We start from the raw sequence: 47,863 nt of genomic DNA, 5'->3' as shown, positions 1-47,863 counted from the left end.
CACGCAGCCAGGACTCAAGCACCTCCAGGTCACCCTCACGCACAACCAGTCCAGGAGCAGGTCTATTCGCCATACCCCCATCATCCTAAGCACCAACCACAAAACAACTAACGACACGCGACACTAGAGACTCCGGGGTGGTACCACTTAGCTGCTTCGACTTTGGCGCTGCCAGTTCGGGCAGCATTGTCGAGGGCTGGAGCGAGGTCTGTGTCCCGGGAGGCGAGAACCACGACGTCGTACATGCCGCAGCGAGCCAAGTCGACGAGCGTCAAGGAGCATAGGACATCGACGCCCTTTTCTTGTCTCGATGCGCGGATAGGTTGCTTGACTCCATCGATGTACTCCCATGAGTACTTCAGCGGCCGCAGCGTCACGTTGACTACTCCGTGATGCCCTCGGGTCCACTGTGCCTTCTGGGCTTGGTTACGCCGGTATGCATCGCTGTCATCCTCCGGGATCGGTAGGCCCCGAAAGACCTCAACTCTGGAGACCTCGACCTGGTAGGCATCGTCGTTCTTCGCGTTGCGGGCGCGGGCAAGCTGACTGGCAAACCGGTAAGGGTCGATGAGGGCTTCCTCGGGAGGACGCCCTGGCATGTACAGGCCTGCCGCCGTGAGATGGACGTTCTGGTAGTCAACGATGACCGCCATTGTGAGGGCCACGAGTAGCCTCCTACAAAGAAAAATAGACCCCGCCAGTCCCGGAGGACGGCGGGGAGTTATGGGTTCAGATTAGAGGTTCTCTGCGCTCTGGACCAGATAACGCATATGTGACTCACATCACATAGTTGTTCGATGGTAGGCGTGTGCTCTCACGAGTTCGGTCTCGGACCGCCGCGGTGATGTCGGTGATGTCACTGCCCTCATCACATGCCTGGCGCGCGGACGCACCATAGGGCTCGCGGGCTGACCCACCAAGGTAAGTCGCCGGGCCTGATGGTGCGTCCGCGGCGCGGATGAGGCCGCTGTCCGCGACGTGGGGCCGATGTCTGCGAGGGGACCGTCCCCCGCCTCAGCGGCGGGAGAAGCGAGCCAGGAGGATGCCGGCGGTCACCACGCCTCCGGCGACGGCGGCCGCCTTGGTGAGCGTGGAGGTCGCCTCGGCGTCACCCTGCCGGGCTCGCTCCCAGGTCTGCTCAGCCTGATCGGCCAGCCGGCGGGCCTCCTCGCGGAGCCGACCGGCGCCGGCCGCAGCCTGCTCGCGCAGCCGGTCCGCCCTCGCCGTGGCCTGCTCGCGCAGGTGCTCGCCGGCCTCCCGCGCCTGGGTGCGCGGGTCCACTCGGGCGGCGAACTCATCGACGCTCGCCGCCAGAGCCACCCGCTGGGCACGCAGCCGCTCCTCGATCTGTTCGGGGCTCAGCGGCTCGGCGCCGGTCTCCTCAGCGCCGCCGGCGCCACCGGCATCGGACACGCCGGTCTGCGAACCGCTGGTCATGACCGGCCCGCCCGGGAGCGGGAGAAGGCCTTGACCGCGGCCACGGTGGCCGTGACGCTCAGCCCGGCCAGCGCCAGGCCCGCAACCGTCACGATCCCCAGCGAGGCGGGGTCTCCGTCACGGGCGTCGTCGAACAGGCGGCCGACCCGCTCACCGAGGGTCATCGTGCCCGGCTCGTAGGAGTCCACCCCGCCGTCGGGGTCGGTGCCCCCGCCGACCAGGGAGGCCAGGCGGCTCTTGACCTGCCCGACCGCGTCCTCGGCCTTGCCGACGGCCTGGCTGCGCAGGTCCTGGACCTTCTCGCGGGCCTTGAGTTTGGCGACCCTGGCCAGGTTGTTCGGGGCCAGGCGCGCGGCGAGTTCGTCGACGTCGGCGGCCAGCGCCTGACGCCGGGCGGCCATGTCGGACAGGACGGCGTCAGCGGACGGCTCTGCGGGCGTGGGTGCTGCGTTGGTGCTCACTTGGCGTTCCCCCTCTCCAGGCCGGAGGCGACGGCGCCCTTGACGGTGTTGACCGACTCCATCAGGCCCTCCTGCGGCGTGGGGGCGCTCTCCTTGGCCGCCTGGAGCCGCTTGACGCCCACCAGGGCCAGCGGCACGGCGATGACGGTGAGGATCAGCGCCACCACGAGGAAGGCCGCCCACAGGGGCATGACGTTGGACAGCCCCGACGTCAGCGACCCCAGCAGCAGTCCGAAGATGAACAGGGCCAGGACCCCGGCGGCGCCGAGCAGCCCGGCCCCCAGACCCATCTCCTTGGCCATGCGCTGGCCCTTGGCCTTGGCCAGGTCGATCTCGCCGCGCACCAGCGCTGAGATGTTCTCCGAGATACGGGCGATGAGCTCACCGAGCGTGGGCTGGGACCCGTTGGTCCCCCGAGGAGGCACGGCGGAGGCCGACGGCGTCGCCTGCGACGGCGGGGGAGGTGGCTGGTTGTTGGGCATGAACGGACCTTCTCGTGTGAGGTGCAGCGTTGGGTGCAGTCGACTGACTGCCAGGCGGCGGGATCGCGACAGTGGGACGACCCTCCGACCCAAGAATCTCACAGCGCGCGCCATCGTGGAACAACGCAGGCCCGGGCGGGTTTGTAGGTTTGCTGGATGAGGCCCGCCTTTCGCCACCGGCGATCTGCGCAGACGCGCACTACTCCTGGTTCCAGGCCTGCCAGAGGCTCGCGTACTCCCCGCCGAGCGCCACGAGCTCGTCGTGGGTGCCCAGCTCCACGATCCGCCCGTCCATGACGACGGCCACCCGGTCGGCGTCCTGCGCCGTGTAGAGGCGGTGGGCCACCTCGATGACGGTGCGCCCGGCCAGCGCCGTGGACAGGGTCCGCTCCAGGGTGCGCGCGGCGCGCGGGTCCAGCAGGGAGGTGGCCTCGTCCAGGATGAGCGTGTGCGGGTCCAGCAGCACCAGGCGGGCCAGCGCCACCTCCTGGGCCTGAGCCGGCGTGAGGCTCAGGTGCCCCGAGCCGACCATCGTGTCCATGCCCTCGGGCAGCTCGTCCACCCAGGCGTCGGCCCCGATGGCCTCGATCGCCTCGCGGATCGTGTCGTCGGAGGCGCCCGGGCGCCCCAGGCGCACGTTGTCCGCCACGGACCCGACGAACACGTGGTGCTCCTGGGTCACCAGGGCCACGTGGCGGCGCAGCTCGTCCTCGGTGAGGTCGGTCAGCGCCACCCCGCCCACGGTGACGCTCCCGGAGGTGGGCGGGTTGATGCCCGCCAGCATGCGCCCCAGCGTCGACTTGCCCGAGCCCGAGGGCCCGACGACGGCCAGCCGCTCCCCGGGAACGAGCTCCAGGTCGATCCCGTGGAGCACCTCGACGCCCTCCCGGTAGGAGAAGCGCACGTCGTCGAGCACCATCCGCGTGCCGTCGGGCTGCTCGCCGGTGGGGGCGCGGTCGTCGGGGACCTCCTCAACACCCAGGATGCGGGACAGGGAGGCCTGGGCGATCTGGACCTGGTCGATCCAGAACATGAGCTGGCCCACCGGCTTGCGCAGCTCCATCGCGTAGAGGGTGACCGTGGTGATCGCCCCCAGGGTCGCGTAGCCGCGGGCCGCCAGGAACCCGCCCCACAGGAGGATGACGACGACGGGCGCTCGCCAGGCGACGTCGAGCACCATGAACAGGCGCACCCGCAGCATCGCCGTGTAGCGCTCCAGGGACCAGGCCTCCTTGATGGAGGCCATGATGGCCCGCTCGCGGCGCGCCCCGATCCCCAGCGCGTCCACGGTCTCGGCGTGCTCGACCGTCTCGGAGACCGCGCCGTTGAGGCGGGCCTGGGCGGCCGACTCGGCCCGGTAAGCGGGGATGGAGATCGGCAGGTACCAGCGCATCATCGACCACACCGGCGGGGCGATGATGAGCAGCCCGAGCGCCAGGATCGGGTCGGCGAAAGCGGCCGCAAGCACTGTGAAGACGATCGTCACCACGCACACGAGGATCTGGGGGATGCCCACCCGCACGAGGAACTCGATGCGGGAGACGTCGGTGGTGGTGCGCCCCACGAGGTCGCCGGTGCCGGCGGACTCCACGGCGCTCAGTGGCAGGTGCACCACCCGGTTCATCATGCGCTCGCGCAGGTCGGCGAAGACCGACTCGCCCAGGGTCCGGGCGTACTTCTGGGCGAAGCGGTTGATGAGTGCCCCCACGAGGGTGACGACGATGATGGTCAGCACGATCCGGTCCACGTAGCCGGCGTCGGCCCGCCCGGCCGAGACCCTCCCCACCAGGCGCCCCAGCAGCTGGGGGGCCACGAGCGTGGACAGGACGGCCACGATCTGGAGGGCCAGCACGACGGCGAAGCGCCACCGGTAGGAGGCCATGATCCGGAAGGTCTTGCGCATGGCGACCGCTCCAGGTGCGACGGGAAGCGCCATCAGCAGCTCACCTCCGCGTCCTCTCCCAGGGCCCGGGAGACGACGGCACGGTAGTCGGCCGCCTGCGCGTCGCCGGAGCGGGCCAACGCCATGAGCTCGCGGTGCGTGGAGCGCAGGAGCTCGGTCCCGCTGGAGTCGAGGAAGACGACCTCGTCGCAGGCCTCCAGGACGAGCGGGGAGGCGGTGACGACGACGGTGGTGCGCCCGGTGCGGGAGCGGTGCACCTGGTTGGCGACCCGGGCCTCGGTGTGGGAGTCCAGGGCGGAGGTCGGCTCGATGAGCACGAGCGTGGGTGCCTCGGTGAGCAGGGCCCGGGCCAGGGTCACGCGCTGGCGCTGCCCGCCGGACAGGGACCGGCCCTTCTCGGTGATCATCCCGGCCAGGCCCTCGCTGAGCGAGGTCAGGACGTCGCCGGCGTCGGCGATCTCGATGGCCTCCAGCAGGCGGTCGTCGCCGGGCGCGTGGCGCTCCTGGGCACGGACCTGCTGGTCGACGTCGGCCCCGGTGGTGCGCTCGGCCTCGGCGTGCACGAGCTCCTTGACGTCCGCCGGCCGCGGGTCTGGGCCGCCGCGCACGTCGAGGGCCTCGCGCAGGGTCCCGGTGAAGAGCTGGGCGGTCGCTCCGGCCACGACGATGCTGGCGCGCACCTGGTCCAGCGGCATGGTGGTCAGGGGCCTGCCCGCCAGGGTGACGGTGGGCCCGGAGTCGGTGAAACGGCCCAGGCGCGTGGCCAGCTCGGCCGAGACCTCCGGGTCCGGGCAGACCAGGGCCGTCATGCGGCCCTCCTTCAGGCGCAGGTCGCTGCCGGTGTCCACCAGGTCGCCGCTGAGGGGGTGGGCGGCGGCGGGGTCCAGGTCGAGGCGCTCCACGAGGCTGCCGGCCGCCGGCGTCACCTGCAGCAGGCGGCTCAGGCGCCGGGCCCCGACGATGGCCCGGGTGTAGTCCTGCACGGAGTTGGTGAAGACCCACAGCGGCCAGGACAGGTAGGCGGTGTAGCCGTAGAAGGTGATGAGCCCGCCGGGGGTGAGGCTGCCGGCCACGGCCATGCGGGCGGCGATCCACACGACCACGGCGGCGAAGAGCCCGGGCAGCAGCACCTGGAGGATCATGAGGGTGGCCTGGGAGGAGGCCACCTCGACGCCGCGGCGCCGCAGCTCCTGGGAGGCGTCCCGGTAGCGGCGCGCGAAGACGTCCTCCCCGCCGATGCCCCGCAGGATCCGCAGGCCCGCCACCGTGTCGGTGGTGATCGTGGTGACCGCGGACTGGGCCTCGCGCTGGACGGCCTGGCGCTTCTGCAGAGGGCGGATGACCAGGGTGACGATCGCCGCCACCAGCGGCATGCCCAGGATGACCACCAGCCCCAGGCTCACCGAGGTGCGGAGCATGAGGACCGCCACGACGATGAAGCTGGCCGCCGCCCCCAGCAGGGCCGGCAGATGCTCGATGAGATTGCCCAGATACTCGGCGTCGGAGGCGATGATGGTGGCGACCTCTCCGGTGGAGACCTGCCGGGACAGGTCCTTGCCGGTGGCGGAGACCTGCCGGCCCACGAGCCGGTCGACGTCGAAGGCCGTGCGCATCCAGGCCGTCACCCCGAAGTAGGACAGCATCGTGTCCCCGACGGCGTAGATGACGAACAGCACCAGCAGCAGGGCCCCGATCCCCCAGACGCGGGCGTTGAGGCCGTTCTCGATCCCCGCGTCGAGGGCCTGGCCCAGGAAGGCCGGCACGATCGCCTGGATGATGTTGGAGGTGCAGGCGGCCAGGGTCGCCAGCGCGACCGGCACGGCGGCGCGGCGCAGCAGCCACCGCAGAAGAGCCCCGGCCCCGATGGACGGGGGCTGGGGCAGCGGGGCGTCGGGGGCCATGGAGAGTGCGGACGGTGCGGACGGGGATGATCGGGTGGTCGGGGCGTTTCGGAACGACCGGGAGGACGGCTCGGGCATGATCGCACGAGGCTATCGGAGCCGGGGCGGGCGCGGCAGAGGGAGAACCGGTGAGATGGGAGATAGCGCGCCGGCGCCCCGGTCGGTCCCCACTGAGGGGGACGGGCCGGGGCGCCGGTGTCAGCGGACCCATCGCTGTTCCAGTGCCGGCTGGATGGCTCGGACCCGCTGACTGGCACCGTGAGGCGCCGGCGGGCATGCGGACGACGGCGGGTGCCACGAGTTGTACAGTGCCCTATCGAGTGGGTGGTTCGGTACTGACGTATCGCCTACCCGCTCGCTGTCCGGCTACTCCTCGTCGGTGTGATCCACCCGGTGTCTACTCGGTGTCTACTCGGTGTCTACTCGGTGGCGATGGCGTCCAGGACGGGGACCCGGGAGGCGCGCAGCGCCGGCCACAGGGCCGCGATGACGCCGACCACCACGGAGAGCACGAGCATGCCCACCATCTGGCTCCAGGGGATGGTCAGGGTCTTAAGACCCTGGTCCTCCAGGATCCTCTTGAGGGCCGCGGCCAGGGCCACGCCGGTCGCTCCGCCCAGCACCGTGCCGTACAGGGCGGTGAGGACCGACTCGGTGATGATCTCCCCGGCCAGCTGGGCCTTGCCCAGCCCGACGGCGCGCATGAGCCCGATCTCGCGGGTGCGCTCGGAGACCGAGAGCACCAGCGTGTTGACGATGCCCAGGATGGCGATGACGATGCTCAGGCCCAGCAGGCCGTAGAGGATGGCGAGCATCTGGTTGATCTGCTGGCCGACCTGGTCGGAGATCTCGTTGGCGTCGAGCACCGAGTACTGGTAGGTGTCGGCCACGATGTCGCGGGCCTTGCCCCGCACCGTGTCGAGGTCTGCACCGTCGTCGAGGGTGAGGAATATGCCGACGGGTGAGTCCAGGACATGGGTGGGGTCGGTGGGTGTTCCGGGTGTCGTCCACGAACCGATCCGGGCCGCTACCTCCGGGGAGACGTAGTAGTTACCGCCGGATACTTTGGGGTCGACGACGGCTCCCACCGTGACCTCCTCGGTCCCGTTCGGGCCGGTCAGCGTGACCTTGTCCCCGACCTTGAGGTTCTCGCTCTTGATCGCTGCCACGTGCGTGGCATCGATATCGTCCACGGATCCGGAGACCGGGTTGATGTCGAGGGCCTTGGAGAAGGTACTGGGTTCGATGACTCCGATAATGGCCGTTGGGTTCTGAGAGCTGTCGGGCTTGGTGGCCGCAGCGGTATAGGTGGTGTAGGAGGAGGTCTCCTTGACGCCGTCAATGTTGGTGATATCCTCCGCCTTTTGCGCGGAGAGGGTAGTCGTTCTCGAGGTCGATGTCGTGGGCTGGACGGTGAGGTCGGCCTTGAGGGACTTGTTGATCTCGTCGGCGGTCGAGGAGTTGAAGGAGGCGGCCAGCGTGGCGCCGGCGCACACCAGGGCCATGCCCACCATGAGGGCGCCCGAGGTGTTGGCCGTGCGGCGCGGGTTGTGGACGATGTTGCGCACCGCCAGGCGCCCGGACGGCCGCAGCAACCGGAAGGGAAGGCCCAGCACGGCCACCACCGGACGCGCCAGGGTGGGGGAGACGATGAGCAGTCCCAGGACGACGCCGCCCGCCCCCAGCCCCATGATGAGGCGGCGCTGCTCCAGGTCCTCGTTCACCCAGGCGGCGGCGACCGCGGCCACTCCGGCCGCCAGCAGCAGCCCGCCGATGATCGTGCGCAGGACGAGAGACTTCTCCCGCGAGCCCGACACGCCGCGCATCGCCTCGACCGGGTGGGTCAGGGCGGCCTCGCGCGCCGGCAGCAGGGCGCCGACGACGGTGACGGCCAGTCCCACCGCCAGGGAGATCGCGATGATCGGTCCGGTCAGGCCGGTGCTCTCCAGCAGCGGCATGCCCATGGCGTCGAGCAGCTTGGCCAGTCCGGCCAGGAGCCCGGCCCCCGCGGCCACACCCAGGGCGGCCCCGACCACTCCGATGACGACCGCCTGGAGGAACACGATGCCGAAGACCGAGGCTGGAGAGGCACCCACCGCCCGGAGGAGGGCGAACTCCTTGACTCGCTGGCGCACGCTCATCGCGAAGGAGTTCATGATGATGAAGGAGCCCACGAACATGGCGATGACGACGAAGACCAGCAGGAAGACCTGGATGAATCCGAGCTGGTCCTCGATGGTCTTGTTCTGCTCCTTGATGAGCTCGGCGCGGGTCTGAATCCGGGCGCCGTCGGGGAGGACCTTGGTGACCTCGGACTTGACCGTGTCCACCGAGGAGCCCTGGGCGACGTTGATCGAGATGCTTGAGACCCTCCCGTCCGGGGCGGCGATGGGCATGAGCCAGTCCGGGTCCAGGCCCACGACCGTCGCGCCGGCCATGGGCGAGTCGAAGGCGAACTCGCCGACTACTTTGACCTCGGTGGGCGAGCCCTGCAGGACGATGTGCGTGGTGTCCCCGACCTTGAGGCCGGAGTTCTTCAGGGCCCCGGACTCAAGCGCGACCTCGCCCTCGCCCCGGGGAAGATCACCCTGCACCAGCTTCCTGCCCGGCTCCTTGTCGAACATGGGCAGGAAGAGCGTGGGGGCGCCGGAGGTGGTCACGGGAGCGTCGTTGGCGCCCACCAGGACGCCGGTCATCTGGATCTCGGGGTTGGCGGCCTCGACCCCGTCGATCTGCTTGATCGTCTCGGTCAGGGAGCTGTCGACGGGCTGGGTCTGCGGCGTCGAGGAGCCGCTGCCGCCACTGGCGTCGTCATTGCCGATCTTGGGGCCCTGGACGTAGAGGTCCGAGGTGGCGGTGGAGGACACCAGCTTGGAGAAGGTCTCCGACATGGAGGCGCGCAGGGCCAGCGTGCCCGACAGGAACGCCACCCCCAGCACGACCGCGAAGGTGGTCAGGAAGAACTGCTTGGCATGGGCGCGTACGGAGCGCCAGGCGACTCGTCTCACGGCTCAGGCCCCCTTGGCTGCCTCGGCCCGGGCGCCGGCCGCGGGCGCGGACTCCGCCTCGCTCAGCTCGCGCAGGGCGTCCAGGACCCGGTCCCGGTTGGGGTCGTTCAGCTGGGCCACGACGTGCCCGTCGCGCAGGAAGATGACGGTGTCCGCCCAGGCGGCCGCCTCCGGCTCGTGGGTCACCATGACCACCGACTGCCTCAGGTCGTTGACGCTGCGACGCAGGATCTCCAGGACCTGCTCGGTGGAGTGGGAGTCGAGGTTGCCGGTGGGCTCGTCGGCGAAGACGACCGCCGGCTCACCCACGAGCGCCCGGGCGCAGGCCACGCGCTGGACCTGGCCTCCGGAGAGCTCGGCGGGCCGGTGGGACAGGCGCTCCCTGAGGCCGACGGCGTCGATCACCTGGTCGAAGCGTTGCGGGTTGACCTTCTTGCGGGCGATGTCCAGGGGCAGGGTGATGTTCTCCGCCGCCGAGAGGGTGGGAACCAGGTTGAAGGACTGGAAGATGAAGCCGATGCGCTCGCGGCGCAGGCGGGTGAGGCGACGCTGGCTCATTGAGGAGACCATGTCGCCGTCGAGCATGATCTGCCCGGAGGTCACCGAGTCCAGGCCTGCCAGGCAGTGCATGAGCGTGGACTTGCCGGAGCCGGAGGGGCCCATGATGGCGGTGAAGCGGGCGCGAGCGATGTCGACGTTGACGGAGTCGAGGGCCTTGACCGCCCCCGAGCCGCGTCCGTAGACCTTGGTGAGACTGCGGGCGGAGACTACGGGGTCGTCCACTGGCCGGTGGGGTGCGAGAACGGAGGGTGTGCTGTGTGGAGCGGGAACGGTGGTACTCATAGGTTCAGTCTGGCAGCGGCATGGTTCAGTCGAATCCTCCTACCGGAGGACCACCCCCTGACCTCTTGGCCAGTCAACCCTGATCTGCGGTAGGGGAGGTCCCTGAGACGACGGTAGGACGGCGCGGTCAACGAGGCGGAGAGGCTCGGGCCGGACGCCGGTGCCCGAAGCGGGCTTGCGCTGGTATGTCTGGTGTGTTCCGGATGGTCTGGGGCGTGACGGGCTCATGGTCGAGCGGTGGATTTCCTCGGCCGATGCCGTTTCTTGACCCTCTTGGCCGATTCGTGACTACCATCGTGGCTGATCGGCGCCTTGTGAGGGACCCATGACGGGTTTGTGACGAGCCTGATCAGTCGAGGTCACCCATACGTTCTCCCGGAAGGTCTCTGCATGGATCCGGTTCAGCTCATGATGGCCGCTCATCAGGCCGATGCGGCGGTTGCCGCCCAGACGCCGGACCAGGCCCTGCAGGCCGCGATCGCGCAGAGTCGTCCCGACCTGTGGGCGCCGCTGTCGACCAACCCCGCGGCCTACCCCGATCTGCTCGATTGGTTGGCCAGTACCGGGAACGTTGAGGTTCTGGTCATCCTTCGCGCGCGCGGCCACCTGACCGACGACGCCGCGGCCGCCTCGGCCGGCGGGACCGCTGCGGTCGCTGCCGACGTCGAGAACGGCGAGCCCGCCCCCGCTGAGCCTTCGGGCGAGGACGAGCCGGTTGAGGCGGCTCCGGCCGACGCCGATGAGGCCGACACGACCGATGAGTCCGGGGCTGATGAGCCTGAGCCGGATGAGGGTGATGAAGCCGATGAGGCCGCTGACGAACCGGTGATCGATGCCGACTCCCAGGAGGACCAGGAGTCGTCGGAGAAGCCGGCGGAGGAGCCGGCTGCTGAGGAGCGGAGCTCCGGTGAGCCTGCGGATGAGCCCGATGATGAGCCTGAGGAGCCGGCTGCTGAGGAGAACGCGGATGCCGCTGATGACCTCCCCGCCGAGGCCGACGACGCGCCGGGCACCGGGGAGCCTGTTGAGGACGCTGCGGGCCAGGACAGTGACGACCAGGGCAGTGACGACCAGGACTCGGAGGAGCCGGCTGCCGAGGACTCCGCAGCCGATGAGTCGGTCGAGGAGGAGACCGATGAGACGCCCGAAGGCACCGGGGAGGCGGAGCCTGTAGCTGAAACCGATGAGGTCGAGAGCTCCGCTGACGAGAGTGATGAGGCCGGCGTCGAGTCGGAGGCGGACGAGCAGGAGCCCTCCGACGAGGAATCCGCGGCCGACGCGCCCCGGGACGAGGCGCCGAACGATCCCGAGGCCGCCGAGGAGGCGGAGACCGCGGCCGACGCCGATGAGGCCGAGAGGACCACGGATGAGGCCGGTGATGCGGCCGCTGATGAGCCCGAGGCGGATGAGCCCGAAGCCGCCGAGGACGCGGCTGAGGACGTCTCTGTCGAGCAGGACCCCGAGACGGAGTCCGAGCCGGCCGCGGAGGATCAGATAGTCGACGAGCCTGTCCCGGTGGATGACGAGGCGGACGACGAGACTGAGTCATCGACGCCATCGACCGAGGAGGCAGGCGATGAGGCTGCGTCGTCGGGTGAGGAGGCCGGCAGTCAGACCGAGGCCTTCCCGGCCACCGAGGCCACCGCGGTCTTCGCCGCCTCGCACTGGCCCGAGGTCGACTCCGCGGCCGATCTCACGGCCTCGGCCGGGTCCGCGGCCCCGGCGGCGGGCTCCGCCGCTCCTGCCGTGGGCTCCGCCGAGTCGATCGCCATGCCCATGCCCCCGCCGCCCTCGGCCGAGGACATCGCCGCCTGGGCCGAGACCCCCAGCGGGGCGCCGTCGGGCTTCTCCGCCCCTCAGCCGGCGGTGGAGCGGGACATGTTCGGGCCCCAGATGCCGCCGCCTCAGCTGCAGAAGCAGGCGTCGGGGGCAAGCACCGGACGCCTGGTGGCGATCATCGTGGTCCTCCTCCTCGTCATTGTCGGCGCGGGAGGCGTGTGGGCCGGATCCTACTTCTCAGGCAAGGACGACGACTCCTCCGGCCGTTCGCAGGACAGGGCCGACGGCCAGGGCGACAAGCCGGACTCCGGCCAGGCCGATGCCGCGGCGACCTCGACCGCGTCGGCGCTGCCCTCAGGCACCGTCACGGCCTGCTCCAGCATGCCCGAGCTCACCGTCACCTCGGTGGAGGACGGCCAGGGCGAGCTCAAGGTCCAGGCCAACGTGACGACCTCCTGCGCCGACGGCGACTTCCTGGCCGGATCGTCCAACCAGGTCCTCATCTACAGCGCCACGAGCCCGACCGGCGGAGCGGACACCGAGCACCTCGTGGCCTCGGGCTCCTTCGACCTCTCCAGCGAGCCGCTGATCATCCCCAACGGCGGGCGGACGCTGACGCTGCGCTTCGGCGAGCAGCACTACTTCCGCACCGCCAAGGACCTCGACCTCAAGAGTCTCAAGGTCAGTCCCGCCTTCGACCGGGGCCCCCAGTCAACCGTCACCTCGGGCAGCTCAACGAACTCCCCGATGACGATCGCGTCGTCCACGAGCTCCGGCGCCAACCAGGAGCAGCAGGACGAGCAGGCCGCCGGCCAGGCCCTGCGGTGGCAGGCCGACCACGACCGCTCCGTCGTCATGAGCAAGTTCCTGGGCAAGTGGACCCCGCAGCTGTCCTCCAAGCAGGTGAACCTGTTCGCCGACGGGCAGACCTGGACCAACCGCGCGATCCTCGCCGAGTTCCTCAAGACGCGGCAGGCCGAACCGAGCGCCGTGCTCGTCAACAGCAGCGACTGGTCGGTGTTCGACGTCGGCGGATGGTGGGTGACCCTGTCCGGCGAGCTCTACGGCACCGCTGACGAGGCCAACGCCTGGTGCGACGCCCAGGGGTACGACGCCGACCACTGCCTGGCCAAGCGCATGGAGTCCAGCGGCCCGCCGCAGGGCACCACCAAGTCCCGCTGAGGCGCTGGATCGCTCCAGCGCGTCCGAGCGGTTCTCCTGGCCCACCGGCTCAGGGGGCCCCACCGGCTTCAGGACCGGAGGCCGCCCTTGAGCGCCAGGACCCGCGCGGCCGACTCATCCACCCGGGCCGCGAAGGCCGGGTCCGACTGCGCGGCGGCGACGAGTGCCTTGACCATGTCGGCGGCCACCGTCGGGTCGGCCGAGGCCAGCACGATGTCGCAGCCGGCCCGCACGGCCCGTACGGCGCGCTCGCCGGCGGCGACGCCCTGCACCTGGACGGCGGCCGAGACGTCGTCGGTGATGACCACGCCGGAGAAGCCCATCTCCGTGCGCAGCATGTCGGTGACGATCGTCGAGGAGAAGACGGCCGGCGCCGAGGCGTCGATGAGCGCGTAGGTCGCCGAGGAGACCATGATGACCTGAGCGCCGGCGGCGATGGCGGAGGCGAAGACGCCGACGGCGGCGTCAGAGCTGCGGGTCGTGGTGCGGTCGACGACGTCGGCCGAGGTGTCCGTGTTGGCCGTGACCCGCCCCAGGCCCGGGAAGTGCTTGTAGGTGGGGATGACGCCGGAGGCCTGCATCCCCTCGGCGAAGGCGCCGGCCTGGGAGGAGACGGTGGCGGCGTCGTGGCCGTACTCGCGGCCCCAGCGGCCGATGGGCTCGTTGGTGGTCGGCCGGGCGATATCGACCAGGTCGGCGACCGGGGCCAGGTTCATGTTCACGCCGGCGTCGGCCAGTTCCTTGCCCCACGTGCGCGCCGAGGCCGCCAGCTGATCGCGCGGCTGGGTCGACTGGTCCATCGCCGAGGGGATGTCGGAGAAGCCCGAGCCCGACAGGACCTGCACCTCACCGCCCTCCTGGTCCGTGGCCACGAGCATCGCAGTGCCGTGCGTGGTGTCGGGGCCGACCTTTGAGGTGAAGGTGCTGATGACCTTCTGCGTCGCCTGGCTGCCCGCCGTGGCGCGGCCGGCGATGAAGATGTTGCCGACGTGATGGCTCGCGACGGCCTCGGTGGAGGCCTGCGCGGGGGAGGCGGCATCGACCCCGACCATCATGAGCTGGCCGACCTTCTCCTCCAGGCTCCAGCCCTCCAGCGCCCCGGCGCTCGCGGTGGTGGGGGACGGGGTCGTCTCGCTCGCGGCCGCGGTGGGAGACGGTGCGGCGGTCGACGGCGGCGGCGTTGGCGCCGCGGCGGTGGGCGTCGCGCTGGGGGAGGAGCCCCCGGCCGGCGAGGAACCGGGCAGGAGGGAGCATCCCGCCAGTGAACCGGCGCCCAGCAGGGTCGCCAGAAGCACTGGCCGTCGACTCATGTGGTACTGCGGGGACCCGCTCGGGTCGGTGGTGGCGGGAGGCTCCCCCGCACCCGGAGCGGCAGGCCGGTGGCGGTCGTTCATGCCGGCCACACTAAGGCAGGCCCCGGGGCGAGCGCGAGGTCATTGGCTCTCACGGTCGGTCTATTCCCGGACCCGGCCGCTCCGGTGGCCCCGGCCTTGCCGCTGTGCCCCGGCGCATCCTTAATCGGCAGCGTCTCCGGTGCTGTCTCCGGCGCTACTCCCAGCCCAGCTCGTGGAGGCGCTCGTCGGGGATGCCGAAGTGGTGGGCCACCTCATGGATGACGGTCACCGTGATCTCCTCCACCAGCTCCTCTCGGTTGGTGCACCAGCGCTCCAGCGGCCCGCGGAAGATGAGGATGCGATCGGGCAGCACCATGGACCAGCCCTCGTCGCGCTCGGTGAGGGGGACGCCGTCGTAGAGCCCCAGGAGCGTGGGCAGCCCGGCGTCGTCGTAGTCCTCCTCGGTGAGCATCTCCGGGTCGGGCTCGTCCTGGACGAGGACGACGACGTTGTCCATCGCCTCGGCCAGGTCCGCTGGGATCTGGCCCAGGGCGTCTCCGACGACGTCCTCGAAGTCCTGCTCCGACATCCGCCCCGGTGCCTGTTCCGACTCTTGCTGGTGCGCTTGGCTCACGGGGCCAGCCTGCCAGAACGCGCGGGTCTGGCCGACCCTCCCCGTGGTCTGGAATCCCGCCGAGAACCGAGCGGTGAGGAGGGTCACGCCGCTGGGATTTGCGCTGCGGAAGACTGGCCCTTTAGTGTTCATCCCGGTTCGAGGCGCGACGACGTCGAAGGCCCCTGGCCCCCATCGTCTAGCGGCCTAGGACCCCGCCCTTTCACGGCGGTAGCACGGGTTCGAATCCCGTTGGGGGTACGGATTCGCACAAGTGAATAACCACAGTGAATTCACACTGGCCTCGTGGCGCAGTTGGTTAGCGCGCCGCCCTGTCACGGCGGAGGTCGCGGGTTCAAGTCCCGTCGAGGTCGCGGAAAGGATTGGTCCGATCAGAAATGGTCGGGCCGATTCCATCCCAAGGCTCTGTAGCTCAGTTGGTAGAGCGTTCGACTGAAAATCGAAAGGTCACCGGATCGACGCCGGTCGGAGCCACTGCGAGAGGCCCGGAACCCACAAGGTTCCGGGCCTTCGCTCATGCGCCGTGCGGGCTTCCAGTCGGAGTGGGCGGTCAGCGCATCCTGCGCCAGGCGGTGCGGGCGCTGCGAGCGCTGACGAAGATCCAGAAGGCGATGGCGGCGACCGGCCAGATGATCCAGGAGATGTCCCAGGCCTTGAAGATGAAGCTCCACAGCAGGTAGATGGCGACCATGGCCGGCCAGTAGATGCTGGCCACGAAGGTGATGAAGGGATCGTCCTCGTCCTCGTCCTGCTCGTTGCGCTGCCAGGCGGCGTAGTCGCCGGCGGGCGTGGGTGCGGGGGCGGGGGCGGTGGGCCGACTGGGCTCGGTCGGCGCGGTCGGTGCGCCACCCGCGGGGGCGGCCTGCGGGGCGCCGCCGGGCTGGATGTCCTGGGCGATACCCAGCACCGGAGCCAGCTCCTGAAGGTTGCCGAAGTCGGTGATGACCTGTCCGACCGCCTCGTTGTGGGTCTTGCCCTGGGCGATGGCGTCGTTGTAGGCGTCCTCCATCATGGCGCGCAGCTCGCCGCGGGCCTCGGTCAGGCGCGGTGAGGCCGGGTAGGGGGCGAACATGTTGTCCAGGAAGGTCTCGGTGGTGTCCATCAGCGGGCTCCTTTCGCGAAGCGGTCGACGAGGGTCTTGGTGTCCTCCCACTCGGAGACCTTGGCGGCCAGGTGGGCGGTGCCTTCGGAGGTGAGGCGGTAGTAGGTGCGGGACTTGCCGGAGTCGGACACTCCTGCGTAGGAGGCCGCCAGACCGGCCGACTCCAGGCGTTTGAGAGCCGTGTAGAGCGTGGTCTGCTTGATGGTGTACTCGCCGTCGGCAACCTCGGTGATGGTCTTGGCGAGATCGTAGGCGTAGGACGGCTGTCGCTTCAGCAGCGACAGGACGATGAGGTCGATGTAGCCGCGAATGGCGTCCGCGCTGATCATGTGAGCCCTCCTTCCATGAGGCGTGGCTGGTGGGGGCGGGCGGCCCCGGGATCCTTGTGTGCATCTAACGTACTACGGCACACGTAGTACGTCAAGAGGAAGACGTGGGTGGGCGGCCGCACGCGGTGAGAGCAAGCCTTTTCGTTGTCAGCGTGCGACATCGTGCCCGTGGCCGTTCGTCACAGCCCGGGCACAGCCCCGCTGCCTAGGCTGGACCCATGCTCGTTGCAGCCACCACCACTCCCGCGACCCCCAGCGCGGATCCCTCGGCCACGCCGACACCGACCCCCACGCCCGCCTCCGGTCCTACAGGCGTGCCGTCCGTCAACGTCGATGAGACCGTCAAGGTGGTCGCCAAGACGACGAACGATCTGGTCGCCATCGGCTGGCAGGCAGGCGTCGGCGCCCTCATCGGCATCCTGATCGCCGTCGTGGCCGTGGCGATCCTCGGCTTCATGGGCAGGCGGGGCAGGCGCCGGCTCCTGTACCGCGAGATCGTGGACTTCGGGCGCCGGCCCGCCTACGCCGTCGGCGCCATGACCGGGGCGTTCCTGGGCACGCGGGTCGCTCTGACCGGGCTGCGACAGACCAAGGACGACTCGACGACGATGGTCATCATCGAGCGCGGGGTGACCATCGCCCTCATCTTCGCGGTGACCTGGCTCGTCGTCGCCTTCGCCAAGGCCATCGAGTCCACCGTCGTCAAAGGGGTGCAGGCCAGCGAGAACCAGGGGCGCGCCAATCGGGTGACCACCCAGAGCCAGATCATCCGGCGCGTGGCCGAGGCGGTCATCATCATCGCCGGGCTCGTCGCCGCCATCATGACCTTCCCCAGCGTCCAGCTCGCCATGGGCTCCCTGCTCGCCTCGGCAGGTCTGGCCTCCGTCATCGCCGGTATGGCCGCCCGCTCCATGCTCGGCAACGTCTTCGCCGGACTCCAGCTGGCCACCACCGACGCCATCCGCGTGGACGACATCGTCGTCGTCGACGACGAGCAGGGCACCATCGAGGAGATCACCCTGACCTACGTGGTCATGCGGACCTGGGACGAGCGGCGCCTCATCCTGCCCTCGACCCACTTCACCGAGAACCCCTTCGCCAACTGGACGCGCGGCGGCTCCCAGAGCACCGGCACCTTCACCCTCGACCTGGACTGGCGCGTTCCCGTCGCCGCGATGCGCGCCGAGCTGGCCCGGCTCGTGGCCGCCTCGACCGTCTGGGACGGGCGGCAGGCCTCCCTGGAGGTCTCCGACGCCGTCGGCGACCACGTCACCGTGCGCGTGGTCCTCACCGGGGCCAACCCCGGCGACGTCGGCGCCCTCAAGTCCTATGTGCGCGAGGAGCTGGTCACCTGGCTGCAGCGCGAGGCCCCCTACGCCCTGCCGCGCACGCGAGTGGAGGTCGATCAGGTCGAGGTCACCCAGGACCTCAGCCCCGAGGAGGTGGCCCGCACGGCCCAGGAGATCGTCGCCAAGCAGAAGGCCGAGGCCGACGCCGCCGCCAGGACTCCAGCCGATGCCGGTGCTGAGGACGTCGGGACCACGGAGGCCGAGGGCGAGAGCGCGGCTCACGGCCTGGGGGCCCGGCGCGCCGTCACCCTGGGGCGCGCCATGGGGCGCTCTCTGCTGCACCGCGCCCGGCGCGGGGGCCTGGGCCCGCGCTGACCCTGGCCGGCGGGCTGCCAGGGCTGTCCCGGGTGCGGCCGGCCGCCGTCGGCCCCGCTACGTTGCCGACAGCCTGCCGGATGGGTGCGTTTTCGCTGCGTGAACGCGGTTCGCCCGGCGTCGTCGGGCGGGCACGATGAGACCATGAGTACCAACATCAGCGGAGAGCCGTCCGAGGCGCCCACCTCCACGCCCTCCGACCCGACCGTCGACCTGGAGGCCGCGGCGCGCACCGACGCGCAGTGGCGCGCCGCCCTGAGCCCCATGGAGTACCACGTGCTGCGCGAGGCCGGCACCGAGCGGCCCTTCACCGGGGCCCTGCTCGACGAGCACCGTGAGGGCGTCTACCGCTGCCGCGGCTGCGGCGCCGAGCTGTTCCGCTCCACCACCAAGTTCGACTCCCACTGCGGGTGGCCCTCCTTCTACGACCCCTCCAGCCTCGAGGCCGTCACCCTGAGCACCGACACCTCCCACGGCATGGTGCGCACCGAGGTCCGCTGCGCCGCCTGCAACAGCCACCTGGGGCACGTCTTCGATGACGCCCCCCAGACCCCCACCGGCCAGCGCTACTGCATGAACTCCGTCAGCCTCACCTTCGAGGAGGAATGAGCATGATCCGGGTCCTGAGCCTCAACCTCCAGCACGGCCTGCCCGGCGCCGGGGCCGGGGACGGCAGTGCCGCCACCGGCTCGCTGGCCGGCGCCGACATCTCCGACCCGGCCACCGCCCGCGCCGTCATGCGGGCCACGGCCGAGCAGATCGCCGAGCTGGCCCCCGACGTCGTCGCCCTCCAGGAGGTGGACCTGGGCCAGGCCCGCTCCGGGCGCCTGAACCAGGCCGCCTTCCTGGCCGAGGAGCTGGGGATGCCCACCTGCCGCTTCGCCGCCAGCTACGCCGGGCCGGTGGTGGGCCTGCGGCGCCAGCCCCTGCGCAGCGCGCTCAGCTCACCGACCGACGACGTCTTCGGGCTGCTGCGCGCCGCCGTCGGAGCCGGGCCGATCGGCTACGGCAACGCCCTCATCTCCCGCTTCCCGGCCGCCGGCTGGCACGTCAAGCGCCTGGGGCGCGGGGCCTCCAGCGTCGAGAAGCGCGGCGAGCGCGCCTGGGACCCGCGCTCCTACCACGTGTCCACCGCCTCCCACCGTGTCATGGTGGCCGCCACCCTCGACCTGCCCGAGGAGGTCGGCGGGCCGGTCCGGCAGCTGTCGGTCGCCTCCACGCACCTGGCGACCCGCGGATCCATGGCGGCCCGACAGCTCGCCGCCGCCTGGGGGGCGCTGGCCGGGCTGCCCGGACCTCACCTGCTCGTGGGAGACTACAACCTCAGCGCCGAGCAGGTCAGTGCCCTGGGACTGGGGCGGACCGTGGGGGAGGGGCTCACCTTCCCGGCCGCCGGCCCCACGCGGCGCATCGACCACGTCCTGACCGACCTGTGGCCCACCGGCCCCGACGGCCTGCCGCTGTCGGACGAGGCGGCCGTTGCCGCTGCCGCCGCGGGGGCGGAAGGAGGCGGAGGCCCGCTGCTGCGCGCCGTGGACTGGGGGACGGCCTCCTTCATCATCTCCGACCACGTCGGCACCTGGGTGGACCTCGAACCCGTCGGCTAGCGGCCCTGCTGCCGATCCTCGCCCGTGCGGTCGTGGGGTAAGGCTCGCGGTCGTACCCTCTACCCCTCGAACGCGCGACCTACCCTACGAACTCGAGACCGGGCGGCCCGCCCTCCTGTCCTCGAACTATCATCGCTGTCAGGACGGCTGATGACAGGGGGTGGCTATGGCCGACGTCGTGGCGGGGCTGGCCGTCTTCGGCGCCGTCATCGCCGTCGGCTGGCTGCTGGTGCGCGCCCGGGCCGTGCCCGCCGACGCCGACGGGGTCCTCACCCGCGTCTGCTTCTTCGCCGCCACCCCGGCGCTGCTCGTGACCACCCTGAGCCGGGCCGACCTCACCGCCGTCGTCTCACGGGCCACCGCCGTGGCCGTGGCCGCAGAGCTCGCCGCCATCGTCTCCGCCTGGTGCCTGCACCGCCTCGTGCTGCGGCGCACCACCGCCGAGGCCACGATCGGCGCGCTGGCCTCCGGCTACGTCAATGCCGCGAACCTGGGGATCCCGGTGGCCGTCCTCGTCCTGGGGGACGCGGCCACGATCGCCCCGATCCTCCTGCTCCAGCTCCTCGTGCTGACTCCCGTCACCTTCACCGTGCTCGACGCCGTCACCCGCCGCGGCAACCCGTCTCGCCTGGCGACCCTGAGCGTTCCGCTGCGCAACCCGCTGCTGTGGGGCGTCGTGGCCGGGACCGCCGCGAACCTGAGCGGGATGAACCTGGAGGACTGGTGCGGGGGCTACCCGGCTCAGGGCCTGGAGATGCTCGGGCGGGTTGCCGTCCCGCTCATGATGCTGGCCCTGGGCATGAGCCTGGCCGGGGCGCCCAGGCCGCTCCAGGACCCCGAGTCGGGCGAGCCCGGCCGGGGTACTCGGTCAGCCCGAGTCGTTGGGACGGACCAGGGCATCCACGCGGCTCAGCAGGCGGCCGCGGCTCGCCCACTCCGGGTGGGCGGGTCTTGGGTCTCTGGCGCGGTGTCGGCATCGGCGCGGCGCGTGAGCCGGCGCAGCGGCCTGTGGCCGGCCGTGGTCTGGAAGCTGGCCGTCATGCCGGGGCTGGCCGTCGTCGTCGGGCTGGCCGCGGGCCTCGGCGGGGCACAGCTGCTCGTCCCCGTCGTCACCGCCGCCCTGCCCACCGCGCAGAACGTGTTCATGTACGCCTCGCGCTACGGGGTCGGCAAGGACCTGGCACGTGACGCGGTCCTGCTGACGACCGCCGGGTTCGTGCCCGTGGTGCTGCTCGCCGCCGCGATCCTGCGCTGATCCTGACTCCGCCCCTGCCCCGCTTCACCGGCGGGGACACTCGACGCCGTCGGGGACAGTTCCGCGTGGGCGGGGACATTCGACGCCGTCGGGGACAGAAATCCTGCACCCGACGGCGCGAGATGTCCCCGCCTGCGAGGACGGTGCACCCGTAGGCGTGGAATGTCCCCGGCGAGACGGCGGAAGGCCGGGCTCAGGCCAGCTCGTCGCGGGTGGGCGGGTTGGCCCCGGCGCGTGAGACCGTGACGTCGGCGATGGCCGCGGCGTGGCGCACGATCCGCTCCAGGGTCTCGGCGTCCACCGCGCGCAGCGCCTCGCGCCGGTCGGCGCCCACCAGGTCCTCGCTCCACAGGGCGTCCTCCAGGCCGCCCATGAAGGAGTCGCCGGCGCCGACCGTGTCTGCCACGACGACGCTCGGGTCGGCGGGCACCTCCAGGCGCACCCCGGAGGCGGACAGGGCCAGCGCCCCGTCCTTGCCGCGCGTGACGACCACGACGGCCGCGCCCGCCTCCAGCCAGGAGCGCAGCACCGTCTCCAGGTCCGCGTCCTGGCCGTAGAGCCAGGCGATGTCCTCGTCCGAGCACTTGACCAGGTCCGACAGACCCACGAGGCGCTCGACGATCCTGCGGGCCTCCTGCGGCTCGCCCATGAGCTGGGGACGGGCGTTGGGGTCGTAGGCGATGGTGGAGGTGGCGCGGGTCTCGCGCAGCACCTGCTCCACGGTGGCGGCGCCGGGGGAGAGGATCGCGGCGATCGACCCGGTGTGGACCAGCAGCGGCGCAGCGCCGTCGGCCAGCACGGGGCGCGGCGGGTTCCAGTCCAGGTCGAAGACGTAGGTGGCGGCGCGGTCCTCCCCGATGGTGGCCTGCGCCGTGGAGGTGCGTGCGGCGCCGTCGGCACCCGGAGCCAGACGGACCCCGGAGGCCTCCAGGTGGGCGCGCACCGCCTTGCCGCGCTCGTCGGTGCCGATCCAGCAGTGCAGCTCGGCGTCGCGGCCCAGGCGCGCCAGCCCCAGGGCGACGTTGGCGGGCGAACCGCCGGGGATGTCCACGGGCTCCTGCCCGGGGTGGATGACGACGTCGACCAGGGCCTCGCCGATGACGAGGGCGGATCCTTGACGGCCAGGTGCGGTCATGGGTGACTCCTTTGTGCGGGACCGGGGTCCGGTGGCTGTGGGCTGAGGTGAGACGGGGCGAGATGGCAGGACTGATGAGCCGGGCAGGAGGGACGCGACGGCGCGGGCCTCTGCGTGGTGGGCGTCGAGCTGGTCAGTGAGCGGAGAAGGCGGGCGGGCGGATGCGGACAGACTACCGATCCGACGCCGCTCTCAGGGCCCGTCTCGCCCAATGATGTCCGAATCTGCAGCAGAGACTCCGGTAGTGCTTCCATGAGAAACTGAGAACCGCAGGATTCCGCGGTTCTGCCGACGGGCCGAAGCGCGTGGGCGCTCCTTTGCTGCAGATGTGGACATGAGACGGGCAGGAGCGGTGATTCGGGCCCCGGGGATGCGCGACGCGGGCGCACGCCAGCAGACTGCCGGATCCGGATCTCGGGCGTCGCCGGCGTGGAGAGGCTACGGCTGGAGCGCCCGATCGGTGAGGGGCGGCCCCGTAGGAGCCTGTCAGTCCTCGGAGTCGTCCTGAGCGACGGCCGCCAGGCGGGCGCGGGCGTCATCGAGCCAGGTCTGGCAGCGCTGGGCCAGGGCCTCGCCGCGCTCCCACAGGGCCAGGGAGTCCTCCAGGGGGACGGAGCCCGCCTCGAGGCGCTGCACGACGGCCACCAGCTCCTCGCGGGCCCGCTCGTAGCTGAGCGAGGCGACGTCCTCATTGGCGCCGGAGGCACGGTTGCCCGAGGGCGCCGACGATGCTGACGCCCCTGAGGAGGGGCTGTTCTGGGCCGAGTACTCGTCCGGGTACTCGTCGGATGGGTACTGGTCGGAAAACGGGCCAGGGTTCATCTCGGAGCTCACCCGCCGATTCTCGCACGGGTCGGTCCGGGCGCCGAGCGGGTTGGGTCTGCGTCTGCGAGGCGCGAAGTGTCCGGGAGGGACGACTTTGACGGAGCCCTGCTCGAGGGGCTTTTGCATTTGTGCTGGTCAGAGCGTTTTGCTTCGGCGTCGCCTGGCTGGGGAGGCTTCAAAGTCGTCCCATACGGACAAAATCCGGGTCGGCCGGCTCAGTCGATGTTGGCCGGCCGGGGCTTGGTGGCGCCGACGACCTGGGCGACGAGCCGCCCCGAGGCCAGCACGCCCTCGATGAGGTCGCCCTTCTTGACATCCTCGGCGCTGGTGATGACCTTGCCGCCGGGGGTGCGCAGGATCGTGTAGCCGCGGTCCAGGACCCCCTGCGGTGACAGGGCGGTCAGGCGGGCGTGGTCGGCGCGCAGGTCCGCGGCCGCCAGCGACAGGCGGTGGCCGACGGCCCGGCGCATCCGGTCGCGGGCCTGATCCAGCTCGACGATCCGGTCGCGCACGATCGAGGTGGGGTCGGCCATGACCGGCCGGGCCCGCAGCTGGTCCAGCGCCGCCTGCTCGGCGTCCAGGCGCGAGGTGAGCACGGCGCGCAGGCGCTCGCGGGCCGAGTCCAGGCCGACGGTCTCCTGGGCGAGGTCGGGCACGATCCGGCGGGCCGCGTCGGTGGGCGTGGAGGCCCGGTAGTCGGCCACCAGGTCCAGCAGGGGAGAGTCGCTCTCATGACCGATCGCCGAGACCAGCGGCGTGCGGCAGGCGGCCGCGGCGCGCACGAGCCCCTCGTCGGAGAAGGGCAGCAGGTCCTCGACGGCGCCGCCACCGCGGGCCACGACGATGACGTCGACCTGAGGATCGGCCTCGAGCTCCTGGATGGCACGGGTGACCTCGCCGACGGCGCGCGCCCCCTGGACGGCGACCTCCCGGATCTCGAAGGGCAGCCCGGGCCAGCGCAGACGGGCGTTGACCAGCACGTCGTCCTTGGCCTTGGCCTGGCGGCCGCACACGAGCCCCACCTTGCGCGGCAGGAAGGGCAGGGGCCGCTTGCGCTCGGCGTCGAACAGTCCCTCGGCGGCCAGGATGCGGCGCAGCTGCTCGATGCGCGCCAGCAGGTCGCCGACGCCGACGGGCCGGATGTCGTCGGCCTGGAGCTGCAGGGAGCCGCGCTTGGTCCAGAAGGTGGGCTTGGCGCGGACGACGACGCGGGCGCCCTCGCTCAGCTCGGCGCCGGTGCGGGCCAGGACGGCGTCCAGGACGCGCGCGTAGATCGCCACCGACATGGAGACGTCGGCGTCCGTGTCCCGCAGGGTGAGGAAGGCCATGCCCGCGCCGGGGCGGCGGTTGAGCTGGATGATCTGGCCCTCCACCCACACCTGGCTCATGCGGGCGACGTACTGGTCGATCTTGGAGGACAGCAGCCGCAGCGGCCACGGGTTCTCCGCGGTGGTGAGGTTCGCGCGCGGCGCCAGCTCCTGCGGGCTCCCGTCCGCGGCGGGGCCGGGTGCTGCTCCGGGCGCCGGACCGCCGGCGGGAGAGGGCTGCGGGCTGGGCTGGGCGGGGCTCTGGCCTGTCACATGCACCACTGTGCCACGTCTGCCACTGGGGACCTGGGTCCTACTGTGGCACAGTGGTGGCCGTGACGACCATCGAGCTCGCCAGCGAGCACACCGACGCCACCGCGCCCGGGGACGCCCCGCAGATCGGCGAGGCCACTACCAAGGCCCCCACCAAGGGCGGTAAGCGGATCCTCATGGCCGCCCCGCGCGGTTACTGCGCCGGCGTGGACCGCGCCGTCGACGCCGTCGAGCAGGCCCTGGCCCACTACGGGGCGCCGATCTACGTGCGCAAGGAGATCGTCCACAACAAGTTCGTCGTCGAGGCCCTCTCCCGGCGCGGCGCCATCTTCGTCTCCGAGACCGACGAGGTGCCGGTGGGCGCTCGCGTCGTCTTCTCCGCCCACGGCGTCTCCCCGGCCGTCCACGCCGAGGCCGCCGAGCGCCGGCTGGCCACGATCGACGCGACCTGCCCGCTGGTGACCAAGGTGCACAAGCAGGCGGTGCGCTTCGCCTCCAAGGACTACGACATCATCCTGGTGGGCCACACCGGCCACGAGGAGGTCGAGGGCACCCAGGGCGAGGCCCCGGACAACATCCAGGTCGTCAACGGCCCCCACGAGGTGGACCAGGTCGAGGTGCGCGACCCCTCCAAGGTCGTGTGGATCAGCCAGACCACCCTGAGCGTGGACGAGACCCTGGAGACGGTGCGCCTGCTGCGCGAGCGCTTCCCGGAGATGATCGACCCGCCCGGCGAGGACATCTGCTACGCCACCCAGAACCGCCAGGGCGCGGTCAAGCAGATCGCCCCGCAGGTCGACCTCATGCTCGTGGTCGGCTCGGGCAACTCCTCGAACTCGGTGCGCCTCAAGGAGGTGGCCCTGGAGGCCGGGGCCGGCGCCTCCCACCGGGTGGACTTCGCCAGCGAGATCGACCCGGCATGGCTCGACGGCGTGGAGACGATCGGCCTGACCTCGGGCGCCTCGGTGCCGGAGATCCTCGTGCGCGAGGTCATCGAGCGCTTGGCCGAGTTCGGGTTCGACGACGTCGAGGAGGTGCGCACCACCACGGAGAAGATCTCCTTCTCCCTGCCCAAGAACCTGCGCGCCGACCTCATGGCCGCCCAGGGCGCTCCGGCCACCCACAAGCGCCGCGAGCCGGCCGCCGGCCACACCTGCTGACGCCCGGCGGCCCGCGGCCTTCGCGCTGGGCCTTCTGACTGCCTCGGCTTCCTCGGCCTTCTCGGTCTCCCCGGTCTTCTCCCGACGGTGCCCGGTGGCTGCCGACGACGGTCGGCCCGACGGTGGTTGAGACCGTCAGCACACGTCGGGACGCGTGAGACGGGCCAAGGTGAACGCCGGGTTGCGCGCCCAGCCATTACCCTCGGTTGGGTGACACACTCCCATGACGAGCATGACGGATCGGCCGCCGGCGGCCGACCTCCCGCCGAGCCGGGGCACCGGTCCGACGCCGCGGACGGTACTGCCGGCGCTGCCGCCGATCCCGCCGTAGCCGGTACCGCCGCCGACTCGCTGGTGCCCGACGCCTCCGGCCAGGTCTCCAACGAGGCCCTGGAGGAGGGCAGCGGGCTGCAGCGCAGCCTGACCAATCGGCACATGCAGATGATCGCCATCGGCGGTGCCATCGGCACGGGACTGTTCGTGGCCTCGGGGGCCACGGTCTCCACGGCCGGGCCGGGCGGCGCCCTGGTGGCCTATGCGGCGATCGGCCTCATGGTGCTCCTGCTCATGCAGTCGCTGGGGGAGATGACGGCGCACATGCCGGTGGCCGGCTCCTTCCAGACCTACGCCACGCGGTTCGTCAGCCCCTCCTTCGGCTTCGCCATGGGCTGGAACTACTGGTTCAACTGGGCGATCACGGTGGCGGCCGAGCTGGTGGCGGCCGGGATCGTCATGGCCTACTGGCTGCCGGGGGTGCCCCCGTGGATCTGGGCGGCGCTGTTCCTCGCGCTGCTGACGACTCTCAACGCCCTGTCCGCCCGCGCCTTCGGGGAGGGGGAGTTCTGGCTGTCGGCCATCAAGGTGGTCACGGTGGTCGTCTTCCTCATTGCGGGCGTGGCGATGATTCTGGGCGTGCTCGGTGGCAGGCCCGCAGGCTTCGGCAACTGGACCACTGGGGACGCGCCCTTCCACGGCGGGATGCTGGCGATCGTGTCGGTGTTCATGGTGGCCGGCTTCTCCTTCCAGGGCACCGAGCTGGTGGGCGTGGCGGCCGGTGAGGCCCGCGATCCGCGCCGTGACGTGCCCAAGGCGATCCACACGGTGTTCTGGCGGATCATGATCTTCTACATCGGCGCGATCGCGGTCATCGGCTTCCTGGTGCCCTACACCGACCCGAACCTGCTGCGCTCGGAGGCCTCCGACATCTCCTACTCGCCCTTCACCCTGGTCTTCGAGCGTGCGGGCATCGGGATCGCGGCGGCCCTCATGAACGCGGTCATCCTCACCGCGGTGCTCAGCGCCGGCAACTCCGGCCTGTACGCCTCGACCCGCATGCTGCACTCGATGGCGCTCCAGGGCCAGGCGCCGGCCTGGTTCTCCTACGTCAACCGCCACGGGGTCCCGGTGCGGGCCCTGGGGGCGACGGCGCTGGTGGGGGCGGCCGGCTTCCTCACCGCTGTGGTGGGGCAGGACACCGCCTACACGTGGCTGCTCAACGTCTCGGCCCTGTGCGGCTTCATCGTGTGGCTGGGGATCGCCGTGTGCCACTTCCGCTTCCGGCGCGCCTACGTGCTCCAGGGCAATGACCCGGCCGACCTGCCCTACCGGGCGCCCTGGTTCCCGCTGGGGCCGATCCTCGCCTTCATCCTGTGCGCCCTGGTGATCCTGGGGCAGAACTATGAGGCCGTCTTCAAGGGCCAGCTGCTGGAGGTGCTCTCCTCCTACATCGGCCTGCCGGTCTTCGGGGCGATCTGGCTGGGTCACCGGCTGGTGTCCGGTTCGCGCGCGGTGCGCCTGGAGGACGCCGACGTCTCCGGTGTCGTCGTCCACGAACGCCGCTGACTCGCCGCCCTCCTCAAGCCCGTGCCCGACGCCGGGACACCGGTGGCCTGCCGGCCTCCCGACGTCGGGCACGGGCTTGGAACCTGCACGAGGGGCCACGAGGGGCCCAGGGCCGGCCCAAGGGCCCGGTTGGGGCGCTTACAGCAGGGACTGCACCCGCACCGTGACTCGGGGTGTGCTCCGGGCTCCGACGTCGGAGGGACGGGTGGCCTCGGAGCCGTTGTCGTGCACGCCCGCCTGAGACAGGGCGCCGATGATGGTCTCCTGAACGTCGCGCACGATCTCCTTGACGGGCCGCGATCCGTCGATGCCGATCTCGATGACGGCCCTTTGCGAGCCCGCCTCAACGATGATTCCGAAGCGGGCCTGCCGCGGATCCTGTTGCTGGATGCGGCTGCCGATGGCCCTCAGCGTGCTGCCGATCCCCGGCTCGATACCTCGTACGCCGGGGACAGCGGTGACCAATTTGGCCAGTTCTGCGGCTGAGAGGCTAGTCGTCATCGTGGAGATCCTCGATGTGGACGTTGACGGTGGGGGACACCCCTAGGTTCTCATGGCACGCCTCTCGGACGGCATCGCGGACCTGCTGGGCGAGCTGTGGAAGGCTGCCGGTGGAGACATGGGCGGAGATCCGGCATGAGATGGTCTGCGGTACTCCCAGGCCGCGGTGGCCCTCATCGCAGGGGGCGTGCTCGAAGGAGGAGCGCAGGGCGCGCGCGCCGAGCACTGCGTCCACGGTGCGTCGAATGAGCGCCCGCAGGGAGAACTCGGACAGGCTGTAGGGGCCCAGGTCGGTCGCAGGCATCTGCACCTGGGCACCGTGACGGGTCTCGGCGATCACGGCGTCCATGATGTGGCGCTGCGGCATGACCGAGGCGCTGGCCTGCGACTCCAGCTGATCCCACTCCTCGTGGAGGGAGGCGATCAGACGCAGGTACTCCTGGGTGGCCGCGTCGTCCTGCTCATGGGACCGGGAGTGCCTCCCGGCCGCGGCCGTCGACCGTTGGGCGGTGCGTGAGAGCTGGTTGGCGGTGCTCATGTCCACTCCTTCATCTGGCGCATGACGAGAGAGCGGGCGCGTGCCAGCCTCCCCCGGACTGTGGACTCGGTGAGGTTCAGGCTCTGGGCGATCTCCTCGTAGGACATGTCGTCGACCTCGCGAAGCACCCAGACGATGCGCAGCTCCGGTCGCACGGAGGCCAGGAGTCCCGCCAGCGCCTCGATCTGGGCGTTGACCTCACTGGATCGGGCCGGGTCCGCCGTGCTGCTCGACGTCGTCTCCGCCAGCGCGCTCGCGGTCTCAAGGCTCTCGGAGTCGTAGGGGTCGGTGGCTCGACGCCGGCGCTTGCGGGTCATGCTGGTGGCCTTGTTGGCGCAGATCCTCATGAGCCAGCCCCGAAAGGCGCCGGGGTCCCTGACCAGGTGAAGGCTCCGCCAGGCCTGGATGAGCGTCTCCTGGACGATGTCCTCACTGTCGTGACGGTTCCGCACGATCATGTAGGCGGTGCGGAACAGGCGTCCCTGGTAGCGCTCGACGAGCTGCTCGAAGGCGTTGATGTCTCCGTCCTGGGCGCGAAGCACCAGGTAGCGGTCCTTGTCACCGGGCGGAGCGGACGCGGCGCCGGGTTGTGCGGCCTTGTGCGGACGCGGGCGAGGTGCCGCCAGTGCCTCGTCCGGCTGGTCATGTCTCATCGCCGTTCCCGGTGCTCTCCGGTGCGTGCTGTCCCATGACGGCCCGTGAGTGGCTTCGAGAGCTCGAGGAGCTCTCCAGGCGGACCAGCACGTCGACCTGTCGTGGCGGTGCGCCCAGGGAAGTGGTGACGTCCTCCTCGAGGCGGTGCCTGAGGCCAGCCACGGCCCACTCGACCTCGCCGCCCTGTGACACGGTGGCGGTGGCCTGGACCCACAGGCTGCTGGGGGACCCGGTGACCCACACCGTGCACTGCTGGACGCCGGGGGTGTCCTGGCCTCTCTCTGAGAGCGCCTGAGACAGTACGTCTGGGCTGATGGTGGCCAGCAGCGTGCCCTCGGAAGCGGTCAGCCGCAGCGGGGAGGCGGCCGCCTTGCGGGGGACCTGCATGCCGAGCAGGACCAGTCCGGCGACGACGGCCAGGACTGAGACGAGCGCGGCGGCCGGCAGCAGCCAGTGCCCGTGGGGCGCGATGGTGGTGTCGACCCGCTCCTGCGCGGATGCCAGGAACGGGGTGACCTCGGGCCAGGAGCGTCCGGCGCCGAGGCCGGAGGCGAGCAGCCAGGACGCCATCGCCACGATGAGAAGTCCGCAGCCGGCCAGAGCCGTTCGGTTGAGGACGCCGGATATTGAGCGCATGGGGGTTCTCTCTTTCAGCTCGTGTGTCTGATTCGCACGCGGCTGCGCGTGATGCCCACGGGCTTGAGCACCTGGAGGGCCTCATCGGCCGTCTGACGGACGGCTTCACGCACGGGGCTCAGATCGTCCAGGACGCTGAGAGTGGTGACATCGACCCGGCGTCGGCGGGTCCTGACGGTGGCGCTGTGGACGCCGTCGACCTGCTCGACCCGGGTCCTTACCAGGCCGGCCAGGTCCCGGCGCGTCACGGCGGTCTGGCCGGGCACGGCGTCGGGCAGGACCGCGACGCGCTCGTGGGCTCCTGGCCACAGGGCCGTGATGACCATGGCCAGTCCGCAGGCGGCGGCGATTCCGGCGCCCGTCAGGAGCGCGGTCGAGCCGATGGCGGTTGAGCCGACGGCGTCAACCGTGGCGGCAGCCCGGGCGGGCCAGGCCCTGGTCACGATCCGGGTGCCCAGGATCCAGGTGCCGAGCCCTCCGGCGGTGAGCAGCAGCAGGGCCAGGATGGTGGCGGGTACGCTTCGGGACGGGCGGTGGACGAGCTTGTGGACGGGGGCTCTCATCGCAGGCTCTTTCTGACGTGGTTACTCGGATTGAGCCAGGAGATCTCGATGCTGATCTTGCCGACGCTCATTCCGGTGAGGCGCTCAACGCGGCTGCGCACGTGCGCGCGCAGTTGTTCCACGGTGGCGACCAGCGCGGTGGGGAAGACCAGGCCCAGGTTGAGGTGCAGCACCGCGACCTGCCCGTAGAGCTCGCAGCGCGCCTCGGGGCGGGAGTCGAAGTTGCGGCGGGTGCCGATTCCCAGCACTCCTCCGGCGTTCGACCCCACGTTCGCGGTCTCATAGGCGGCCTGAGCGGCGATCTGGGCGACGACGCCGGCTGGAATGGTGGTGACGCCGCGCTGCTCGATGGACTCGATGGAGGAGTCCTCCTTCGTGGGGCGCCTCGGCTGCGTGAGGTTGGGCTGCGTAGCGGTCGCCATTGTCACGTCTGTCACTTCCTTCGTCGGTCCAGGATGCCTCGGACATCGACCCGGCCCTCCAGGTAGAGGCCCACCGCCGCTCCGGCCAGGCCGCACAGGGCCACCAGGACGAAGTCGGCGAAGGAGCCGAAGGCGAGAACAGTGCCTAGAAACAGGCCCACCAGGAGGGCCAGGTGCGTTGTCTTCATGAGGACTCCTCAGATCAGGGCGTCAGAACGGATCACTTGAGGTCGGCGGAGCCGGCGGTGTCGGTGTCCTCGTCAGGCAGGTGAACATCGGTGACGTCGATGTTGACCTCGACGACCTCCAGACCCGTGGTCCCCTCGATCTGCTCAATGATGTTGCGGCGGATGGCGTCGGCGACCTCGACGATGGAGACGCCGTACTCGACCACGACGGTCACCTCGACGGCGGCTTGGGTCTCGCCCTTCTGGACGCTGATGCCGCCGGCGACGTTGGTCTGAGCGTTGGGGATACGGTCGGTCACCGCGCTGAAGGCGCGGCGCACGGCGTTGCCCATGTCGTACACGCCGGGCACCTCTCGAGCGGCCATGCCGGCGATCTTTGCGACGACGTTCTCGTCGATGGTGGTGATGCCGTGGGAGGTCTGGAGGGGGCCGCGAGGGGTCGTGTCCTCCTCGGCCTGCTCGGTGCGCTCGCGCTGCTGACCGGTCTGGGGAATGGCGTTGTTGCTCATCGGAGCCTCTTTCGTTGGTCCGTTTCTCGGATGGTGGTAATGGTGTTGTGACGCGCGGATCAGCAGGCGCAGGTGGCCCGCCGAGGTGTCTCAGTCGTGTTGGTGACTGGTTCCGGTGGGCTTCGGGCTGACGTCCACGACGGAGCGCCATGAATGCCGCGCTGATAGGAGGACGCTGCGAGCGCCGGATTCCTCACGTCCTTGTGTGGTGGCGTACGTCACCTGAAATGACGAAGCGGGTCTCGCGGAGGCGGTGAGTGCCTCCGCGAAACCCGCTTCAGGGTGGTGCTGGCCGCCTACTTCCGGCCGGTGACGGACAGGTAGACGGAGATCGCGATGATGGCGGCGACGATGGACAGGGCCCAACGAATCCAGTCGACCCCAGGAGTGTGGGCGACGCCGAAGAGGCTGGCGACTGTGCTTCCGATGAGCGCGCCGACGGCGCCCAGCACGATGGTCCACAGCACCGAGATGTTCTGCTCTCCCCGCATGATGAGCCGGGCGAGGGCGCCGATGACGGCGCCGGCGATGATCATTCCGATGATTGACAGCATGGTGTCTTCCTTCGAGAGGGTCCGATGAGACGGAGGTGGGAGTATGTCTCATGTGGACGTTGGTACGTTCTGGCAGCGTGGCAACCCGTCATGAGACCGGAGGCAACGCTCCCTGATAGACGCCATGGAAGCGTCGATCGTCACGAAACCGAAATGTGGCGTGCGTTACGGATTCGTGAGGTGGTCCTGCCCCTCGGCGATGGGGGCGGTGAGCTCGGGTGCGGTGAAGGTGCGCACCTGGGCGGCGTCGGCGCCGATGAGCGCGGGGGAGTCGACCTGCTCACCGAGGGTCTCCAGGGACCGGGCGGTCACCAGCAGCCGGTTCTCCATGGAGCCGACCGCCTTGTTGTAGGCGGTCACGCTGCGCCGCAGCGCCCCGCCCAGGGCATCGAGGTGGCCGGCCACTGTCCCCAGCCGCTCGTAGAGGGTGCGGCCGAGCTCGAGCAGCTCGCGGGCGTCGTCGTTGACGGCGGTGCGCGCCCAGGCCGTGGCGCACGTGCGCAGCAGGGTCAGCAGCGACACCGGTGAGGCCAGGGCGACGCCGCGCCCCAGCGCGTGCTCCAGGAGCGCGGGGTCTGTCTCCAGGGCGGCCGAGAGCACGGCCTCGGCCGGCACGAAGAGCACCACGAGCTCGGGGGAGTCCCCCAGCGCCCGGTCGTAGCGGCGCGCGGCGAGCTGGTCGACGTGCCCGCGCAGTGCCTTGGCGTGCGCGGCCAGGAGCTCGCGGCGCCGGTCCTCCTCCTCGGGGGAGGCACCCTGGACCGCGGTGGCCGCCAGGTAGGAGTCCATGGGGGCCTTGGCGTCCACGGCCAGGTACCCGTCCCCCGGCAGGTGGACGACGACGTCGGGCCGGGACCGACCAGCCGCACCATCAGAGGAGTCAGCCGCGGCTCCCAGCCCGCCGCGCCGCTGAACCAGGGCCCCGATGGTGCGCTGCTCGGAGAAGTCCACGTGCCGCATCATCCCGGAGGCCTCCAGAACGCGGGCCAGCTCGACCTCTCCCCACATGCCGCGGGCCGAGCGCGAACGCAGCGCCCCCTCCAGGGAGGCGGTGGAACGGGCCAGGTCCTGCTCGCGCAGGGCGGTGGCCCGCAGCTGCTCGGCCAGGGCCGCGTGCTGCTCGGCGCGCTGCTTCTCCAGGGACTCCACCCGCGCACCCACCTGCTCGAGCTGGCTGCGCACCGGCGCCAGGGCCCGCAGCACCGAGCCGTCCCGATCGGCGCGCTCCTCGGCCACCTGGGTGCGCGAGGACAGCTCCTCAGCCCGGGCCTGCCACTGGGCGGCCTGCGCCCGCAGCTGCGCCAGCTGCTCGCCGTCCGTGCGGTGCGCGGTGGTGCGCCGGGCGATCGCGCCGATGTAGCCGACGGCCACCCCGATCGCCAGGCCGATGAGGAGCAGCAGGATGGGAAGCAGGACGGGTGAGGAGCTCATGAACCGATAGTGCCCCAGGGGTGTGACATCTATTCCGGGCCCTTAGATGCCACGAGGACCGCCTCGACACCGTCGGCCGGCCGTCCCGCAACCACTCGCAACCGACCGCTCGGACCTGGGTCAAGAGTCCCTCTTCGCGGCGGCCTCCACCGCTAGGAGGAGGTGGGGAGGCTGTGGGCACGGCTCTTCTGCTACCTCGGGAGGATGGGTATTCGCGCAGGTAGTGACATGCTTTGGAGACGTGAGCCTCCTACGTGGAATCGAGCTGACCAGCTCCAGCACGATCTTGACCGTCGCGGTCCTGGCGGTCCTGGGCGCCGTCGTCGCCGCGGTCCTGCTGCCGTGGACCCTGCCGGCCCGTGCGCGGACCCGACCGGCTGAGCCAGCCAACATCCCGGACCCGACCGATGCAGCGGATACCGCAGACAGCCAGGGCGCCGCCGAGGCCCCCACGAAGGCCGCCACCGAGCCCACGCGCCCCGCCCCCGGCCGCCTGACCGCCCTCGCCGTGCTGCGCGCCGTCGGCCGCTATACCGCGCGTGCCGTCATGGTGGGTGTGCCGGTGCTGCTCGTCGTCGTGCTCGGAGGCCTGCTCATCAATCGACCCATGCACTACGTGCGCACGCTCGGCGACGTCATCGAGGCCGCAGCCCCGCGCACCCAGGGGGCCTCGCGCGTGACGCCCCTGCCGGACCCCTCCGTCTACGACGCCGTCCCGGCCTCGGCCTGGAAGGCAACCTTCCAGGACGCCGGCGACGGCTCTCAGGAGGCCACCTGGACCGGCCCGGTCAGCGGTATCAGGCTGCCGGTGCGCGTCATCGTGCCGTCGGGCTACCGGCCCGACGACGGCCGCACCTACAACGTCATCGAGGGCATCCACGGCTGGGTCGGAGACCCGCAGTCCCTGGTGACGGGCATGACCTCGCCCAAGCAGCTCCAGGAGGCGATCGACGCCGGGCGCATCCCGCCGTCGATCATGGTGCTTCCCTCGGTCAACGTGGACGGCGGCCAGCACGACTGCGTCAACATCGCCGGCCGCCCGGCCGTGGAGACCTGGACCGCCGAGGAGATCCCCCGCATGATCCGGGCCACCTTCCCCAACGTCTCCACACAGCGGGCCGGCTGGATGCTCATGGGGATCTCGGCGGGCGCCTACTGCGCGGCCCGCACCGCCTACGACGTCCCGCAGCGCTTCGGAGCGGTCGGGGTCATGTCCTCCTTCGACAGTCCCGGTGAAGGGGCCCTGGCGCACAGCGGCAGGCAGCTCCAGGCCGAGAACACGCTGTCCACCATGCTGGGGAAGCGCGCCCCCGACGGCCTTCGCTTCTACGTCATGGGAGCCCAGGACGACTCCTCCGGCGCGGCCCGGGCCGCCTGGTTCATGGAGGACTCGGTACGGGAGCCCGACTCGGTGACGATTGACACCCCGGTGCAGGGCGGGCACTCCTGGGTCCTGTGGAATGACCGCTTCCCCTCGCTGCTGACCTGGTGGGGTTCCGACCCGGCGGTCTTCGCTGCGGCCGGCCTGCCTGCGCCCGAGGGCGACGTTTGGGCCAAGGCGAGCGCCGACGGCGTCAAGCCGCTGACGCAGACGCCCAGGGACCAGCGCACGGCGGGATCCATCTCGCCGATGCGCGCCGCGCCCTTCGAGATCAACGGCCTGGGCACCATCATCGTGGCCGTGGTGGCGTCGCTGGCGACGGTCGGGATCGCGTTGGCCCGGGCTCCCCGCTGGGGCCGACGGCGCGAGGGAGACAGGCCCTCAGCGTTGCGGCTGGTTGGTGCGATCGCGGGGCGCTTCGCGGTGGTGATGGTGGCGGCCTCCCTCATCGCCGCGGCGGTGGGCATCGGGGCCAATGCCGGCGGGGGCTTCTACACCTCGTGGCGTGATCTGAAGGCGTCGGTCCGGATGAACAACCAGGCCGGTTAGCAGGGGGCAGGCCCGGGCCGGCCGGCGCAGCCGGTCGGGACGGGGGAGCGGTGCCGTCGTGCTCGGTTGGGGCGCACGGTGTCGGAGGGGCCGTCTAAACTCTCCTGCGTGGCACTTACCATCGGAATCGTCGGACTGCCCAACGTCGGCAAGTCCACCCTGTTCAACGCCCTGACCCGCGCGACCGTCCTGGCCGCCAACTACCCGTTCGCGACCATTGAGCCGAACGTGGGGGTTGTGCCGCTGCCGGATGCGCGCCTGGACAAGCTGGCCGAGCTGTTCCACTCCGCGCGAGTGGTCCCGGCGACGGTCTCCTTCGTGGACATCGCCGGGATCGTGCGCGGCGCCAGCGAGGACGAGGGGCTGGGCAACCAGTTCCTGGCCAATATCCGCGAGGCAGACGCGATCTGCATGGTGACGCGCGCCTTCGAGGACCCGGACGTGGTGCACGTGGACGGCAAGGTGGAGCCGGCCGGGGACATCGAGACGATCAGCACCGAGCTGGTGCTGGCGGACATGCAGACCCTGGAGAAGGCGATCCCGCGCCTGGAGAAGGAGGTGCGGGGTAAGAAGACGGAGCCCGTGGTGCTGGAGACGGCGCAGGCGGCCCTCAAGGTCCTGGAGGATGGGACGCTGCTGTCCGCCGGGGCGGAGGCCGCCGGGATCGATGCGGAGGTGCTGAGGACCTTCCAGCTGATGACCACGAAGCCGTTCATCTACGTGTTCAACATGGACGATGCCGGGATGGGTGACGAGGCCCGTCAGGCCGAGCTGCGTGAGCTGGTGGCGCCGGCGGAGGCGATCTTCCTGGATGCCCAGTTCGAGGCCGAGCTTGTGGAGCTGGAGCCCGAGGAGGCGGCGGAGATGCTGCACGAGAACGGGCAGGAGGAGTCCGGCCTGGACAAGCTGGCGAGGGTCGGGTTCGACACCCTGGGGCTGCAGACCTACCTGACGGCGGGGGAGAAGGAGTCCCGGGCCTGGACGATCCGCAAGGGCGCGACGGCGCCCCAGGCCGCCGGGGTAATCCACACTGACTTTGAGCGGGGCTTTATCAAGGCCGAGATCGTGAGTTATGATGATCTGGTCCAGTACGGCAGCGTTGCTGAAGCCCGCGCTCACGGCCGAGTGCGCATGGAAGGAAAGGACTACGTGATGAGCGACGGGGACGTCGTGGAGTTTAGGTTTAGTGTTTAATAAATCGCTTGAGTTCAGGGAAGGAAAAATCGAAAACTATCTATTAATGTTTAATTATTCACTTTTGCTTCTTGCAAGTGAGGTGACATTCGAATCTACGTGAAGGTTGCTGGCAATGCAGACAACATAGCAGAGAGAATGGCAGTTTAAAAGCAGAAATCAAGAATTCCGAGTAACTCTTAATGGATTGGCGAACACATTATGGTGATATCTCAAATCTATATATAGCGAGACGATTTAATGTCAAGAAACCGGAATTAAAGAGGTAAAATTCATGCGAGGAAGTTCTCTAACAAACTAGTTGTTTGTGAAAATCAAACGAGCCTGCACTCTGATGATAATGTTTATGCATTGGAAAAATTCTCTATCATACCTCAAGAGGTTTATGAAGGCGGCAGCCTTAAAAATTTAGGGAGTCACTAGCAGGGAATAAGTTTGATCCTAGTTAATTTAAACCAAGTCGTTGTATTGGCTACCAAAATTAAGAGTGCACGAGGGTTTACGCCGATGTAGCTGGGCTGGATGAAGACGCCCTTCGAACTAACGTGAAATCACTATCAGTCACCCTCGTCATCTCTACACTCTAGTAAGAATAACTTGCTCGAAGTTTAATGTTGAGTGGTAGATTTTAAACATGACTTGATAATTCTTGAGAGCAATCAAGTTTCTGATCTCATGTCGAGTGAATACAAGAAAGATAAATATTATGACGTTATTTAAAATGCGTGTATCGCGCACCCAGTGGGCCGTTGGCCATGGATTTTTTCACAGTGGCACGATAACTGCTGAAGGCAAGCCCGTGACATATGTGTATGATTGCGGTGCAACAACTAAAAACCAGAGGAATCTAAAACGAGAGATCGACGAATTTGTCTCCCGTTTGTATGTAGGTCCAAAATATCAACGTTACCTCTACTCGCGCTCTCGTAACGTTGATATAATGTATATTTCTCATTTTGATTACGACCACATCAGCGGAATTCCATACTTAGCTAAACAAACCTCAGTCAGTCGTTTTGTTATCCCTATGACCCCCGTATCTAGTAGAATTTTTTGCCTAGCCGGCTCACTATTTCCTTCTGTTTATTATTCGAGTTCGAACAATTCATCTACTTATGATGCGAACGTGGGAGATTTTGATGAATGGTATTGGGACTTTATCGCCAATCCGGTAACAGCGTTACGAGAAATTACTGGCCCTGATGTTGAAATTCAGCAGATGACGCCACTGGATGAGGAGGAGATTCGCGTAGATGAAACTGTGAGTGAAGATTACATTTTAACAAATTCCGAAATCAGAAACTCTGCAATAAGAAGTTACTCGGATCTTAATATATCACAGCCTCAGAACCGATTGAATCTGTGGAACATCACAAACCTGTCAGGCGCTCCTGTTTGGGAGTTTAAAACGCACGTCCTATGGGATGCGCAGAATCAGGCTGCTGTTTTTGTTCAAAAGTTAAAACAATTGGCGTTAATTAACGACGAAAAAGATCTTGAAGATGTCAACATTGTGAGAAATCTTGTACTGAATCACACCTCTGATCTTAAAAAAGCTTTCAAAGACGCCGTTGCAATGATTGGATCCTCTTTCACGCTCAATATAACGTCACTTATGCTCTATTCTGGGACCGTTCTAGGTCAAAAACTGCGAACTTTTCGTTCGAAAGCTGCATTTTATGATCGACCAGAAATTGGGGCCTGGCCGACTGTGCCCGGATGGATCGGTTACGGTGACGCGTCTCTGGGCGCGAAAAAGCGTTTGCATGAGGCGATTGACGCTTTTGCAGAATACAGATCGCGAACCTATGTCATTGCTCCTCCTCATCATGGGTCGCCTCGTGAATGGGGATCGGAACTCCTTGAGGGATATGGGTTGCATGGAAATGATGCGCCTACTTGTGTCTTTGGTGCTGACGGAAGTTATGGTCATCCTGCGCAACGTGTTTTGCTTGACGTAAATGCGTCAGGTGGGACTGCAATTGTCGTAACATCAGATTGTCGGTCTCGGTGGACCGACTCTCTAACGGTCTATGTAGATGCGTAACTACGAAAGCCTTGACTCTTCGATATGATTACGCTCATCTCGATATAGCTTTTGTCGCTGATATGTCGGGGCGATTCTGTCCTGTCATGCAGGTCGGTGGAAGGGACTTCGTTCAGTCCGGAGCGGCGCAGATCCTGCGAGTCGTTGACCCACCCGTAATGGGGACGGGCATCCGCGTCAGGCGCCCAGCTTTGGTACAAGTGACCTTAGTCCGGTGCCCTTGTGCTTACTTGAGTCAAGTTTCGGGTAGTTGTTCCAGGATCAGCACTCTCGGGGAATATTCTCTACTATCGGCAGGGAGGTGGACTCCGGGGCGGCCTCTGTAGGCCTGTAGTCAATGGTGATGCGTCAGCCTAAACATCCTGACGGACGTTTTCGTAGGTTTGGGGCGCACTGATTTTCCTAATATTATCTGTGCTCTGCGGGAGGTGAGTTCCCGAAGTTCTTTGTTTTACGATGAGGTGAAAACGTGAGCATGGAGATGGCCTCGGTGGCTACATGGACATTCCTGGCGGAGGTTCCAATCCCTCAGGATGTTATGGGGGTTCTCGTGCAAGGCGAGCAACCTTATGCTGCCTTCAAGACGATGCGAGACTCCGCTATATTTACGTCGAAGAGGTTGATCGTCCGTGATGCTCAAGGGCTGACCGGTCGGAAGGTGGAGATCTATTCGCTGCCCTACAGTGCCATCAATATGTGGTCGACCGAGAATGCGGGAACGTTTGACATCAACTCAGAAGTCGAGTTGTGGACGCGGGCTGGTCACATCAAGATCAAGCTTGGGTCTCAGGTCGATGTCCGCAAGATCGATAGGCTTATCTCGTCCTGTGTTTTGATGTCGCACTGACTTTTCAGGTTTTGCGGGTAGTAAGTGTTGGACGGTCGTTGTCGCTGCTGATGATGACACACTAGAGCGACATGGTCGATTGTCTTGTACGGTACTGCCGTGGTCGAGCACCTTCTTCATGGGCATCGCATCAGCGATAGGCAGATCCAGGCGTGGGCTGACGAGGCTGAGGTTGGCTACGACCTCCGACAACTGCCGCAGCCAACTTTGGGACGGCCTTCGATCGGCCGAAAGGTTACCGGTCCTCAACCCGTTGCCGCTGAACGAGCAGTGCGCCGTCGAGATGAACAGGCTGAGGCTGGAGATCGAGCCCAGCGCTGACTCAGCGGACGCTGGGTGCCCTTGCCGATCAGCGGGATGAACGGCTGTGAACGGGCTGAACGACTGTGGATCGGTCTCCACATGCTGGTGCTCGTGTGATCCGTCGTCGGCGTCCAATTCAGGAAGCCGTCACCACCGGCTGGCCCTCGCTGGGCTGGACCACGACGAAGCCCGGGCCGTGGAAGGCCAGCTGGAAGGACTCGCCCGAGCCCCGGCCAATGAGGGACCCCATCTTGAAGATGCTCTTGATCTGCGGCTGCAGGTTCGCCGACCAGCAGATCGCCACCTGGGGGCAGCCCAGCAGCATCGGTGAGCTGGTGGAAGCGGCGCACCCTACCCCCTGCCTCTGGGGCATGTTGTCATGCCTCTCTTCGCGTAGACTCCAGGCATGGAGGCTCTAGACGTCGACCGAGCGAGGCTGGATGCGCTGTGCCGTCGTTTCGGGATTGCACGCCTCGATGTCTTCGGATCGGTCGCCCGCGGTGAAGATCGCCCAGGAAGCGACGTCGATCTTCTCTATGAGCTCGCTCAGGACCGCTCGCTCGGCTGGGAGATCGAGGACCTGTCTCAGGATCTTGCTGACCTGTTCGGGCGTCCAGTCGACCTGGTGTCACGAAAATCCTTGCATCCGCTGATTCGTGAACAGGTCCTTGCGGACGCGGAGCCATTTTATGACGCGGCCTGAGTATCTGTATCTGCGAGAGATGCGGGATGCGGTCACTCGCATCATCGCTCTCGTTGATGGTGTCCCGGTGGGGACTGATCTCGAGGATGACTGGGTGAAGGCTGATGCTCTGTCCTGGAACTTCACCGTTCTCGGGGAAGCTGCTGCGAAACTACCCGAGGAGTTCCGCTCGGGCCATCCGGAGGTTATCTGGCGTCGCCCCATCGGCTTGCGCAATCGAGTCGTGCACGGTTACTGGTCAATCGATGTCGACATCCTGGTGACGACAGCGCGCAACGACCTTCCTGAACTCGGCCGGCAACTCGATGCCTTGCTGTCCAACATGGAACCTTAAGCAAGCACCCGCGAGGCGCCCCGCTCAGGAAGCCGTCACCACCGGCTGGCCTTCGCTGGGTTGGACCACGACGAAGCCCGGGCCGTGGAAGGCCAGCTGGAAGGACTCGCCCGAGCCCCGGCCAATGAGGGACCCCATCTTGAAGGTGCTCTTGATCTGCGGCTGCAGGTTCGCCGACCAGCAGATCGCCGCCTGCGGGTCAACGAAGGTCGGCTGCTGGGAGCAGTCCAGCAGCATCGGCGGCCCGTCAGAGGACACAGCCACCACGCCCTGCCCCTGAACCATCAGATTGAACAAGCCGCCGGCGAGAATCCCCGCGTTGCCGAGCATCCGGATGTCGTAACCCAGGTGCGCATCGAAGGCCAGCAGGGACGGCGTGTTCACCGTGATCGCGTCGCCCTCCAGCTGAAGCAGGAACACGTTGTGCGCGCTGCGGGCGAAGAACACCTCGCCCTGCCCGGAGGCGCGCATGAGGTTGCCGCCTTCCCCGGTGGCGGCCTTCTTGATCATGCCGCCCAGGCTCCTCGAACCCTGGTAGGAGAAGTCGATATTCCCCTGGTAGGCGACCATCGACCCCTGCGCGGCCAGCACCTCCGGCCCCAGAGCCACGCGCAGCATCTTGTTGGACTGAAGAGTCCAGCGCTGGCCGCTCTCCTGCTCACGGTTGGCCTGGTCGAAAAGGGGACTGCGCACGGAAAGTACCTCTGTTCCAAGGAGTGGGGGCGGGAGAGCAGCAAGACGCTGCTGGCGGCAGACTACCAAGCGGGCGGTCGACGCATCTGGGGAACGATCCCCGATCACCGGACCCGCCGTCGAGCCCCAGTCTGCTTCTTCGCATCTCTTGTGACGATCATCTTCGCCATAACTTCCGGTTCAGGCTATGCTGCTAGCCATAGTGAATGGAGGACGAGGACCGTGTCCGGCTACAGGATCAACCGTCAAGTGAAGGAGCTCGGGGAGCACGTGCGCGGATGGCGCATGGTGCTCGGCCTGACCGCGCAGCAGGTGTCCGAGCGCGCGGGCATCACCCGCGACACCCTGCGCAAGATCGAGTCGGGCAACCCCAATGTCAGCTTCAACAGCGTCGCCCAGGTGCTGCGCGCCCTGGGCATCCTTGACCAGCTCGTCGACGCCGTCGACCCCCTGTCCAGCGACATCGGTCGCCTCCGTGCCGGCCGCCTCACCAGAAAGCGTGCCCGATGACCGCCGTCGAGATCGTCACCGGTACCAACGGCTCACCCCGCCTGGTCGGCCAGGCGCACTTCACGCGATCGCGCGGCCAGGTCTCCACCACCTTCCTCTACGATCCCACCTACCTCGCCGACGGCGGAGCGAACATCGACCCTGCCCTGAGCCTGGTCCCCGGCGCTCAGTACCATCCGAGCCTCCTCAGCGCCTTGGGTTCCTCGCCGACCGCGGAATCTGGAGGCTCTCACCCGGCCGCGCGCGACGCCGTCTAAAGGATCCTGGAGGAGAGCCGTGAGGGTCCTCCACCCGCCCGGGGTGGAGGACCCTCACTCATCTGGCTGACAGCCTCGGTTACCGGCTCTCAGCGCGCCGGCTCACGCCCTGCGGCGATAAGCCAGAAGCGCTCCTCCTGCGATCGCGGCCAGAGCCAGGGCAAGGGGGATCCCCACAAACGCCCCGGTCCGGGCCAGGAACGATCCGGAGTCGCCCTGCGCCGAGTCGCCCTGCGCTGGGTCGCTCGGCGTCGGCTCACCGGACGCAGACGGCTCGGGGCTCGCCGACGGCGCCGGGGCGGCCGGGTCCTCGGTGTAGGCGTTGACGAAGGAGGCACTGACCACCTGGTCCTTCTCCGAGACCGTCACCGTCTGGGCCTCCGGGGCCGCCAGCGTGTAGCCGTCGATCGCGGCCGCCTTGGCATCCTCGGTCACGGTGCACTGCGTGCCGGTGGGCACCTTCGGTCCGGCGACCGCCTCGCCGTCGGCCTTGGCCTTCAGCGTGCCCTCGGTCCCGTCGGTGCAGGTGTAGGCGAAGGCGAACTGCTTGTCACCGGCCTCCACGCCCGTCACCGTCTTGGTCACCGAGAACGAGCCGGTCTGACGGCTGTAGGTGTTGGCGAAGGACAGCGCGGCATCCTTCTCCGCGATCGTCACGTCCTGCGCCTCCGGGGTCTTCACGTCGTAGCCGTTGACCTGGGCCGACGACGTCTTCTCCGACACCGAGCACGTCGCCCCGACGGGCAGCGCGGGCCCGGAGACGGCAGCGCCGTCACCGCGAGCCGTCAGCTCACCACTGACCTCGCCCTCGACGTCGGACCTGCAGGTGTACTGGAAGGTGAAGGCGACGTTCTTGTGGGTCTCGGCGCCATCGCCCTCCACCTTCTTCGACACGGTGAAGGTGCCGCGCTCCAGGGTGTAGGTGTTGACGGCCGAGACGCTGACGTCGGCGGCGTCCCCGCCGAGGACGTCGAAGGTCGCCTTGTCGCCCTGCACGGGCGTGCCGTTGACGGCCAGCGCCGTCGAGAGGCTCGTGCCCTTGGCGGAGGCGTCCTTCTCCGCGATCGTGCAGGAGCCGGTCGGCACGTCGCCCACGTGGGCGGTCTGGCCGGCCTTGACTACGACCTGCTTGGGGGAGCCGGCCTTGCCGGTGACCTTGTCGGTGCAGGTGTACTCGAAGGTGAACTCCGCGGGCGCGGACTGCGCGCCGTCGCCCTGAACCGTCTTGGACACTGAGAAGCCCCCGGTCTGGCGCGTGTAGGTGTTCGTCACCGAGACGTTCGGGACCTGGTCCTTCACGATCCTCACGGTCGTCGCGGAATAGGCGGTGGCGGCCGTGTAACCCTCACGCTGAGCCGAGGCGCTGTCCTCACTCAGGGTGCACACCGTCCCCGTGGGGAGGGCCGGCCCACTGACGGCGGTGCCGTCCATGGGCACATCGAGGCTCCCCCGGGTGCTGTCGGGGTCGTTGCAGGTGTAGCCAATCTTGACCGAGTCGCCCGCCTGCGGGGTGTAGTCGCCCGTGACGCTCTTGGTGACCGAGAAGGTACCGGTGTCGCGGGTGTAGGTGTTGGTGGCGGTGACGGCCACGGTCTGGTCCTTGGCGATGGTCACCGTGTCCTGCGACAGGGCCGAGGTCACGGAGTAGCCGTCCTTGGCGGCCGAGGCGGCGTCCTCGGCGATCGTGCAGGAGGTCCCGGTCGGGATCCGCGGAGAGGACACGGCCGTCCCGTCGCCGGGGACCGTCAGGGTGCCCTTCACGTCGCCGTCGCAGGTGTAGGTGAAGGTGTAGGAGCCGTTGGCCGCCCCGTCCGGACCACCCTGGACCGACTTGGCGACGGAGAAGGCACCCGTGTCACGGGTGTAGGAGTTCGCGAACGCGGCCGTCACGGCCGGCTCGGCGGGGTCCTTGATGGTGACGGTCTGCTCGGCAGGGGCCGTGAGCGTGTAGCCGTCGAGCTGCGCGGAGTCGGCCTCCTCCTTCACCGTGCAGGTGGTGCCCTGCGGGAAGGTCGCGCCGGCCTGGACGGCCGTCCCGTCACCCTTGGCGCTGACGCGGCCCGACTGGCCGTCGGAGCAGGTGTAGGTGAAGGCGAAGTCCTTGTCGCGAGCGCCCGCGGGCGCGTCGGCGCCGACGACGGTCTTCGTCACCTGGAAGGTTCCGGGAGCCTTGACGATATCGGCGGTGTTGTTGAGCGTGACCTTGGTCGATACCCGGTTACCGATGGTCAGGACATTGGTCTTGGCGTTGCCGACGCTGAAGACCGGCTCGCCCCAGGCGTACCCCGAAGGAGCGGGCGAGGCCTGAGCGGTGTCCTCGGACAGGGTGACGACGGTGCCCTGGGGGAAGGTGCCCTGGAACGTGTTGGTCTTGCCGATGCTGACGTTGAGCACAGCCGTACCGGTTGTGCCGTCGGCGTTGAGCGTACCGGGGGCAGTCCATCCGGTGTAGGCGCTGGCGGGTCCGGGTAGGACGTAGTCGACCTTGACCGGCAGCGTCGTGTTCGCGACGTCGACGGCGTCCAGGCCGGTGCCCTCCAGCATCTTGACGACCTCGAACCCGCCGAATCCGGCCGCCATCTCCACGGTGACCTTGAAGGAGTCGGCGTAGCTGCGGCTGAACTCACCCTGGGTCCCGGAACCGTTGAGGGTGGCGGAGTTGTTGTAGCGCACGCCAACGGTGGCCTTACCGTTGTGGGAGGTGAAGGTCACGGGATAGGCGATCTTGTAGTTGGAGCTGGGGGCAAAGGGGCCGGTGACCTTGATGGTGGCGACCTGCCCCTGGATGTCCACGTCCAGGTCGAAGTCGCCGTACGTCGTATTCATGTCCCTGCCTGCTCCCGTGGTCAGGACGACTCTGGACATGTCCGGCTCGGCGGCGCTGTTGCGTAGTGAGAGGTTCCACCTGCTCATGTTGGTGTTAAAGGCCATGCCCGGGCCGAGCGTGTCGGTAATGGTGATGGTCTGACGAGTCCGGCCGTCGGGGTTGATGGGACTGCTCCCCTTGGCCAGCTGCTCCTTGATGTAGTCCGAGCCGAAGTTGACCTCCCAGGCCATGGAGGAGGAGGCGGAGGTGATGACCGAGGAGATCTTCGCGAAGGTCAGAGGTGTGTAGCCCTGTGCGGCAGGGCCCTTGATTCCCCCGGTGCCCGGCAGGTCGACGCTCACCTTCTGAGTGCCGTTGACAGTCATGTCCACTGTCTCAGCGGTGGTGGTCTGCGTAATGAGGAGCAGTGCCTGACCCGAGCCCTTGAACTCCTTGAATCCTGCAGCCTTGAGCTCCTCAACCTTGTCGTTGAAGGCGCACTCCATGGTCCTTTCCGTCAGCGTGCACGTGCCCACCTCCGTGGGCGTGCCGTTGTAGGGCAGGCTCATGGTGACGGTCTTCGGGCTCTCCAGGTTCTTGAAGTGCTCGCCCAGGTCGATGGAGAAGGAGTCTCCCGGGTTGATGGTGGTCTTCGTGGCGTCCCACGTGTAGGACAGCTTGGCCACGTCCTGGGTCGTGACGGCGCCGGTTGAGTCGTTGCCATCTCGGTCGGACTTGGACAGGACGAGGTTTGAGACCTCGATGCCGTTATTAACCGCGGCGTCGGCCGGTACTGGCATCATCACGCTCAGAAGCAGGGCCGTCATGGCGAGCCAGACGGCCGTTAGACGACCCCTGGACGCAGTGCGTCTGAGGGCGGTGGAGACCTGCATGTATACACATCCTCTTCACTAGGGAGTGGCGGACTGGGGTTGACCGCGAACAACTGGCACAACGTATAGCGAAGAGAATATCTGAGACAACTTTTGTGGCATAGGCATCAAGACGTGTTGAAATGTTACCAAAATGTCATGTAGGTGTTGCGCAAAAGAAATCAGAGAAAGAGACTTTTCGGGCTCTTCGTGTTTGAGGGTGTAGTAAGCGGGTCCTATTGATCTGTTTGGTGGGGGTGGTGGGTGCGTCGTTGCGGTGGGTGGGGGTCGAGGTCCCCCGATGATGGGAGCTGCTACACACCCCGTCACGAGAGACCTCGACGTGCCTGAGACTACCTTCACCGGCCCTGACCTGACGACCTTCCTGGGCCTGGACGCCCTGGGACTGACCGCGGTGGGCCAGCACCTGACCCCGACGAGGCCATTGTCGAGTGCCGCATGCCGATCGGCTTGGAGGACCCGTTCTGCAAGGCCTGCGGGGCCCAGGGGCAGGCTCGTGGAACGGTGTCCCGGCGCCTGGCCCACCTACCGGTGGGGTGGCGACCCACGCAGCTGGTGGTGCGCGTGCGGCGCTTCGCCTGCACGCACTGCCGCCGGGTGTGGAGACAGGACACGAGCCGGGTGGCCCAGCCGCGGGCGCGGCTGACCCACGCGGCCGTCGAGTGGGGGCTGCGGGCCCTGGGCCTTGAGTCCATGTCGGTCTCACGCGTCGCGCAGGCCCTGGGGATCTCTTGGCACACTGCCAACAGCGCGATCCTGACCCGAGCCGAGCAGATCCTCAACGAGACGCCCGACCGATTCAAGGGCGTGGAGGTGCTCGGGGTTGACGAGCACGTCTGGCGCCACACCAGGCGGGGCGACAAGTACGTCACCGTCATCATCGACCTGACCCCCGTACGTCACGAGGCGGGGCCGGCCCGCCTTCTCGATGTGATCGAAGGTCGGTGAGCGTGTTCAATGGTTTGTGTAAGCCCCTCCGTTGGAAGGACTGACACTGATGACTGCTACTGATGACGACAACGCGACTCCTGCTGGTGGGCAGGATGTAGTCGACCGGCTGCGTTCGGCGGGGTCTTTGGACGGCTTGTTTGAGCAGATTGATGCCGGCCAGGTGAAGATGACCGGGGCTGATGGCCTGCTGCCGGCCCTGGTCAAGGAGGCCCTGGAGAGGGGCCTGGGCGCTTGGCTTGAGCGAGCACCTGGGCTATGACAAGGGCGAGCCGACCGCCCAGGCGCGCGGTAACGCCAGGAACGGGACCACGCCCAAGACGGTGGACTCGCCAGGATGGGGCCTTTCGAGATTGAGGTGCCTCGGGACCGGGCCGGGACCTTCACCCCACGCCCGGGTAGCGTAAGGGCCAGCGCCGTCCGGTGCGGGCTGGATGCGAGTGAATCACCAGGCCTGATGCGCCGGCGGAATTGAGAAGTGCGCGACATTCAGCACCACCTGGAGTGCGTGGTGTTTCTCGGACAGGGGGAGTTTTTCTTCCCGTGAGTCGATAGGATGGAGACCATGCCAGCAGCGAAATACTCAGAGGAGTTCAAGGCCCAGGTCGTGCGTGAGGTCATTGAGAAGGACCGCACGATCGCCTCGGTGGCGGCCTCGTATGATCTTGTGGCCCAGACGGTGGGTAACTGGGTCGCAAAGTACAGAAAAGATCATGCTACCGATCAGGACCGCAAAAAGGCCTCCGAGTCAGCCGAGATCGCGAAGCTGAGAGCGGAAAACAGGGAGCTGCGTCAGGAGAACGAGTTCCTGAAAAAAGCGGCGGCCTTCGTGTGTCCTGAACGGAAGGGAGCTGTGGGTGTAGTTCTGTAGCTTCTGGATGGTGTTGCGTAGATGATGAGGGTTGTGGCCCCTCGAAGTCGTTGTGCGGATGATGGCTT

Annotated in this window: 45 protein-coding genes, 3 tRNA genes and 1 pseudogene; 21 read left to right on the top strand and 28 right to left on the bottom strand. The window is 68.2% G+C overall.

The window, feature by feature from the left end; translation table 11 throughout:
* Positions 1-107: 107 nt before the first annotated feature.
* From HCR68_RS11430 to HCR68_RS11395, 8 genes are all read right to left on the bottom strand, one after another.
* Positions 108-665, bottom strand: a complete 558-nt coding sequence (locus HCR68_RS11430) for an NYN domain-containing protein (RefSeq protein WP_243859079.1) — start codon at positions 663-665, stop codon at positions 108-110.
* 349 nt (positions 666-1,014) lie between these two features.
* A complete protein-coding gene (locus HCR68_RS11425) occupies positions 1,015-1,437 on the bottom strand; it encodes a DUF3618 domain-containing protein (protein WP_167149557.1) in 423 nt (140 codons plus the stop codon).
* On the bottom strand, positions 1,434-1,898 hold the full coding sequence (locus HCR68_RS11420) for a DUF3618 domain-containing protein (RefSeq protein ID WP_243859078.1): 465 nt from the start codon (positions 1,896-1,898) through the stop codon (positions 1,434-1,436). Before HCR68_RS11420 ends, HCR68_RS11425 begins: the two co-directional genes overlap by 4 nt.
* Positions 1,895-2,380, bottom strand: coding sequence for a phage holin family protein (locus HCR68_RS11415; protein ID WP_167149555.1), 486 nt, complete (start codon positions 2,378-2,380; stop codon positions 1,895-1,897). Before HCR68_RS11415 ends, HCR68_RS11420 begins: the two co-directional genes overlap by 4 nt.
* Positions 2,381-2,579: 199 nt before the next feature.
* A complete protein-coding gene (locus HCR68_RS11410; RefSeq protein WP_167149553.1) occupies positions 2,580-4,316 on the bottom strand; it encodes an ABC transporter ATP-binding protein in 1,737 nt (578 codons plus the stop codon).
* Positions 4,316-6,184: an ABC transporter ATP-binding protein gene (locus tag HCR68_RS11405; RefSeq protein ID WP_167149551.1), complete on the bottom strand. Its 1,869-nt coding sequence runs from the start codon at positions 6,182-6,184 to the stop codon at positions 4,316-4,318. Before HCR68_RS11405 ends, HCR68_RS11410 begins: the two co-directional genes overlap by 1 nt.
* A 419-nt stretch (positions 6,185-6,603) precedes the next feature.
* Positions 6,604-9,192 carry an FtsX-like permease family protein gene (locus HCR68_RS11400; protein ID WP_167149549.1) on the bottom strand — a complete coding sequence of 863 codons (2,589 nt, stop codon included), beginning with the start codon at positions 9,190-9,192 and terminating at the stop codon, positions 6,604-6,606.
* A gap of 3 nt (positions 9,193-9,195) precedes the next feature.
* Entirely contained in the window at positions 9,196-10,035 is an 840-nt protein-coding gene (locus tag HCR68_RS11395; protein WP_167149547.1) for an ABC transporter ATP-binding protein, read from the bottom strand.
* A 390-nt stretch (positions 10,036-10,425) separates the two neighbouring features.
* Here HCR68_RS11395 and HCR68_RS11390 point away from each other — a divergent pair, with 390 nt between their 5' ends.
* On the top strand, positions 10,426-12,996 hold the full coding sequence (locus HCR68_RS11390; RefSeq protein ID WP_167149545.1) for a hypothetical protein: 2,571 nt from the start codon (positions 10,426-10,428) through the stop codon (positions 12,994-12,996).
* Between the two features lie 68 nt (positions 12,997-13,064).
* On the opposite strand, the gene HCR68_RS11385 is transcribed toward HCR68_RS11390, so the two are convergent.
* Both HCR68_RS11385 and HCR68_RS11380 read right to left on the bottom strand, forming a co-directional pair.
* Positions 13,065-14,399, bottom strand: a complete 1,335-nt coding sequence (locus HCR68_RS11385) for a glycoside hydrolase family 3 N-terminal domain-containing protein (protein WP_243859077.1) — start codon at positions 14,397-14,399, stop codon at positions 13,065-13,067.
* Between the two features lie 145 nt (positions 14,400-14,544).
* Positions 14,545-14,919: a metallopeptidase family protein gene (locus tag HCR68_RS11380; protein ID WP_167149573.1), complete on the bottom strand. Its 375-nt coding sequence runs from the start codon at positions 14,917-14,919 to the stop codon at positions 14,545-14,547.
* 212 nt (positions 14,920-15,131) lie between these two features.
* Between HCR68_RS11380 and HCR68_RS11375 the strand changes: the two genes are divergently transcribed.
* The 3 genes from HCR68_RS11375 to HCR68_RS11365 all read left to right on the top strand — a co-directional run bounded on the left by HCR68_RS11375 (position 15,132) and on the right by HCR68_RS11365 (position 15,438).
* A tRNA-Glu gene (locus HCR68_RS11375) sits at positions 15,132-15,204 on the top strand.
* A 39-nt stretch (positions 15,205-15,243) separates the two neighbouring features.
* Positions 15,244-15,317 (top strand) — tRNA-Asp (locus HCR68_RS11370).
* Positions 15,318-15,365: 48 nt separating this feature from the next.
* Positions 15,366-15,438, top strand: a tRNA-Phe gene (locus tag HCR68_RS11365).
* A 76-nt stretch (positions 15,439-15,514) separates the two neighbouring features.
* On the opposite strand, the gene HCR68_RS11360 is transcribed toward HCR68_RS11365, so the two are convergent.
* Both HCR68_RS11360 and HCR68_RS11355 read right to left on the bottom strand, forming a co-directional pair.
* Positions 15,515-16,066 (bottom strand): permease prefix domain 1-containing protein, encoded by a 552-nt coding sequence (locus HCR68_RS11360; RefSeq protein ID WP_167149541.1) that lies wholly within the window; start codon positions 16,064-16,066, stop codon positions 15,515-15,517.
* On the bottom strand, positions 16,066-16,395 hold the full coding sequence (locus HCR68_RS11355; protein ID WP_167149539.1) for a PadR family transcriptional regulator: 330 nt from the start codon (positions 16,393-16,395) through the stop codon (positions 16,066-16,068). Before HCR68_RS11355 ends, HCR68_RS11360 begins: the two co-directional genes overlap by 1 nt.
* A gap of 218 nt (positions 16,396-16,613) precedes the next feature.
* On the opposite strand from HCR68_RS11355, the gene HCR68_RS11350 reads away from it, so the two are divergent.
* From HCR68_RS11350 to HCR68_RS11335, 4 genes are all read left to right on the top strand, one after another.
* On the top strand, positions 16,614-18,059 hold the full coding sequence (locus HCR68_RS11350) for a mechanosensitive ion channel domain-containing protein (RefSeq protein ID WP_167149537.1): 1,446 nt from the start codon (positions 16,614-16,616) through the stop codon (positions 18,057-18,059).
* 144 nt (positions 18,060-18,203) lie between these two features.
* Entirely contained in the window at positions 18,204-18,668 is a 465-nt protein-coding gene (gene msrB, locus HCR68_RS11345; protein ID WP_167149535.1) for a peptide-methionine (R)-S-oxide reductase MsrB, read from the top strand.
* Between the two features lie 2 nt (positions 18,669-18,670).
* Positions 18,671-19,666: an endonuclease/exonuclease/phosphatase family protein gene (locus HCR68_RS11340; protein WP_167149571.1), complete on the top strand. Its 996-nt coding sequence runs from the start codon at positions 18,671-18,673 to the stop codon at positions 19,664-19,666.
* 166 nt (positions 19,667-19,832) lie between these two features.
* Positions 19,833-20,921: an AEC family transporter gene (locus tag HCR68_RS11335; protein ID WP_167149532.1), complete on the top strand. Its 1,089-nt coding sequence runs from the start codon at positions 19,833-19,835 to the stop codon at positions 20,919-20,921.
* A gap of 193 nt (positions 20,922-21,114) precedes the next feature.
* On the opposite strand, the gene HCR68_RS11330 is transcribed toward HCR68_RS11335, so the two are convergent.
* The 3 genes from HCR68_RS11330 to xseA all read right to left on the bottom strand — a co-directional run bounded on the left by HCR68_RS11330 (position 21,115) and on the right by xseA (position 24,470).
* Entirely contained in the window at positions 21,115-22,056 is a 942-nt protein-coding gene (locus HCR68_RS11330; RefSeq protein ID WP_167149530.1) for a carbohydrate kinase, read from the bottom strand.
* A gap of 486 nt (positions 22,057-22,542) precedes the next feature.
* On the bottom strand, positions 22,543-22,878 hold the full coding sequence (locus HCR68_RS11325) for an exodeoxyribonuclease VII small subunit (RefSeq protein ID WP_167149569.1): 336 nt from the start codon (positions 22,876-22,878) through the stop codon (positions 22,543-22,545).
* A gap of 218 nt (positions 22,879-23,096) precedes the next feature.
* Positions 23,097-24,470, bottom strand: a complete 1,374-nt coding sequence (gene xseA / locus HCR68_RS11320; protein ID WP_167149529.1) for an exodeoxyribonuclease VII large subunit — start codon at positions 24,468-24,470, stop codon at positions 23,097-23,099.
* 44 nt (positions 24,471-24,514) lie between these two features.
* Between xseA and HCR68_RS11315 the strand changes: the two genes are divergently transcribed.
* Together HCR68_RS11315 and HCR68_RS11310 are read left to right on the top strand one after the other, a co-directional pair.
* Positions 24,515-25,621, top strand: a complete 1,107-nt coding sequence (locus tag HCR68_RS11315) for a 4-hydroxy-3-methylbut-2-enyl diphosphate reductase (protein WP_167149527.1) — start codon at positions 24,515-24,517, stop codon at positions 25,619-25,621.
* Positions 25,622-25,831: 210 nt separating this feature from the next.
* Positions 25,832-27,463: an amino acid permease gene (locus HCR68_RS11310; protein ID WP_279586996.1), complete on the top strand. Its 1,632-nt coding sequence runs from the start codon at positions 25,832-25,834 to the stop codon at positions 27,461-27,463.
* 138 nt (positions 27,464-27,601) lie between these two features.
* Here the strand turns inward: HCR68_RS11310 and HCR68_RS11305 are convergent, their stop codons facing one another.
* The 10 genes from HCR68_RS11305 to HCR68_RS11260 form a co-directional block, all read right to left on the bottom strand.
* Positions 27,602-27,964 carry a transcriptional regulator gene (locus HCR68_RS11305; RefSeq protein ID WP_167149525.1) on the bottom strand — a complete coding sequence of 121 codons (363 nt, stop codon included), beginning with the start codon at positions 27,962-27,964 and terminating at the stop codon, positions 27,602-27,604.
* Positions 27,954-28,502, bottom strand: coding sequence for an Asp23/Gls24 family envelope stress response protein (locus HCR68_RS11300; protein WP_167149523.1), 549 nt, complete (start codon positions 28,500-28,502; stop codon positions 27,954-27,956). The genes HCR68_RS11305 and HCR68_RS11300 overlap by 11 nt, the downstream gene beginning before the upstream one ends.
* Positions 28,499-29,155: a sigma-70 family RNA polymerase sigma factor gene (locus HCR68_RS11295; RefSeq protein ID WP_167149521.1), complete on the bottom strand. Its 657-nt coding sequence runs from the start codon at positions 29,153-29,155 to the stop codon at positions 28,499-28,501. Before HCR68_RS11295 ends, HCR68_RS11300 begins: the two co-directional genes overlap by 4 nt.
* Complete coding sequence (locus HCR68_RS11290; RefSeq protein ID WP_167149519.1) at positions 29,145-29,792, bottom strand: hypothetical protein; 648 nt, start codon at positions 29,790-29,792, stop codon at positions 29,145-29,147. Before HCR68_RS11290 ends, HCR68_RS11295 begins: the two co-directional genes overlap by 11 nt.
* A 14-nt stretch (positions 29,793-29,806) precedes the next feature.
* Positions 29,807-30,355 carry a DUF6286 domain-containing protein gene (locus HCR68_RS11285; protein ID WP_167149517.1) on the bottom strand — a complete coding sequence of 183 codons (549 nt, stop codon included), beginning with the start codon at positions 30,353-30,355 and terminating at the stop codon, positions 29,807-29,809.
* Positions 30,352-30,777, bottom strand: a complete 426-nt coding sequence (locus HCR68_RS11280; protein ID WP_167149565.1) for a hypothetical protein — start codon at positions 30,775-30,777, stop codon at positions 30,352-30,354. Before HCR68_RS11280 ends, HCR68_RS11285 begins: the two co-directional genes overlap by 4 nt.
* An 11-nt stretch (positions 30,778-30,788) precedes the next feature.
* On the bottom strand, positions 30,789-30,965 hold the full coding sequence (locus HCR68_RS11275) for a hypothetical protein (protein ID WP_167149515.1): 177 nt from the start codon (positions 30,963-30,965) through the stop codon (positions 30,789-30,791).
* A 32-nt stretch (positions 30,966-30,997) separates the two neighbouring features.
* Positions 30,998-31,474 (bottom strand): Asp23/Gls24 family envelope stress response protein, encoded by a 477-nt coding sequence (locus tag HCR68_RS11270; protein WP_167149513.1) that lies wholly within the window; start codon positions 31,472-31,474, stop codon positions 30,998-31,000.
* A gap of 296 nt (positions 31,475-31,770) precedes the next feature.
* Positions 31,771-32,028 carry a GlsB/YeaQ/YmgE family stress response membrane protein gene (locus tag HCR68_RS11265; protein ID WP_167149511.1) on the bottom strand — a complete coding sequence of 86 codons (258 nt, stop codon included), beginning with the start codon at positions 32,026-32,028 and terminating at the stop codon, positions 31,771-31,773.
* Positions 32,029-32,193: 165 nt separating this feature from the next.
* Positions 32,194-33,459 carry a DNA recombination protein RmuC gene (locus tag HCR68_RS11260; protein WP_167149509.1) on the bottom strand — a complete coding sequence of 422 codons (1,266 nt, stop codon included), beginning with the start codon at positions 33,457-33,459 and terminating at the stop codon, positions 32,194-32,196.
* A 241-nt stretch (positions 33,460-33,700) separates the two neighbouring features.
* Between HCR68_RS11260 and HCR68_RS11255 the strand changes: the two genes are divergently transcribed.
* The 4 genes from HCR68_RS11255 (at position 33,701) to HCR68_RS11240 (ending at position 39,477) form a co-directional block, all read left to right on the top strand.
* Positions 33,701-35,389: an alpha/beta hydrolase-fold protein gene (locus HCR68_RS11255; protein ID WP_243859075.1), complete on the top strand. Its 1,689-nt coding sequence runs from the start codon at positions 33,701-33,703 to the stop codon at positions 35,387-35,389.
* Between the two features lie 108 nt (positions 35,390-35,497).
* On the top strand, positions 35,498-36,583 hold the full coding sequence (ychF, locus tag HCR68_RS11250) for a redox-regulated ATPase YchF (protein WP_167149505.1): 1,086 nt from the start codon (positions 35,498-35,500) through the stop codon (positions 36,581-36,583).
* Between the two features lie 706 nt (positions 36,584-37,289).
* Positions 37,290-38,630, top strand: a complete 1,341-nt coding sequence (locus tag HCR68_RS11245; RefSeq protein WP_167149503.1) for an MBL fold metallo-hydrolase — start codon at positions 37,290-37,292, stop codon at positions 38,628-38,630.
* Between the two features lie 475 nt (positions 38,631-39,105).
* Positions 39,106-39,477, top strand: coding sequence for a PH domain-containing protein (locus tag HCR68_RS11240; RefSeq protein WP_167149563.1), 372 nt, complete (start codon positions 39,106-39,108; stop codon positions 39,475-39,477).
* Positions 39,478-39,916: 439 nt separating this feature from the next.
* Here the strand turns inward: HCR68_RS11240 and HCR68_RS11235 are convergent, their stop codons facing one another.
* The gene (locus HCR68_RS11235; protein ID WP_243859074.1) at positions 39,917-40,153 is read right to left on the bottom strand and encodes an AIM24 family protein; all 237 of its coding nucleotides are present in this window, start codon (positions 40,151-40,153) and stop codon (positions 39,917-39,919) included.
* A gap of 33 nt (positions 40,154-40,186) precedes the next feature.
* Here HCR68_RS11235 and HCR68_RS11230 point away from each other — a divergent pair, with 33 nt between their 5' ends.
* Together HCR68_RS11230 and HCR68_RS11225 are read left to right on the top strand one after the other, a co-directional pair.
* Positions 40,187-40,483, top strand: a complete 297-nt coding sequence (locus HCR68_RS11230; protein ID WP_167149501.1) for a nucleotidyltransferase family protein — start codon at positions 40,187-40,189, stop codon at positions 40,481-40,483.
* Entirely contained in the window at positions 40,470-40,817 is a 348-nt protein-coding gene (locus tag HCR68_RS11225; RefSeq protein ID WP_208320596.1) for a HepT-like ribonuclease domain-containing protein, read from the top strand. The genes HCR68_RS11230 and HCR68_RS11225 overlap by 14 nt, the downstream gene beginning before the upstream one ends.
* 24 nt (positions 40,818-40,841) lie before the next feature.
* Here the strand turns inward: HCR68_RS11225 and HCR68_RS11220 are convergent, their stop codons facing one another.
* Positions 40,842-41,510: an AIM24 family protein gene (locus HCR68_RS11220; RefSeq protein ID WP_167149499.1), complete on the bottom strand. Its 669-nt coding sequence runs from the start codon at positions 41,508-41,510 to the stop codon at positions 40,842-40,844.
* Positions 41,511-41,732: 222 nt separating this feature from the next.
* Between HCR68_RS11220 and HCR68_RS11215 the strand changes: the two genes are divergently transcribed.
* Positions 41,733-42,020 carry a helix-turn-helix domain-containing protein gene (locus tag HCR68_RS11215; RefSeq protein WP_167149497.1) on the top strand — a complete coding sequence of 96 codons (288 nt, stop codon included), beginning with the start codon at positions 41,733-41,735 and terminating at the stop codon, positions 42,018-42,020.
* Positions 42,017-42,277, top strand: a complete 261-nt coding sequence (locus HCR68_RS11210) for a hypothetical protein (RefSeq protein ID WP_243859073.1) — start codon at positions 42,017-42,019, stop codon at positions 42,275-42,277. Before HCR68_RS11215 ends, HCR68_RS11210 begins: the two co-directional genes overlap by 4 nt.
* A gap of 102 nt (positions 42,278-42,379) precedes the next feature.
* On the opposite strand, the gene HCR68_RS11205 is transcribed toward HCR68_RS11210, so the two are convergent.
* The gene (locus HCR68_RS11205) at positions 42,380-45,976 is read right to left on the bottom strand and encodes a DUF5979 domain-containing protein (RefSeq protein ID WP_243859072.1); all 3,597 of its coding nucleotides are present in this window, start codon (positions 45,974-45,976) and stop codon (positions 42,380-42,382) included.
* 438 nt (positions 45,977-46,414) lie between these two features.
* Here HCR68_RS11205 and HCR68_RS11200 point away from each other — a divergent pair, with 438 nt between their 5' ends.
* The 3 genes and pseudogenes from HCR68_RS11200 (at position 46,415) to HCR68_RS11190 (ending at position 47,795) form a co-directional block, all read left to right on the top strand.
* On the top strand, positions 46,415-46,924 hold the full coding sequence (locus tag HCR68_RS11200) for a transposase family protein (RefSeq protein ID WP_208320595.1): 510 nt from the start codon (positions 46,415-46,417) through the stop codon (positions 46,922-46,924).
* 49 nt (positions 46,925-46,973) lie between these two features.
* Positions 46,974-47,318 (top strand): annotated as a pseudogene (locus HCR68_RS14305) (transposase); the annotation flags it as partial.
* 171 nt (positions 47,319-47,489) lie between these two features.
* A complete protein-coding gene (locus HCR68_RS11190; protein WP_167149493.1) occupies positions 47,490-47,795 on the top strand; it encodes a transposase in 306 nt (101 codons plus the stop codon).
* The last annotated feature ends 68 nt before the right edge of the window (positions 47,796-47,863 follow it).

Origin of the sequence: Actinomyces sp. ZJ308 (assembly GCF_011752065.1) — a bacterium.
In the GTDB taxonomy this organism is placed as follows: domain Bacteria; phylum Actinomycetota; class Actinomycetes; order Actinomycetales; family Actinomycetaceae; genus Actinomyces.
Note: the sequence above shows the minus strand (reverse complement) of the source record. Positions and strands in the feature narration are given on the sequence as shown.

Excerpts from the sequence above, each read along its gene's own strand:
- HCR68_RS11260 (WP_167149509.1), bottom strand. The coding sequence starts at position 33,459 with ATGAGCTCCTCACCCGTCCTGCTTCCCATCCTGCTGCTCCTCATCGGC.
- HCR68_RS11190 (WP_167149493.1), top strand. The coding sequence starts at position 47,490 with ATGCCAGCAGCGAAATACTCAGAGGAGTTCAAGGCCCAGGTCGTGCGT.
- HCR68_RS11200 (WP_208320595.1), top strand. The coding sequence starts at position 46,415 with ATGCCGATCGGCTTGGAGGACCCGTTCTGCAAGGCCTGCGGGGCCCAG.
- HCR68_RS11390 (WP_167149545.1), top strand. The coding sequence starts at position 10,426 with ATGGATCCGGTTCAGCTCATGATGGCCGCTCATCAGGCCGATGCGGCG.
- HCR68_RS11410 (WP_167149553.1), bottom strand. The coding sequence starts at position 4,316 with ATGGCGCTTCCCGTCGCACCTGGAGCGGTCGCCATGCGCAAGACCTTC.
- HCR68_RS11240 (WP_167149563.1), top strand. The coding sequence starts at position 39,106 with ATGGAGATGGCCTCGGTGGCTACATGGACATTCCTGGCGGAGGTTCCA.
- HCR68_RS11285 (WP_167149517.1), bottom strand. The coding sequence starts at position 30,355 with ATGAGAGCCCCCGTCCACAAGCTCGTCCACCGCCCGTCCCGAAGCGTA.
- HCR68_RS11265 (WP_167149511.1), bottom strand. The coding sequence starts at position 32,028 with ATGCTGTCAATCATCGGAATGATCATCGCCGGCGCCGTCATCGGCGCC.
- HCR68_RS11210 (WP_243859073.1), top strand. The coding sequence starts at position 42,017 with ATGACCGCCGTCGAGATCGTCACCGGTACCAACGGCTCACCCCGCCTG.
- HCR68_RS11290 (WP_167149519.1), bottom strand. The coding sequence starts at position 29,792 with ATGCGCTCAATATCCGGCGTCCTCAACCGAACGGCTCTGGCCGGCTGC.
- HCR68_RS11270 (WP_167149513.1), bottom strand. The coding sequence starts at position 31,474 with ATGAGCAACAACGCCATTCCCCAGACCGGTCAGCAGCGCGAGCGCACC.
- HCR68_RS11280 (WP_167149565.1), bottom strand. The coding sequence starts at position 30,777 with ATGGCGACCGCTACGCAGCCCAACCTCACGCAGCCGAGGCGCCCCACG.
- HCR68_RS11360 (WP_167149541.1), bottom strand. The coding sequence starts at position 16,066 with ATGGACACCACCGAGACCTTCCTGGACAACATGTTCGCCCCCTACCCG.
- HCR68_RS11235 (WP_243859074.1), bottom strand. The coding sequence starts at position 40,153 with ATGCCCCAGAGGCAGGGGGTAGGGTGCGCCGCTTCCACCAGCTCACCG.
- HCR68_RS11305 (WP_167149525.1), bottom strand. The coding sequence starts at position 27,964 with ATGACGACTAGCCTCTCAGCCGCAGAACTGGCCAAATTGGTCACCGCT.
- msrB (WP_167149535.1), top strand. The coding sequence starts at position 18,204 with ATGAGTACCAACATCAGCGGAGAGCCGTCCGAGGCGCCCACCTCCACG.
- HCR68_RS11330 (WP_167149530.1), bottom strand. The coding sequence starts at position 22,056 with ATGACCGCACCTGGCCGTCAAGGATCCGCCCTCGTCATCGGCGAGGCC.
- HCR68_RS11425 (WP_167149557.1), bottom strand. The coding sequence starts at position 1,437 with ATGACCAGCGGTTCGCAGACCGGCGTGTCCGATGCCGGTGGCGCCGGC.
- HCR68_RS11405 (WP_167149551.1), bottom strand. The coding sequence starts at position 6,184 with ATGGCCCCCGACGCCCCGCTGCCCCAGCCCCCGTCCATCGGGGCCGGG.
- HCR68_RS11275 (WP_167149515.1), bottom strand. The coding sequence starts at position 30,965 with ATGAAGACAACGCACCTGGCCCTCCTGGTGGGCCTGTTTCTAGGCACT.
- HCR68_RS11225 (WP_208320596.1), top strand. The coding sequence starts at position 40,470 with ATGACGCGGCCTGAGTATCTGTATCTGCGAGAGATGCGGGATGCGGTC.
- HCR68_RS11245 (WP_167149503.1), top strand. The coding sequence starts at position 37,290 with ATGACGTTATTTAAAATGCGTGTATCGCGCACCCAGTGGGCCGTTGGC.
- HCR68_RS11380 (WP_167149573.1), bottom strand. The coding sequence starts at position 14,919 with ATGTCGGAGCAGGACTTCGAGGACGTCGTCGGAGACGCCCTGGGCCAG.
- HCR68_RS11230 (WP_167149501.1), top strand. The coding sequence starts at position 40,187 with ATGGAGGCTCTAGACGTCGACCGAGCGAGGCTGGATGCGCTGTGCCGT.
- HCR68_RS11340 (WP_167149571.1), top strand. The coding sequence starts at position 18,671 with ATGATCCGGGTCCTGAGCCTCAACCTCCAGCACGGCCTGCCCGGCGCC.
- HCR68_RS11395 (WP_167149547.1), bottom strand. The coding sequence starts at position 10,035 with ATGAGTACCACCGTTCCCGCTCCACACAGCACACCCTCCGTTCTCGCA.
- HCR68_RS11295 (WP_167149521.1), bottom strand. The coding sequence starts at position 29,155 with ATGAGACATGACCAGCCGGACGAGGCACTGGCGGCACCTCGCCCGCGT.
- HCR68_RS11205 (WP_243859072.1), bottom strand. The coding sequence starts at position 45,976 with ATGCAGGTCTCCACCGCCCTCAGACGCACTGCGTCCAGGGGTCGTCTA.
- HCR68_RS11325 (WP_167149569.1), bottom strand. The coding sequence starts at position 22,878 with ATGAACCCTGGCCCGTTTTCCGACCAGTACCCATCCGACGAGTACCCG.
- HCR68_RS11350 (WP_167149537.1), top strand. The coding sequence starts at position 16,614 with ATGCTCGTTGCAGCCACCACCACTCCCGCGACCCCCAGCGCGGATCCC.
- HCR68_RS11415 (WP_167149555.1), bottom strand. The coding sequence starts at position 2,380 with ATGCCCAACAACCAGCCACCTCCCCCGCCGTCGCAGGCGACGCCGTCG.
- HCR68_RS11355 (WP_167149539.1), bottom strand. The coding sequence starts at position 16,395 with ATGATCAGCGCGGACGCCATTCGCGGCTACATCGACCTCATCGTCCTG.
- HCR68_RS11335 (WP_167149532.1), top strand. The coding sequence starts at position 19,833 with ATGGCCGACGTCGTGGCGGGGCTGGCCGTCTTCGGCGCCGTCATCGCC.
- HCR68_RS11300 (WP_167149523.1), bottom strand. The coding sequence starts at position 28,502 with ATGAGCACCGCCAACCAGCTCTCACGCACCGCCCAACGGTCGACGGCC.